Consider the following 57,671-nt stretch of genomic DNA (forward strand, 5'->3'; position numbering starts at 1 on the left):
ATATTTGGTGCTTTGTAGTATAAGTCTTTTAAATAAATCTTAATGATATTTTCTGCACCGCTCTGTAGTTATTTAGTTGATCGGCACTGAAATAAAATATTTTCAAAAATAATATCAATTGCTTAAACCATAGTTTTAATTGGTAGGTTTTAAGTAGGTATTTAAAAATCATACTTCGCTCGATACTCAATCTCAAGGTGATGAACACCTAACGAAAAATTGAAATAACAATGATGGTAGAAGGAATCGCACCATGTCATTTAAAAATATTGCAGATCAAACTAACGGTTTTTATATTCCTTGCGTATCACTCTTTGGACCTGGCTGTGCCAAAGAAGTGGGTGCTAAAGCACAAAATTTAGGTGCAAAAAAAGCACTCATTGTCACCGATGCAGGCTTATTCAAATTTGGCGTTGCAGACATTATTGTCAATTATTTAAAAGAAGCGGGTGTAGATAGCCATGTATTCGCTGGCGCTGAACCTAACCCAACCGATATTAATGTCCTGAATGGCGTAAATGCCTACAATGAAAACACTTGTGATTTCATCGTTTCTCTCGGTGGTGGTTCTTCACATGACTGTGCCAAAGGAATTGGTCTAGTCACTGCTGGTGGCGGCAATATTCGTGATTACGAAGGTATTGATAAAAGCTTAGTCCCAATGACCCCTCTAATTGCCATTAATACGACAGCAGGTACAGCTTCAGAAATGACTCGCTTCTGTATTATTACCAATACAGATACCCACGTTAAAATGGCGATTGTCGATTGGCGTTGTACCCCACTGGTGGCCATTGATGATCCTAAACTAATGATTGCCAAACCTGCTGCTTTAACTGCTGCTACAGGTATGGATGCACTGACGCATGCGGTTGAAGCTTATGCTTCTACAGCGGCTAACCCGATTACAGACGCATGTGCTGAAAAAGCCATTACCATGATCAGCCAATGGCTACGTTCAGCTGTAGCAAATGGTGAAAACATTGAAGCCCGTGATGCAATGGCCTATGCACAATATTTAGCGGGCATGGCATTTAATAATGCGTCCCTTGGTTATGTGCATGCTATGGCACACCAATTAGGTGGCTTCTATAACCTTCCACACGGCGTGTGTAATGCCATTCTATTACCGCATGTATGTGAATTTAATTTGATTGCATGCCCACAACGTTATGCAAAAATAGCTGAACTTATGGGTGTAAATATTAAAGACTTAACTGTAACAGAAGCTGCTTTTGCTGCGATTGCAGCCATTCGTGAACTATCAGAATCAATTGGTATTCCATCTGGTTTAACCGTCCTCGGCGTGAAAGAAGCAGACCACTCTGTTATGGCTAAAAATGCGCAAAATGATGCATGTATGCTCACCAATCCACGCAAAGCCAATGAAGCTCAAGTGATTGAGATCTTCAAAGCGGCAATGTAACTTAAGTTTAAAACTCGATTTTAATATCGTGCTTTTGGAATATCATGTCGGGTGATATTCCTTTTTTATCTACTGTAATTAAATCAAAATAGTGACTCATTTCTGACAACTTAAATTGTCGAATTCTAAAATCCTCTATACAATCATTAAAAATCGTATGGAATACGTCAGAATGAAAACAGTAGTAATTACAGGCGCCAATACTGGAATTGGCTTAGCGACCGCAACAGATTTTATCAAAGATGGACATCATGTCATTATCGCCTGCCGAAATACTGAGAAAGCCCAACATGCCAAACAGCAACTTGAATCTTTCGGTACAGGCAAAGTTGAAATCATCCAGCTTGATTTAAATCACTTAGAGCAAGTCAATCAAGCTGCAAACCAACTAATTCAGAAATATAAAAAAATTGATGTCTTAATTAACAATGCAGGCATGATGACCCCAGAACTAGAATCAACAGTAGATGGCTACGAAAAACAGTTCGGTGTGAATTATCTTGGCCCATTTTTATGGACCATGAAACTTCTTCCCTTAATCAAGAATGCTGAGCAAGGTCGTGTAATTCACCTTGCTTCGATGATGCATCTAATGGGGAGTATTCAACCTCAGCATTTTAAAGCAGATCAAATCACAAAATATAATGGTGTTCTCAGCTATGCCAACAGTAAATTAGCCAACCTATTATTTAGTAATATTTTAGCCCAACAGCTAGAAGGAACCAATACTACCAGCAACGCACTCCATCCCGGTGGCGTCGATTCTGAGATCTATCGCGAATTACCTAAATATCAATATAATTTGATCAAACTGTTTCTCATCTCCACATCAAAACCTGCTGCTCTCATTAAAAAAATCGCATTTGATCCATCATGGAACAAACGTAATGGTGATTATGTCAGCTTACAGACACCTGCGTTTAGGTCTCGTAAAGCCAAAGACATGCAATTGGCCCAACAGCTCTATGATCAATCAATACAGTTAATTCAGGTCTATTTATAATATAGGTTCTATACACCTCCTATTCGAATTACAAAAATTGACTGATCGACATTGATAAAATTAGAGAGCTTAAATATGGCGAAAACAATACTCATTACGGGTGCCAATGCAGGCATCGGGCTACAAACGGCAGAAGATTTAATTAAAGAAGGTCATCACGTTATTTTGGCGTGTCGTAATCTTGAAAAAGCTCAACAAGCCAAATTACAACTAGAGTCAATGGGTACAGGACAAATTGATTTAATTCAACTCGATTTAAATAGTCTGAAGCAGGTCAACCGTGCATCGGATGAAATACTAAAAAAATATGCTGATTTAGATGTCATGATTAACAATGCAGGATTAATCTCAACTCACTTAGACTCAACTGAAGATGGTTTTGAAAAGCATTTCGGTGTGAATTACTTAGGGCATTTTCTATGGACTTTAAAACTTTTACCTTTACTTAAAAAATCGGAACAAGGACGCATTATTCACTTATCATCTATAGCGCATTGGGTCGGTAGCATACAGCCCCATAAATTTAAAGCAGAAAATAATACCAACTATCATACATTTAAAAGCTATGGCAGTAGTAAATTACAAAATCTATTATTCAGTAATTTACTCGCACAACAACTCCAAGGAAGTAACGTCACCAGTAATGCTCTACATCCTGGCGTTGTTGATTCTGAGCTGTACCGTCAATTACCTAAGCTTCAATATATGTTTGTCTCCTTAGTACTCATTCCACCCACCAAGCCAGCCAAACTGATTAAGCAAATGGCTTTAGATGCTACTTGGGCAAATAAAAATGGGCAATATGCCAGTGTCCAAACACCAGCAATGACCTCACCTAAAGCCAAAGATATGCAATTAGCACAAAAACTTTATGATTTATCTTATGATTTGGTTAAAGAATATTTGTAATACATCAAACATCCAAAGTTTAAAAAAAATTCACTGATGATGAACCCGTTGACAAAAATGTGTTCATCATCAAAGATTAAACAAGCCAATAAAAACATATGAGCATAATAATGACAGCACTCTCAACCGTATATCAACCTGATGTTCTAGGCACAGGCTATGAGCAAATGACCCTAAACTTTCCAGATGATTATGAAGGGAAAATCACTGCAACCTTAGTCCGAAAAAAAGCAACGCAGAAAACCCAAAAAGCAGTTTTATATATTCATGGATTTATTGATTATTTTTTTCAGACTGAAATGGCTGAAAAATTTAATCAGCAGGGATATGATTTTTATGCACTAGATTTACGTAAATATGGTCGTTCACATCTACCCCATCAAAAATTTTATAGTGTCCGAAAAATTAGTGAATATGATGCCGAAATTAACCAAGCTCTAGATATTATTGGCAATGAAGAGCATGACTCTGTATTACTCGCTGGTCACTCTACTGGTGGCTTAATTACAACCTTGTTTGTGGCGCATCATCCTGAACATCCTCTCATTAAAGCACTTTGGGTAAATAGCCCTTTTTATGACTTTAATATGCCTTTATGGAAGAAAAAACGGGCTCTGCCCAAATTAAGCGCTTTAGGAAAACACTGTCCAAATATCAGATTTCCAAGTGAACTAAATAAGTTTTACGTCCCTAGTCTGCACCAAAAATTCCATGGCGAATGGAACTTTAATTTGGATTGGAAACCCAATTCCTATCCCTTAGTTAACTTAAGTTTTGTTCATGCTATTTTTGAAGCACAAAAAGAAATTCATCAAGGTGCTCAAGTTTCAGTACCAACCTTGGTTATGCACTCTCATCAGACTACCTCTCCTAAAAAATGGAATAAAGATGCACAAAGCAGTGATGTCATTTTAGATGTTAAAGACATTAAAAAATATGCAAACAAATTACAAGGTGATGTCACTGTAATTACAATTAAAGATGGATTACACGATTTAGTGCTTTCTGCGCCACTTGTACGCCAAGATGTTTATACGAAACTATTTGATTGGTTGGAACAAAAAAAACTTTAATTTCAGCTTTTCTACTAGCTTACATCAGTGCTCATCTTTATATTTCATGAGCATTTGATGTGATGGATGGCCGATTGGTGTGAGCTCAATCAAACGCTCAACAGCATCAATCGCTTCTGGAAAGTGTGCAAGATGTTTTAGTAAAACATCCGTGTCGTGTGCTTTAAATATGGCTTCACTCAATCTTGATTCTAAACAGTCCCGCCAAGCACATAAAAATGGACTTTCCGTTTTAGATAAAAATACGCCTCTACACAGTTTTAACGCTGAGCCAGTATATCCAGCATCCAATGCGCTTTCTGCTTGTAAAAAATCAGCTTCGACATGCGCTAACAAGCGATAAGGTCGTGATCCAAGCATCCCCCCTAAAATGTCTCTTAACTGTGACATTTCTGCTTTTAAGGTACCGATACTGACTTTACGCTCACCATATAAAGCTTGGTGTAAATTCTCCAGATTCATTCCCTGTGGGCATAAAGCAAGAATCGTTAGAATTTCGATTTGTCGTGGCGTTAACACCACAATTTTTCCATTAAATAATACTTGTGGAACGGCAAAAGCACGGATAAATAAATGCTGTTGTTGATATTCAAGCAATGCAGATTGAATAATCGATGCACAGCGTTCAGCAGCCAACAACCCCAAACTATTATGATGATTCCATGTCGTCGATAAATCAATGACACCTAAAATTTGTTTAGAATAAGGATCAATGATTGGAGCCGCATAACAAACCCAATCATGAATGGAAGACATATAATGTTCATTAGAAAATACACAACTCGATTGTTGAGTTTTGAGAGATAGTGCTAAAGCATTAGTACCAACCAAGTCTTCACGCCACTGTCCTCCCTCAACAAAGTGGACGCGTTCAGCTGCATTGCGCATTTGCCCACTGGCTGCCGACCAAATAATTGTACTACCAATATCACCAACAGCCACGACCATTGAAGATTGTTCAGCAATATGCTTTAAATCCTTACCACAATGCTCAATCGCGATTTCTAAAGCACTTTTTCTAATGTGTTTTTGAGAAATTAAGGGAGCAGCTGCGCGATCTTCTGGAATCTCTGCTGAATTGGAACGTTGCCACGAACTAGCAATACTTTCCCCAAGTTGATCTGCATGCTTTAAAGAAATACTACTATTCTGCCTTAAAATTTCAATCTGATGACGCTTCTGCAATAACGCTTGTTTGTTCAACATAATCAACATTCCTTGGTCATCTATTTTAGTAACAAACGATCTACAGCTTATTATTGCTTATATACTATCCAATCTAGGATCAATGTAACTTATACCAAAGTGATAAGTCTCTGCAAAATTGTGACAATTTTACAATAGATAAAAAAGACCTCCAAAACTTATATTCTAACTGCAAGCTAGTTTAATTTTCCTCCAACCTTTCTCCAACCTTCGAGTTCTTATGCTCAAGGTATGATGTAAACCATGACTCCTTCTAGTCATATCTGCAGCATTCACAGTCAAATTTGATAAAAAATAAGTAAAGGGAAATTCTTATGCGTTATGTAGATCCAAATCAATCTGGTTCAAAAATTCAGTTTAAAGCCCAATATGAAAACTTTATTGGCGGACAATGGGTCGCGCCCGTTAAAGGAGAATACTTTGACAATATTTCTCCTGTCGATGGCAAAGTATTTACCAAAATTCCTCGTTCTTCTGCAGAAGACATTGAACTCGCACTCGATGCTGCACATAAAGCCAAAGAACAATGGAATAAATCTTCTCCTACCACACGTTCCAATATGCTGTTAAAAATTGCAGATCGTTTAGAAGCCAATTTAGAGCTTTTGGCTGTTGCAGAAACTTGGGATAATGGTAAACCTATACGTGAAACCTTAGCTGCGGATATTCCTTTAGCCATTGACCATTTCCGCTACTTTGCAGGCTGTATCCGTACGCAAGAAGGCGGCATTTCAGAAATTGATGAAGATACCATTGCTTACCATTTCCATGAGCCTTTAGGTGTTGTGGGGCAAATCATCCCGTGGAACTTCCCAATTCTGATGGCAACATGGAAACTTGCACCTGCATTGGCTGCTGGTAACTGTATCGTGTTAAAACCCGCTGAACAAACCCCTGCAAGTATTCTGGTCCTCGTTGAACTCATTCAAGACCTACTGCCTGCTGGCGTATTGAATATTGTGAATGGTTACGGTGTTGAAGTCGGTCGCCCTTTGGCAACCAATCCACGTATTGCTAAAATTGCATTTACTGGTTCAACCGCTGTTGGTCAGCAAATTATGCAATATGCGACTGAAAACATTATTCCAGTGACCTTAGAACTCGGTGGTAAATCTCCAAACATTTTCTTTGAAGATATTATGGATAAAGATGATGAATACTTAGATAAAGCACTGGAAGGTTTTGCCATGTTTGCCTTAAACCAAGGTGAAATTTGTACTTGCCCATCACGCGCACTGGTTCAAGAAAGTATTGCCGATAAATTCCTTGAAATGGCGGTTGAACGGGTAAAACGCATTAAGACCGGACATCCACTTGATACCGATACCATGATTGGTGCTCAGGCATCTCAAGAGCAACAAGAGAAGATTTTAGGTTGTATTGCAACAGGGCGTGCTGAAGGTGCTCAAGTGCTTACAGGTGGTAGTGACCGTCAGGAAGTGGGTCAAGGTTTCTATATTGAACCGACCATTTTTAAAGGCAATAACAGCATGAAAATTTTCCAAGAAGAAATCTTTGGTCCTGTGCTTTCTGTTGGGACATTCAAAGATTATGACGAAGCCATTAAAATTGCCAATGACACTATTTATGGTTTAGGTGCAGGAGTTTGGTCGCGCTCTACACATACTGCTTACCGTGCTGGACGTGCAATTCAGGCTGGGCGTGTATGGACGAACTGCTATCATATTTACCCTGCCCATGCAGCATTTGGTGGTTATAAAAAATCAGGAATAGGCCGTGAAAACCACAAAATGATGTTAGATCATTATCAACAAACCAAAAATTTATTGGTGAGCTACTCCACCAAAGCAATGGGCTTTTTCTAATTTATTGATTGTAGATTTAAATTTTAAAAAGCGAACTTTAGTTCGCTTTTTAATTATTCATAAATAGTAACGAATAATTAAAATAATGCTAAACATCATTCACTATTATTATTGCTAAAACTCTGTGGTGTCTTTCCTAAATGCCGCTTAAACATTGCACTAAATGCACTCGAATTGGTGTAATCCAATAAACTCGTGGTACTTGAAATAGAGTCGCCCTGTGCTAAATAACTCAGTGCCAACACAATAGGAGCGATCCCATGCCTTCTAAAAATCTAATTTAAAAATACTTTTTTGAATATCTGGAATTGCAGCATCAGTTTTAACTAAATTAACGGTTCCTACGGCCATTAAATACATAAAAATAGGTGCCGTAATCAGCAACCAAGATTTATCCAAGCCTTTGGGAAGTGTGTAACCTAATGGTTTATCGGTAAGAAATTAATCAAATAAGAATTGGACTTTTTTATATTGTTTTTCAACATCAGCACCATAATTTTTTAAATACTCATCAATCGATTCTTTATGTGCCTGAGAGTGCATCACTTCCTGATAGATAAATGTTTTGACATCCTTTTTTAATTTTTCATCTTGCACATACGGCAAAGCTTTATTAAAGATTCGGCAAAAGAAGTACTCTCCTCGCACGAGTGTAAAACTAAAATGGTTAATCGCATGACTGATCAAAGAATCTTGTAGAATCCAATGTAGTGGAGAGTTCCCCCAATCAAATTTTGAAGCAGCATTTATAAAATTATTCATTTTGCCTCTAAGATTTTATTAAGTTCTAAAAAAGAAACTCGATTAACATAATGAAATCACTAAATCATTGGCAATGCTTTTAGTCGAGTGACATCGAAGTTGACCTTAAATGATAGCTGTTTGGCTTAATGGGCATACGATTAAGAGAGGAAAATTGATTTAAAATGAAATTTAATACCGTAAACTTATTATTTTATTGTCTAAATGCTATCGCAACAAACTCCTTGACCATGATTCTTGTTCATCCAAAATTTTTAAATGCATGGCTGTGATGATGATCAATAATGGTTAAATTCGTGTAGCTTCGAATATCATCCAAGCATAATATTCGAAGCTGATTAACTCGTATTGGTCTAATCTTTCATAAACTTTAATGATTTAAAGCGAGTTCTACAAAGTGTAAATGGTCTACGCCCCAAAACATTTCATCATTTACAAACCACGTTGGTGCACCAAACACACCAAGCTCAATGGCTTGTTCTGTAATTGCTTTAAGTTGAGCTTTAACCTGTTCATCATTTAACCACGATTGAACTTGCTCACTTTCTAAGCCCAACTCACTGGTTAGCTGAATAAATTCTTGCTGATCATTTAAATTTCGTGGAACACGGAACATTGCATTAAATAAACCTGTCGTCACTTCCACAAATCGTTGTGGTTGATACAATTGAATCGCGGTGACTAAACGCATCAATGACAAAGTATTAATTGGAAAATAAGGGTTCATTTTCACTGGAATATCCCAAAATTTAGAACAGCGTTTTAAATCTAGCATGGAATATTTAGCTTTAGCAGGCACCATCAATGGACTACTATTTCCCGTGGCTTTAAATACCCCACCTAATAACATTGGTTTCCAAATAATTTCAGCTTGTTTTTCAGCTGCAATTTTTTGTATTTGATAAAAGCCTAAATAGCTATATGGGCTACCTAAATCAAAATAAAATTCGACTTGTTTCATTTTATGTCCCTATAGTTCCTAAAAGTTAGTTAATTTTAATAAGTAGGCTTTTACCATTTTTCCATCCATGGTCTTAAATCCAGCTCATGCGTCCATGCATCTCTGGGTTGTTGTGCCAGATGCCAGTAGTTTTCTGCAATGTGTTCTGGGTTTAAAATACCATCTTGCGATTTTTTGGCATAAATTTCAGGAAAAGTCGTCTCAATAAACTCAGTATCAATAGCACCATCAACGACAACATGCGCCACATGAATATTTTGTGGGCCTAATTCTCGTGCCATACTCTGCGCTAAAGCACGTAATGCATGTTTTGCTCCTGCAAATGCTGCAAAATATGCACTTCCACGTAATCCTGCTGTTGCGCCCGTAAAAATTATGGTGCCTCTTTGACGTGGAACCATTCTTTTTGCTACTTCACGACCAACTAAGAATGCACCAAAGCATGCCATTTCCCAAATTTTAAAATATTTTCGTGCCGTTTCTTCTAAAATACTACAAGGTACATTGGCACCAATATTAAAAACCATCACATCTATTTCACCAATGCTTGATTCAATCTCTTCAATCAGTTGAAGAACTTGTTCTTCTTTTCGTGCATCAGAACCAAAAGCATAGGCTTTGCCACCTTGCTGTTCAATCTCCTCAACTAAAGCTTGTAACTTATCAGCATTACGCCGCGTCATACAGGTGATATATCCACCTTGAGCAAAACGCTTAGCAATAGCACCGCCCGTTGCATCTCCAGCACCGATTATTAAGGCAACTTTATTCTGCATTTTTTGCGAATTCATATCTTGCAACTGATTTAAATCATTACTCATGTTATGTGTCCTTTATTACATAACCATCGTTATCATAACGAATACTATGTTATAATTTTTAACCAGTCAAATGGCTTTTTTGTGATTGAATCATGCGCTACAAATTAGGATATAAAGAAGAAAAACGTAAGCAATTACTCCATATTAGTGGGAAAATTGCCAAAAAAGAGGGTTTTAATACCACCGGTATTGATACTTTTATGAAAGCCGCAGATGTGACCAGTGGTGCTTTCTATTCGCATTTTTCTTCCAAACATGATTTGTTTAAAGCGCTCATTGCAGCCGAACTACATCAAAGTATTAGCATGTGGCACAACAACCCTCATATAGAACCAGAAGAATGGATTGATTTTGAAATTAATCGCTACCTTTCTCTTTCGCATGTACAAAGCGCAGAATATGGTTGCGTCCTCCCCGCACTCGCTACAGAAATTGCTCGATCCGATCTAGAAACGCAACAAGCGTATCAAGCTGAACTCATGAAAGGTCATCAAATTTTTGTTCAGCACTTGCATAGTGAAGAAAAAGCTTGGGGCGTGATGTGCCAATTGGTGGGTGCTATTTTAATGGCACGAAGTATCGCAGATGACGCTCTAAAAATAATGATTTTAGAATCGAGTAAAAAAAGTATTAAAGCGATGCTCAATTCCCAATAGAAGTGTTGTAAATTTCTATTTAAAACGACAAATTGTTTCAAGAGCAGCATTTTTCTTTTATTCATAGCCACTTTTAAGATACATTCATGCTGATCTAAAAATTAAACTTATCTGCCATGACCTCTTCAGACTCAAATTTCCCTAAAACAATTTACGCTATTCAACATCTTGCTTTTGAGGACCTCGGTTCACTTGAGGATATTTTTTATCAACTTGGCTATAGAGTTCGTTATTTTGAAGCTGGAATTGATGACCTCAGTCCAGCATTACAACACAAAGGTTTAACCATTATTTTAGGTGGCCCGATTGCTGTCTATGAAACTGAAGACTATCCATTTTTACTGGATGAAATTGATCTACTCAAACAACGATTAGCTCAAAAACTACCGACCATTGGAATCTGTTTAGGTGCTCAATTAATCGCACATGCCTTAGGTGCTAAAGTCTATGCCGGTCACAAAAAAGAAATCGGTTGGAGTACTTTAGACATTCGCTATGCAAATAATAACATCTTAGCACCTTTAGCTGATACACCCGTGTTACATTGGCATGGTGATACGTTTGACTTACCTGATGATGCTATTTTATTAGCGAGTTCGAAAATCTATAGTAATCAAGCATTCCAAGTCGGTGACAATATTTTAGCTTTACAATTCCATTTAGAAGTGGCTGCAAACAGTTTAGAAAAATGGTTAATTAGTCACACCTGTGAGTTGCGTAAGGCAAAAGTGAATATCAATGCATTACGTCAGGATAATCAACACTATGCTGAGGCACTTGAACATAAAGCTCATGAGATTATTCAACGGTTTATTTCAACATTAAATCAGTCAGCAAGCTAACTTAAAAATGCGGTTAATAACTTCACAGCAGATACAAATATTTCACCTGCAATATTAACCGCACTCTGATCACTTACATGTTAAAGATCATATTAAAAATAACTTTGGCTGATTTCGTATAGCAAGAACATGAATCAAACTAAAAAGTGACTCTGCGTAATTCACATTTCAGAAAAACCAATCATTCTATTGATACAAAAAGTGCTCATAATGAGTTTCATAGAGTGAAATTAAATAAACTATTTTAAGTATTGTAAATGATGATTTAACAATGAAATGAACGCTGTATTATGAGATTAAATATAATTTAAAATAAAGGATGACAAATCATTAGACCCATAAATTTAATTCTATTAAGTTTAGTTTTTACATCTTATAGCGCTCATGCCAGTTCAGAAGCCGCATGGAAGAAAAACGATCAGAATCTTAAAACTGCTTGTATTAAAGTGAGTCAGTTAAAAAATACAAAAGTTGTGAGTGATATTATCTCATTTGATGATCAAGTGGGCTATTCTGCTCTAGTATTAGAAGGAAACTATCCTCAAGCCCATATGAAAAATAAGCTTGGACGTGAATTATGTCTCTGGCAAAGAGCCAAACAAAAGGCTTTTATCGCTGAAGCAGACACACTGTTAAAATTGAAAAAATAAACTCATTATCTAAAAATAAAGCACTCTAAAGTGCTTTTTATTGATTAAAATGCATGAAAAGCTGATTGCCCAATTGCATAGACTAGAACTGTTAAAAATAGGTACATCATAACAAAAACACTAATATCAATAACTTTCATTATTTTTTCCATTTTTTGCTGTTCTTTTTTATACTATATTGGCTCAGATATTTCAATGTAAATAATTATCATTAATAACATAAACCTATAAACGAGCAGCCTACTCTAACGGCTGATAGCAATAGACAAATAATGCTATGCTAAAACTCACACCGATCAATTGAGGCAGAAAAATGAAAAAAAGATTAGGTATTGCAGTATTAGCCGCTTTAATAACCATGAGTATTCCGCCTGTATTTGCAAAACCACTAGAAAAACAAGTCATCTTAAAAAAAGGTACAAATAAAGCAAATTTGAAAGAAACATTCAAAGGATATGATGATGTCCAATATACTTTACGTGCAAAAAAAGGCCAGCTTTTAAAATTTAAAGTCTCTAGTAATGGAAACTTAGCTTATATAAATATTTTTGCGCCTGGAAATAAACCTGGAAATGCAGAAGCTATATTAATAGGCTCTACAGTCGGCTCAACTGGCAAAATAACTCTACCATCCAATGGGGAATATACCGTCCAAGTTTATCAAATGCGTAATAGCGCACGTCGTGATACGGTTGTTAATTTTAATCTAGATATACAAATTTTAAATAAAGCACCTTAAAATTGAATAACAACTAAATAATCAAACTAGCTGCACAAATAATATAGAAGCCATTATAGTGCGCTGAATGCCATAATGGCTTCAACTAAAATATTGATGCTTCGCGTAAAATTTCAAGCGCTTTACATCATGTGCTTTATCTACATTGCAGAAATTCTTCAGATGAAATTTTATATAAAACTGATCTCTAAATGATCATCATTTATTTAGTACAATCTTAGATCAATCCCAAATATATAAATTTTATAACCTGTTTCAACACGTTGATTTATTAATCATAAAACTCCACTACGAGTTTCTCAATCACGAGCAGCATTCATTAAAATACCAATTGTCTTATATCGTTATTTTTAAAATTTTATTATTTTGCATATTCTGTAATATGATAAAACAGCTTAGGTTTTATAGAAAAATAAAACCTAAGTTACTTTTAACATTATTTTTTTGGAACAGATGCTTCAGTTGTAATATTTACCGTAATTTTATCGCTAACATTCGGCACATAACTACCTAAACCAAATGCCGAACGGTTAAATGATGTGGTTGCATTAAAGCCAACTGTAGGTAAGCTGGTCATTGGATGAACTGCTTGTTGATTTAATACTGCATCTAAAACAACGGGTTGACTGACACCTTTAACAGTTAAGTTACCTGTAATTTTAAAATGTTTTTTATCTTTCGTTTCTACTTTAGTACTGTTAAAAGTAATGTTTGGGTATTTTTCCGCATCAAACCAAGCTTCTTTTTGGAACTCTTTATCCAATGCAGGAACGTTGGTATTTACACTGCTGATTGGGATAATCACATTCACTGAAGAGTTCGCAGGCTTTTCATTATCAACGTTAATTGTACCTTGAATATCAGTAAAGTTTGCTGAAGGTGTCGAAAAACCAAAGTGACTCCAAGAAAATACCGTTGCTGTATGTGTAGGATCAATTTGATACGCTACTGGTTTTGCCAAAGAGAATGTTGCTGCTGTCGCTACTGCCAAACCTAGAGTTAATGCTTTGAAATTCATGTTTTTATCTCGCTTAAGAATAGTGATCAGTGTATACCTCTGCCAGTTTAATTCACTGTTATCCATAAAACGATATGTTGCATTATTAGAACAATTCTATACCCAAGAGTTTCCATAACAATAAAAATAGTACATATCCTATTGATATCAATATATTTTACTAAGTTCAACCTATTAAGTTAGTCTAGCTTCCAATGCTATATTTATATTGTTAATACGGTTTTATACAAAAAGCCTACACTCAATGGATAATAAAAAAGGTTTTATAACTATAAATTTCAAACGTTAAGAAGATATTTATGATTCATAGCGCACAAGCTCAAAGTACCTCTACGCCCTATCGTATCACACTGACAGATCCATCAGGTCATACTTGGTATGTCGATGAACCCACAAGCAAAGGTGGACAAGATTCTGCACCCAATCCGATACAACTATTACTCTCTGCTTTAGGTGCATGTACTACAGTCACGTTACAGATGTATGCCGACCATAAAGAAATCAAGTTAACCCATGTACAAGTTGATTTAATGTTAAATCCAAATGGAGACCCTGAAGTTGGACAAAATATTATTGAAAGAAAAATTATTTTAAAAGGAAATTTTACTGAGGAGCAACATAAGCGCTTACTTAAAGTTGCAGAAAACTGCCCTGTACATAAGTTATTAACCTCAAATATTCACATAGATACAGTATTAAGCTTTTAAACTAATTCAGAAAACAAATAATCCAAATAAAAAAAAGCCCTCAATAGGGCTCTTTTTTATTTATATGACTTACAGTTTTTCAACCAATACACGGTCAATTTGCTTACGTCCGGTATGTGTTTCGCGATTCTGTCTACGGACTTTAATGACTTTTTCTTCATCTAAATCTTTTAACATCAACACGACAGCCATCATGGATTCAAGCGGGAGATCTTGCCCAATCCACTTCTGCTCACCCACTTCCATTAGGGTAATTTCATCACTAATCTGATTATAAAGGCTCATATTTTCCTCACTTATGGTGAATGAATACCATATTTAAATGCATACTCAATGAATGGCATCACTATATACCTATTCATAAAAACTGCCAGCGAAATATCACTAAAATACTCAATTAAGCTATGAAAAATTAAGTTTCAAGAAAATACTATCAATCACGAATATAATCTTCATCGTCACAGTCATGACTTTTATAATAAATATGAATCCTATACTCCACTTTGCTAATTTTCTTGATTTATTTTACTCCTTGTTATTTTTTTCTGAACAAGCAATTTTTCTCATTATTTTTCCAAAGCTAAAATGGATATAAAAAACGCCCCTTACGGAGCGTCTTCTAACAACTTAAAACTTTTGCTTAAGCTGTAATTTCTTTTACAGCAGCAACAACTGCTTCAGTGGTAATACCGAAGTGTTGGTATAAATCTTTTGCAGGTGCAGATTCGCCATATGTGGTCATACCAATTACACGACCATCAAGACCGACAAATTTCCACCAGTAATCGACATGCGCAGCTTCAACAGCAACACGTGCACGGATATTGGTAGGAAGAACTGCTTCACGGTAAGCCGCATCTTGTTTCACAAATTCTTCAGCGCATGGCATAGATACTACACGCACACCTTCAAATTGTGCATAAGCTTCCATTGCCAATGAAACTTCAGAGCCTGTTGCAATAATGATTGCTTTCAATTCGCCTTTTTCTTCAGCCAATACATAACCACCTTTCGCTACGTTCTCAATTTGAGCTTGAGTACGTGCTTGGAATGGTAAGTTTTGACGAGAGAAAATTAGCGCTGTAGGGCCTTCTGAACGTACAAGTGCAGATTTCCAAGAAATTGCAGCTTCAACGGTATCACATGGACGCCATGTATTTAAGTTTGGCGTACCACGCAAAGATGCAATTTGTTCTACAGGTTGATGTGTAGGACCATCTTCACCTAGACCAATTGAGTCATGGGTATACACATGAATCACACGTTGCTTCATTAATGCAGACATACGTACTGCATTACGTGCATATTCCATAAACATCAAGAATGTTGCTACGTAAGGAATGAAACCACCATGCAGTGCAACACCGTTTGCAATTGCAGTCATACCGAATTCACGCACACCGTAATGCACGTAGTTACCCGCAGGATTGTCCTGAACGCCGACACAACCTTTCCAAAGTGTCAGGTTAGAGCCAGCAAGGTCAGCAGAACCACCCAAAATTTCAGGAAGTAATGGACCAAAAGCTTGAAGTGCATTTTGGCTGGCTTTACGTGTTGCAATGGTTTCAGCTTTTGCATTCACTTCAGCAATATACGCATCTGCTTGAGCAACGAAATCCGCAGGTAAATCACCAGAGATACGACGTTTTAACTCAGTGGCTTCAGTTGGGTATTTTGCTGCATATGCTGCAAACACTTCATTCCAAGCAGCTTCAGATTTTGCACCTTTGTCTTTCGCATCCCACGCTGCATAGATATCAGCAGGAATAACAAATGCTTCTTCCGTCCAGCCTAAAGCTTGACGCGTTAATGCGATTTCGTCATTACCAAGTGGTGCACCGTGGCAATCTTCTTTACCTTGTTTATTTGGTGAACCTAAACCAATAATCGTTTTACAAATGATCAATGTTGGTTTTGCAGTTTCAGCTTTTGCTTCCAAAGTTGCAGCACGCAATGCATCAGCATCATGACCATCAACTTTAAGCACTTGCCAACCGTACGCGTGGAAACGTTGTTCTGTATCGTCAGAGAACCAACCTTCTACTTCACCATCAATTGAAATGCCGTTGTCATCATAGTAAGCAACAAGTTTGCCTAGACCTAAAGTCCCAGCCAATGAACATGCTTCGTGAGAAACACCTTCCATTAAGCAACCATCACCCAAGAAACAATACGTGAAATGGTCTACAACCTGAATGTCATCTTTATTGAATTGGGCTGCTAAAGTTTTCTCAGCAAGAGCAAAACCTACTGCATTTGCAATACCTTGACCTAAAGGACCAGTCGTTGTTTCAATACCTGGTGCATAACCTAGCTCTGGGTGACCCGGTGTTTTTGAATGTAACTGACGGAACGATTTAAGATCTGCAATTGAAAGATCATAACCTGTTAAATGCAATAAAGCATATTGAAGCATTGAGCCATGACCATTAGACAAAACAAAACGGTCGCGGTTCGCCCATTGTGGGTTGCTTGGATTGTGATTTAAAAAATCACGCCAAACGACATCAGCGATATCTGCCATCCCCATTGGAGCACCTGGGTGTCCAGAGTTTGCTTTTTGCACAGCATCCATTGCTAATACACGAATTGCATTGGCAATACGACGTTCATTCAGCGGGGTTGTCATAGATCAGAGTCCAATAAGGTTAAAATAAAGGAAGACGAATAAAATTTTTCAACTCAGGCATATTGTCTTAAAAAAAGTGAACGGGGTAAAGCCTTAACTTTATATTTATGCAAACAGGTTCTAAATTAATGAAAAATTGAACTGCTTTGCTCTAGAAGTGAGCATCGAAACAACTTATTAGCTCAATTGCCTATGATCATCTTCATTAGACTCATAGTCTATATAACTAAAATAAAGATAGAGCGTGTTTCTTATTGATCTGATTAAAGACTATTACCCTATACATTTTCCATGATTTAAAAAGAATTTGATTACTAACAAACAGAATAGCGTTGCATTTCAGTCTCATCATAATGAGTTTATTTCATCTTATTCATTTTTAAATGAAGCATTTATTGCATTGAAGTCGACTACCTGCAAATTTCTAGCATGACACATACTTAAGAAGCTATTTAGTACTGTATAGAAATAGTCACAAACTGCATAAATAGCAGACAAATCTTATTAAGTGGCTCATTTTTTCCTATTTATCAATTTTTTTGATGAGCATATCTATAAAAAAACCAATGAATTGAAATAAATTCATGCTTTTTGGTCAGGTTAAGCTAGTCCTAAAGTCGAACTCGATGTAACATACTGCGTCTTTTGAATAACTGTGATAGGACTTTCATGCGCGAGTACGCTGTTTTTACTTCGGAATCTGTAAGCGAAGGCCATCCAGATAAAATGGCTGACCAAATCAGTGACGCTATCTTGGATGCAATCTTAAAAGAAGACCCATATGCACGGGTTGCTTGTGAAACATTAGTAAAAACAGGCGCTGTAGTACTTGCAGGTGAAATCACCACTACTGCAAATATCGATTTTGAGGCTGTGGTTCGTCAAACCGTCAATGGCATTGGCTATCATCATTCCGACCTAGGTTTTGATGGTTCAACCTGTGCTGTCATTAATATGATTGGCAAACAATCTCCTGAGATTGCTCAGGGTGTTGACCGTCAAAAACCTGAAGATCAGGGCGCTGGTGACCAAGGCTTAATGTTTGGTTACGCAAGTCGTGAAACTGATGTGTTAATGCCTGCACCCATTTCTTATGCACACCGCTTAATGGAAAAACAAGCTGAGCTACGTCGTAATGGCAGCCTATCTTGGTTACGCCCAGATGCGAAAAGTCAGGTGACTTTTGCTTATGAAAATGGCATGCCAGTTCGTTTAGATGCTGTGGTACTTTCAACTCAACATGATCCTGAAATTAGCCAAATTGCGCTAAAAGAAGCAATTATTGAAGAGATTGTTAAAAAAGTTATTCCTGCGGAAATGTTCCATGCGGGTACAAAATTCCACATCAATCCAACAGGTATGTTTGTGATTGGCGGGCCTGTGGGTGACTGTGGTTTAACTGGTCGTAAAATTATTGTCGATACTTACGGTGGTATGGCGCGTCACGGCGGTGGTGCTTTCTCTGGTAAAGATCCATCGAAAGTAGATCGTTCTGCGGCCTATGCAGGTCGTTATGTAGCAAAAAATATCGTTGCTGCTGGTTTAGCTGATAAATGTGAAATTCAAGTATCCTATGCAATTGGTGTTGCAGAACCAACGTCTATTTCGATCAATACTTTTAATACAGCTAAAGTATCTGAAGAACTGATTATTCAATTAGTTCGTGAACACTTTGACTTACGTCCATACGGTATTACTCGTATGCTTGATCTAATTCAACCAATGTATAAGCAAACTGCTGCCTATGGCCACTTTGGCCGTGAAGGTACTGATCATGCATTTACATGGGAAAAAACAGATAAAGTTGAAGCGCTTAAAGCATCAGCAAATCTATAATTTTTCCTCAATAAAAAAGCTCGCTTAAAGCGAGCTTTTTTATTATTTCACAACATGATAAAAACTTAAAAAGCTTATATCCCTGCTCATTATTCTTCTTAGGTACGCTAGCATGGCCGTTATTCTACAAGTTGATTTTCCAAGTCAAGGACCATTTCAAGATGAAATGACTTTAGCATTTAAAACATTGGCTGAAAGTATTAATCAAGAAACGGGTATGTTATGGAAAATTTGGACTGAAAATAGTGAAACCAAAGAAGTTGGCGGCATCTATTTATTTGATACTCAAGAAAATGCACAAAAATATTTAAACATGCACACTGCGCGTTTAGAAGGTTTTGGTTTAAGCAGTATCCGTAGTAAAATTTTTGATATTAATAATCCATTATCAATCCTTAACCATGCCATATTTCTTCCAGAATAAGCTGTAAAATCTTGGTGTAGCTCTGTTAGCAACACACTAAGATGCAGTACCTGATGATTTACCATCCTGGTTTAATACATCTAACAACGTTGGCTGATTAGGTATTGTATCGACATGTTCTTGATTTAAATAAATATGAGCGGCTTTAAACACCACTACAACAACTAAACATGCCAACAGTCCAAAAATCCAATGTCCGTATGGACTCCGAATATGATGTGATCCACATCGGTCGCACTCTTTCTCTGCGGCACTCACAATCTTGTTACAACAGGCACAATGATATTGATATAGCATAGGTTATCTCCTATTTTCCTGCTCATTATTGTTTTTCTCAGTTACACCTTCATTACACATCATTATATTTAACATGTATTTTTATCTTAAAAAACTTGTTAGCAACATACAAGTACGCAAAACGTAGACTTTGTAAATATTTTCCATTTTTTAAATAATTAGTGATTGTTTTATCTAAATTTACAATTTTTATTATAATTTAAATTTGTAACTTAGCTTGTAAATTACAGTTAAAATAAGGCTGATAGATTCAGGAGTTTAAAAAATGGTACAGCTGATTAAAAAAGGTGGATTACGTGAACGTGCCAACCGTAGTCGTAAATATTTAGGTTCTGAAAATACAGAAACTACTCTTTTACCTAATCGCTATGAAAGTATCGTAAAAGAAGAAGAAAGCTCAACTAAGGTATCCACTACTCCAAAAATAAAATCAGATGATACTCAACACTAAGAATGCTCTCTTACATAACATTGATAGATATCACAAAAAATTGATCTTTTAAGCCTGACTATTATTTAATTTTAAGTTTGTATAAAAAAAGCTGAATCTTAGATTCAGCTTTGGATATTCCAATTCTTGATTTTACGACTTATTTACATCTTTTAATTCTATATGTTTACGATCAGGTTCAACTTCATGTGCTTCACCATCAATAATAGTGGAATCTCTATACTGACCACCGCCTTGTTGGTTTTGCATGTCTTGCATTTGTCGCATCAAATCTGCAAATGGATTTTGACCTTGTGCGCCTCCCATTCCAGACATATCTCCGCCCATCATACCACCCATCATTTTCTCCATCATGGCTTGCTGACGCTTCAGCATCGTCTGCATCATGATTTTTTTAAAAAGTCGCTGTACGGGTGGAATAAGAATCAAAACAGCGATCACATCTGTTAGCAATCCAGGGATGATAAATAATATACCTGCCAAAATTTTAGGTAGGTTATTGCTTAATTGTGGATCAGCACTCATTTGTCCCATTTGCATTTGCTGCATTTGAGGCATCAAACCTTTTGAATTCGAACGAATCAGCTTCAAACCAATAAAGAAAGCCACTATAAACCAGAAGAAGACATACCACATGCTTCCGACAAGATCACCCACCCCGATCCATACGAATATTTCGAGTACCAAGACAATTAAAACACCAAGAGCTAATTTCATGAAAATTAATCTAATCTCATATGAATAAATAAATTACGGTGGTCATTCGCTTAATCTCTATCAAGCTTTTTCCATACCTTTATGTAACAATATGGGCATTATTTTATTTTTAAAGTGCGGCATGTCATTAATTATTGGTATCGATCCAGGTTCACGTCTCACCGGTTATGGAATCATTGAAAAAGATGGTCAAAAATTAACTTTCGTAGATGCAGGAACAATACGTACCGAAACCACTGAAATGCCCGAACGCTTGAAAAGAATTTTTGCCGGTGTAGAACGCATTGTCAAATATCATGGACCCACTGAAGCTGCCGTTGAACAAGTTTTTATGGCACAGAACCCAGACTCAGCTTTGAAATTAGGGCAAGCACGTGGCGCTGCCATTGCCGCCCTAGTGAATTTAGATCTACAAGTTGCTGAATATACTGCACGGCAAATTAAACAAGCCGTTGTCGGTTATGGCGCTGCGGATAAAGATCAAGTCCAAATGATGGTGATGAGACTCTTAAATTTAAGTATTAAACCACAGCAAGATGCTGCCGATGCTTTAGCCGCGGCAATTTGTCACGCACATGCTTCAGGCAGTATGAGTAAATTAGCGGTACTCAATGCACTGGGGGGCATGGCACGTGGCCGTAGTCGTAATAGCACCAGACGACGCTAACCGTTTATTTTAAATAAGCTGCCGTATCTTTTTTTAACTCTCGAATAGAGGGTTGCTTTGGGTACGTTGCAATCAACATTTTTCCTGAATTACGCAAATTCTTTTGTTGATTTGGATCAATCCGAATCAACACTAATTCTTCATCAATCCTTTGATTTGGAATTTCTTTGCAAAGAATAATATTATGATTTCGCTCAACAATTTTATATGTTGGAAATGCTTTTTGCAGTGCATCTTTTAAGGATAATTTCTCAGACTTCGATTTACCTTCCTTTTGCGTATAAATAACCATGGCAATACTGGCAATAAAAACCATGACGACAATTAAATACTTATCCATTTAGCTCTTCTTCCTTATTTAAATGAATTATTTTGTAATATTAAAATGGCTTTATTCATCCCAAATAATCCTGCTCGACCGTATGATTCACCACATAATAAACAGCTTCATTCATATGCTGCGCCTGTAACCCCCACAAACCTTTTTCAGCTAAGTAATCTCCAGCTAAAGCATGTAAAGTGACGATCTCATGCAATTGAATTATATTATGGAGTTGAGCCTTTAAACTAGCGATCATCCCCGCCAATACATCACCCATTCCGCCTGTACCCATACCGGCATTTCCCGCAGTACAAATCCATAATTCATCTTGCAGAATTAAACTACCAGCGCCTTTCAGTACCCACTGCCCTGCGTATTTCTGCTGTAATTGCTGAACTGCATCTATGCGATCAGATTCAATGTCTTTAACTGTACAATTTAAGAGTTTTGCAGCTTCACCCGGATGTGGTGTGGCGTAAACATTTGATCGTAATTGAATAGGATTTAAAGCCAAAAACCATAAGGCATCTGCATCTAAGACAACCTCTAAACGCTCAGATGCATTAACTTGAGGAAACCATTTAAAAAATTGCTGTTCAGACCAAGTATCTCGCCCTAATCCCATCCCAAAACAAACAGCATCGACTTGACCGAGTAACGCTTGAATATCCATGCTATTTAACGCATTAATATCTCGAATCATAATATTAGGTGATCGTGCCAAAATCGCTGTGTGATGCTTTGCATGGCAAACAATCGTAACTTTACCTGCACCCGCACTAAAGGCAGATTCAGCCGACATCATCACTGCACCACCCATATCCGCATGACCACCTACCACCAAAACATGACCATAACTACCTTTATGACCAAATGCTTGACGCTGAGGAAGCTGAATTTGTGTAGATGATAATTGGGCGATCGGTTTTAATTTTTGATCTTTCGGAATAAGTGATACTACGTCAACCTGTCCTGAATACTCCTTACCTTGGCCTGTAAATAAACCCGCTTTTAACCCCAATATCGTAAAGGTTCGATCAGCCCGAATTGCACAAGGTAAAGGCTGACCAGTATTGGCATTTAAACCACTTGGAAGATCAATCGAAATTTTTAAGCCTGATTGATGATTATAATTTTGAATAATCGCTTGCCATATTTCATTTAAATCACGATTTAGTCCAATTCCAAATAAAGCATCAATCTGACAATCGAACGATTGTGTCATATTAAAATTTTGGTGAATGAGGACTTCATTCTGCTGTGCATATTCCACGGCACGTTTTAAAACTGTAGAGTGTCCAATTGCACTTGCAAAGATCTCAACCTGATAGCCGCATTGCTTTAAATAACTCGCGATACAATAGCCATCCCCTGCATTATTGCCTGCGCCACACCAAACAGCGATTCTTATTTTACTTATATGCGAGGAGGATTTAAGCTGAAATTCCGACTTAAATAATCTATCTAGACGCTGTGCAATCGACCAAGCAACTTGTTGCATCAACCCATAAGCACTATTTTGTTCGGAGAACCAGCGTTGCTCCCATGCTTGAATATCTCGACTATGATAAACTTGCTGATGCATTATTCTTCCCTATCTAGTTATTTATGACGGCAATCACATCTTCACCTCATATTCCTTTGCAACAATTTGATCCTGAAGGATTAAAAACTTGGATTAAAGCACAAGCTTTGGAACTAGGCTTTGCTGATTGTGTCATTGCCAAACCAGATGCTCAAGCAGAATTACCCCGATTCAAAGAGTATTTAAAACGTGGCTATCATGGTGACATGAAATTTTTGGAAGAAAATTTAGAAAAACGTGCCGATCCAACCTTACTTGTTCCAGGAACAAAAAGCATTATTTGTGTGCGTATGAATTATTTGGTTGAAACACCTAAACCACGTTATGTACCAGATGAACCCAATGCTGCCATTATTGCCCGATATGCTCGTGGGCGTGATTATCATAAAACTATGCGCGGTCGTTTAAAAACATTAGCGACCAAAATCCGAGAAAAAGTGGGTGATTTTGAATCACGCCCATTTGCCGATTCCGCACCCATTTTTGAAAAATCGTTAGCTGAAAATGCAGGCATGGGATGGACAGGCAAACATACATTACTGATTCATAAAAAATCTGGCTCTTTTTTTGTATTGGGTGAGTTATTCACTTCTTTAGATTTACCTTTTGATTCACCTGCAACTGCACATTGTGGCTCTTGCACAGCCTGTATAGATATTTGCCCAACTCAAGCGATTGTTGAGCCCTATATGCTTGATGCACGAAAATGTATCGCCTATTTAACCATTGAATACCAAGGCATCATTCCCGAAGAATTACGTCGCGGTATTGGTAATCGGGTCTTTGGCTGTGATGACTGTCAACTGATTTGCCCATGGAACAGTTTTGCGAAAAAGGCAACGATTGATGACTTTAATCCACGACATGGTTTAGATGAAGTCAGTCTATTGGATTTATGGCTTTGGGATGAAGCGACCTTTTTAAGGTGTACTGAAGGAAGTCCATTACGACGTACAGGATTTCAAAGTTTTAAACGCAATATCGCGATTGGCTTAGGCAATGCGCCATTTTCTGAACAAATCGTCTTGGCATTGCAAACAAAAAATGAGCAACATGATGATATTGTGCAAGTCCATATTGACTGGGCTATTCAAGAACAATTGACTAAAAAATCATAAACTTTGCAAGAAACTGACCATTTTAAATTTTTATTTTAAAATTCGCACGTTCTTCGCAAAATTTATCAAATATTGATTTTATAGTCACGAAGATTCAGCAATATATTTTTTATTAAAAATAACTTTGTCAGTAATTTCCAGCAAATACAGTCTAGTTTGTAACTAAATCTAAAATTCTATTTTTCTATAACATTCACCAAAACCATAGAGATAATTCATTTATTTTGAACTTTTTTACCCTTTTATCCTGTTTTAAATCAGGTATGATCGAACTAATGTTGAAAATAAATGGATAAATCATGCAAGTACGCAACGATTGGGCACGTGAAGAAATTCAGGCTTTATATGAACAGCCTTTTTTGGATTTGGTTTTTGAAGCACAACGTGTGCATCGTGAGCATTTTGAAGCCAATATGATTCAGGTCAGTACACTACTTTCAATTAAAACAGGCAAATGCCCTGAAGACTGTAAATACTGTTCACAATCGGTACATTATGATTCTAAGCTGGAAGCTGAAAAGCGTATTGCTGTTGATAAAGTGATTAGTGAAGCCAAAGAAGCGCTTGAATCAGGTTCTTCACGTTTTTGTATGGGTGCGGCTTGGCGTAATCCACATGAGCGCGATATGCCTTATGTCTTAGAAATGGTACGTGAAGTTAAAGCCTTAGGTTTAGAAACCTGTATGACTTTAGGCATGCTGAACGAATCACAAGCAGGTCGCTTACATGAAGCGGGTTTGGATTACTACAACCATAACCTAGATACTTCTCGCGAATATTATTCTCATATTATCAGCACGCGTACTTTTGATGACCGCCTAAATACACTGGATCATGTGCGTAATGCAGGAATGAAAGTCTGTAGCGGTGGTATTGTAGGTTTAGGCGAAAACCGCAATGATCGTATTGGCTTATTGCAAGAACTCTCTACATTACCAGTTCACCCTGAATCTGTACCAATCAATATGTTGGTTCCTATTGAAGGCACACCACTTGCAGAGGTTGAGAAATTAGATGTAACTGAATGGATTCGTACCATTGCGGTAGCGCGTATTATTATGCCACTCAGCTATATTCGTCTTTCAGCAGGTCGTGAAGCATTAACGGATTCAGATCAAGCCTTGGCATTTATGGCGGGTGCTAACTCACTATTTTCGGGTGAAAAACTACTCACGACTCCGAATGCCGGTGAAGGTAAAGATAAGCAATTATTTAACAAACTTGGATTAAAGGCTGAAAAAGCCAAAGCTACAGCAGCCGAACTTTCGGTCAATGCCATGGCGACTTAATTCAATAATAGTGATGTAGATAACCACAAAGGCTGAGTGCTAAATAAATTCTCTACAAATCTGCTCCTACGGGTGATGATAAAAATATCACCCGTAGTTGCCGCAATATATAAATAAAGTTAATGTTATTCATTCAGCAATAGGCATATTGAGTTAATTTTAAGATCATTAAAAAATTAAATTGTCTCAGTATTTTCTAAACAGATTATAAGGAGGTAATTAAAATGCCATATTGTGCATTTAAAAACATTCCAACTCGAATAATATCTGTGCCATTCGCATGATGGACTTTTAACTGTTGTTTGAAAGCATCATATTCAAAAGAATCAAAACAGTCTTGATGCTGACACAACCAAGTTAATGTATCTGATAAATGATTATCTACAATATAGGTTTCAGCTTTAAAATTTTTAGACATAGTAAATTAATACATACACTGAGAATGCATATATTTTAACTTAAATAGAAGTAAATAAAAGTACGATTATAATTTAACAAATATTTCAATATCATCATATTATAGTATTAATATCCCTATAATATGATGATATGCCGAATAAGATATTTAATAGAATTAATGATGAATACCGCACTTACGGCATTCTTTGACCAAAACTAAATTTTCCCCTATTTCATATTCAAAAGCGTGGATACACAATAATTTTTTAATTATTTGAAGCATTATACTCTCCTATATTTTGTTCAACTTGCTTCATGAGATATTTCATCCTGAAATATCTATGTCCTTATGATGACACTAGAATATATTTAGCATATTCCCGAGAATATTCAAGTAATATTTTCAAGTCGGCTAGATCATGATCTGTGCAAGCCATTCAAAATATATTGATATCACTGCTTTTACTCAAAACTATGATTTTTTAAATATTTATTATTAAATACAACACCAATTTAAAACAAAATGAGTATTTTTCACACTATACAACTCAAATTCATTTAAATCCAAAAAACATGAAACTTATCAAGTTTTATATCGAAATATTTGATTAAATCCGCTTAATAGGTAAAAGTTGCAACACGTCATTCCTGATTCAAACATTATTTAAAAATATAAATATTATGATATTTTCTCATACAATGAGAAAAACAGATTAACTTATTGTTAATATTATTTTTAATCAGACATAATACTCCCACACATTTTTTTCAACCTAGATATTGCTTTAATTCCATAAGTCGCTAGGATAAAAAGTAATCTTTTCTATTTCATCATTTTCAAAATAGAAAGCTTTTTAAAATAATCATAGATAAACGTGAACACTAATAAGGAATTTTCTATGCAAGGACGTATGATGTTTCAACCGCTACTGATTAGTAGTCTCATTGAACATGCTGCACGCTATCATGGTGACACTGCCATTATCTCCAAGAATACCGATGGTACAATAACAAAAACAGATTGGACTCACGTTGCTGAAAACTCCAAACGCTTTGCAAATGCCTTACACGCATTAGGTTTAAAGCAAAATGATCGTGTCGCGACCATCGCTTGGAATAATCATCGTCATTTAGAATCATGGTATGCAATTTCAGGCAGTGGCATGATATGTCATACCATCAATCCACGCCTATTTCCCGAACAGCTAATTTTTATTATTAATGATGCCAAAGATCGCGTGATCTTATTTGATAAGACTTTTTTACCCTTAATTACTGGGGTAAAAGCGCATATTCCGCTAGTTGAACATTTTATTTGCTTGGGTGCATTCGATCAAGATGTAGCTGATGCACTGCCTGATGTTAAATTCTACGATACGCTTCTTGCAGAACAATCCACGGAATTTGAATGGCCACTGTTGGATGAAACCACCGCAAGTTCTCTCTGTTATACCTCGGGTACGACAGGTAACCCTAAAGGTGCATTATATAGTCATCGTTCAACCATTTTGCACACTTATGCTATTTGCTTACCTGACTCCCTAAATCTCTCTGCACATGACATTATGCTACCTGTCGTACCTATGTTCCATGTGAATGCTTGGGGCACACCTTATGCCGCAGCAATGGTTGGATGCACAATGGTTTTACCTGGCCCCAGCTTAGATGGTGCAAGCTTAGTACAACTCATTGATGAGTTTAAAGTCACTATTGCATTGGGTGTCCCAACGATTTGGCAAGGTTTACTCACAGCCGCAAAACAATCAGGGACGCAACTCAACAGCTTGAAACGCACCATTGTCGGTGGTTCAGCTTGCCCACCCGCAATGATGAAAGCATTTAAAGATATTTATGACTGCGAAACCATCCATGCTTGGGGTATGACCGAAACCAGTCCACTAGGTACTGGAAACCAGCTCAAAGCTAAACATGATCAACTTTCTGATGCTGAAAAATTTAAATTACGCCTTTCTCAAGGTCGCCCCCCTTTTGGTGTAGATCTACGCATTACAAATCAAGAAAAAGGTACACATCAACTAGCACGTGATGGTCACACAACTGGTAATTTACAAATTAAAGGCCATTGGATTATCAATGAGTATTTCGGCAAAAATGAAAGTGCATTAACAACAGATGGTTGGTTTGATACCGGTGATATTGCGGCTTTAAATGAAGATGGCTTTTTATTTTTAAGTGACCGTGCAAAGGACTTAATTAAATCAGGGGGTGAATGGATTTCATCTGTTGAATTAGAAAATATTGCAATGGGACATCCTGAAATTTCAATGGCTGCTGTGATTGCTGCTAACCATCCTAAATGGGATGAACGACCTGTTGTGGTTGCCATTAAAACCACTGAAAGCCAGATTACAGAACAAGATCTTTTAGATTATTACATTGATAAAATTGCGAAATGGCAAATTCCCGATACAGTCATCTTTGTCGAGGCTATTCCACTGAGCGGTACAGGTAAGATGCTAAAAAAAGATTTACGTGAAAAATTTGGTGATGTATTACTAGGTAGTTAAACCTTTTCATCATTTTATAAATTCAAGGTACTCAATATTTTGAGTACCTTTTTTAATGGCTCCTATGTTATTACTTTTCTGAATTTTCAAAGAATACCTTAATCAAAATGTAACAGATGAATCAAATATGAGCAGGACTATATACAAAAAATATTCACGACCTTTTCTAATTTTCAGATGATAATAGACAGTATTTTATTTAAAATAATGTGATCACAAAACATGCCGTATATCAATTTTATTTTGCCGAATGAACACAATAAAATCACATAATTTCAACGACCGATCGCAAAATAATGAGTTATATTTTAAGTAGATAAAATTTTGCAATCAGAGGAAATTCTCATGAACTACCAACATATTCTTGTTGCTGTTGACGATTCCGATGTCGCTCTTACTGCAGCAGACGAAGCTATCATTTTAGCTAAAGCACTGAAGAGTAAAGTCACCCTAATTAGTGTTGTCTCTCTAGATCCTTTGAGCAATACCAGTTTCTATGGAAAAGCACTCAGTGCTACCGATTATTATTCAGAAGCAGTAACTCATGCAAAATACACATTAACCGCTTTAAAACTTAAATTTACCAATGAAGGTATTCAAACCGATACCAAAATCCTTGGCAATATGTCTGAAAGTCATGCTATCACCCAATTGGCAAATGAATTAAATATTGATTTAATTATAATGGGTTCGCATGGTCGAACTGGTTTTAAAAAATTCGCGTTAGGTAGTGTTGCTCAAGATGTACTTACATTAAGTCATGTACCTGTACTAATCGTCAAACATACACAATAATAGCTCAAGCGTTACCATATTGTGTCAATATTAAAGAGTTAAGATCCAATCAGATATATCCTTAATGACTTCTAAATCCACTTGTGAAAACGTATTCATTTCAGCATCTTTAGAGTTTACAAAACAATGCTCTAAATTTTTATAAAGCTTCAGTATTACATTATGACTTTCAGATAAATTCATTTCCCATTCTATAAATTTTTTTTTGCTAAAACTTTATAATCATTGCTACCTTGCAGTAACAGCGTTGAGACATTAGCCTTTTATAACTATCTAAATAACTTAAATATTCTATATAATCATTAAAAAGGAATTGACCAACATTACATCTACAGTAAACATCAGATATCCTTGCGCCATGTGTGAGTAATGGCTGAGTTCATAGTATTCGATAAATGCTGAACTACCATAGAACATCTAAATTCCAACCCAAAAACCTGCACCTTGGGGGAAGGTACAGGCAAAAATTAAAACCTAAGTAGTACATAGAACCTTTTTAAAAACTATTCCGCACAATCCATGTAACGACTATAAATAACTCGTTCACATTTTAAACATTTCCACTTAGTCAAAGGATCCATTTGGTAAACTGGATTTCGCTGTATAATCTGAAACAACCTATAATCATGTCTACAGAATGCTGATTGAATTATTTTAAGAATCATTTCACTTCTCCATTGTAGTGAAATTTGAATAAAAAAACGCTCTCTTAAAAGCGAGAGACTAACTGGATGTATCCCATTCTTGAATCAAACCTTGATTGTATTCTAAATAAAATCACCCTTTAAAATAATACCAAACAAGTCACACTAAATTGTTAAATTGTGAAAATGATTATTTAAATTTGTAATTTTAAAATTTGTCTAATTCGACTTAAACACCCAATAAGGCCATTACTAAAGCAAATTTCCAATTTAAAGCAGCTCTATTTAAACAAATTACTGACTACTTATCACCCAATCAGTTTAGACTTCACTTGGTAAAGGTTATTAGAACCAGTTATGACAGGAAATACTGCAAAATGGTGTTTAACTGATACTAAAATCTTGTAAGGGCTTAAATAATCAACCCGACTCGTTTAGATTTTTATGTGCTACATAGAATGATTTCGATTGCTCACATGGATTTAGACATTAAAAAAGCACTTAAGTTTTATCCCCCTAAGCACTTGATATGTTTGGTTGGCCCAGACAGCTGAAAACAATTCCCTACCCTATTGTTTTTACAATAATAATTTATCTAAGAAAAATAGAGGATACATGGTTTAAGTGTTTTTTTTCAATCCAATTAAATATTTAGTAGCACTTTACTCTCCCACCTCTATATTCATTTTACTTTACTTGAATAATACATAGCTTTTAGTAAATGATGAACCGACATCAATATAATGACAATTATCAATTTGAGTATGCTCTTTTACAATCGTATGACCTAAATAGATTTCATTAATATTTATAACCAAATCATAGGTGTCTGAATGACTACGTATCCTTTCCCCTACCCTAAAGTACATTTGAATAAGCAGATGTAAGACCTGGTATTTTATAGTCACCTTTAGCAATATCATCCTTAAAAATATTCCAGTCACGTATATCAATGTCAGCATGAACTATGCCAATCTTTTTATTTTCTAATTCAACTTCAATCACCAAAGGTCATTCTTCAAAACGGTTTATGATTTCAAACTGTTTTTGTTGAGACAATCTGTAAAACCATTCACCGCCATTACGTGCATGAATATCTTTACTTTTTGGATCATGTTGCCCTTTTATACACATTTCTTCGTGATTTCCACGCACGGTGCAAAGCCATGGCTGATCTAGTAATAATATACATTCAAGTTTTTCATTACTCCAATCGACCAAATCCCCAGTACAGATCAGCAGATCATTTTCAAAATCAAAATGTATTTTCTCTAGCTCAATATACAACATGAAAAATAACAAAATTTGTCATTTTAGTGTGATGAATCACAAAACCACTTAATTCAAGTCAAATAGTGATAAAAAATCACCAATTTCAGGTATATACCATTAATAATTATTACCTTAAATATATATTTTAAATAGGTAAAAAAATGAAAAAATTACTAGCTACATTAATATTATCGTCATTATACGTATCCACACAAACATCACATGCTGAAAAGTTTACACTTGCCATTATTGGTGACCCACAGTTCGACTGGTCATGTTCAAGTGAAGGGACTAGTAGTGCAGAAAATTCAGATTATTGTAAAAATAAAGGCAATGTAAAAAATGAAGCAGAAGATAGTAACAATAAAGCCATAACCGAAATTAAGAAAATTAAAGATGTGAAAGATAATAATTACAAAGGTCTGATTATTAATGGAGACCTGACAGCGTTTGGCCATACTCCTCAACGAAAACGATTCCAAGATTTCTACGATATTAGAGATCCTAAAATAATGATTTATCCAGCACTAGGAAATCATGACTACCAAAATAATATTAATGATTGTGGAGCTAAGGGTACACAAGATCGGAATAATTGTGCTGGAGGAATGATGCATCTAATGGCAGATTGGATCCTCGGATACAAAGGCTTAGGTAAGAATGAAAAACCAGTTATTTGCAATAAGAATATTAAATCTTGTGACATTTCTGCATTCAACAAAAATCCTGCTCAAACTACTGGTAATAGGAATGTAACAGGGAGGAGTATCATCTTGGACAATGCAAGTAAAGAACTCAATACCTTGGCTAAAAACTCAATTAGAACAAGCTAAAAAGGATAATAAGTACGTCATATTAAACTTACACAATATTGAATATTACTTTGGTAAAAATGCCAAGACAAATGCTGAAAAAGTACAAAGCGAAAAAGACAAAATGGAATTAGAAGATCTTCTTGGTAAATATTCACCAAATATTCGCGCTATATTTGTTGGTCATTATCACCAAGAAATTGGTCAAGAGCGTATCTATAATCTTGCTAAACAAATTGCAGGAATTCCAATTTTATATTCAGGCTCCCCAATTTCTGGAAGATTTTTGAAAGTTGAATTTGATGCATCCAACCTTAAAGAGTGTATAAAACCAAACAAAGTCATCACAACACCAAATGGAACTACATCAACTCTACCTAGTATTAGCTGCAAGGCTTTAAATCAATAAGAAGTTTCAACAAAAAAGGGAGTAAAAACTCCCTTTTTAATGCTCATTTTCTTTAGTATTTTAGGATATAACTTGATATCGAAAGCCTTCACTTGAAGGCTTTTTTAAACAACTCTTTTTCAACTTTACGACGATTTACTAATCCCTGCATCGCTCTACCACCTGCTTTAATCCACACATCAAATTGATATAGAAATAGATAATTTAAGTATTTCGCATAAACTGTATTGTGTTAATTTTAGGAAAACTCTAGAGAGTCTACAAAAAAATCCTTATGCTCTGCGAGCAAAATTTACTCATTGTGCCAACATAATTCATGAATCAAGATAAACAGCCTACAACTTAAGTACTTTTTTTAATCAACTTAAATAAAACAAATAATAGTAAAATCCATACAGGCAACATCAACACCGATAGCATAAACCCCTGACTCCACATAATATAAAGAATTATCAGCATAAAAGCCAAAACCAAATAATTAGTGAATGGTGCAAATAACGCTGGGAACTTGGTCTGAATGCCCTGCTGTTTCATGGCTTTTCTGAATTTTAAATGAATTAAACTGATCATCATCCAATTTAATACTGCAGCTGCAACCACAATATAAATTAAATAGCTTAAGGCTTTTTCAGGCACAAAGTAATTCAATAAAACACAGCCAAAAATGAGCAATGCAGAAAATAAAACGGCAGGAACAGGAATCCCTTGTTGAGTAACACGCTTAAAAATTTGTGGTGCATTGCCTTGCTCTGCCAAGCCCAATAGCATGCGACTATTGGCATACATCCCGCTATTACACACCGACACAGATGCCGTCAGAATAATAAAATTCAGTAAATGCGCCGCCCATTCAATGCCCATTTGTTTAAAAATAAGTACAAATGGACTTTTATCTAGGCCACCCAAATCGAGTTGATTCCAAGGTACTAAAGACAACAAAATGGCCAATGAACAGATGTAAAACAAAAAGATCCGAATAACTGTCTGATTCACAGCTTTAGGAATATTTTGGTCAGGGTTTTCTGTTTCCGCGGCCGCCATACTAATCAGTTCAATGCCACCAAAAGCAAACATCATAAAGGCCAGCATATAAAATAGACCTTCAAAGCCATGTGGGAAAAATCCACCATGTGTCCACAAGTTACTAATAGAAGCCGTTGAGCCTACATCTGCCGTCATCAGCAAATAAATACCGAAAACAATCATCGCCACAATCGCAAGGACTTTAATCATTGACAGCCAAAATTCAGATTCTGCATACAGTTTGACATTGGCTAAATTTGCAAGGGTGACCACCACAAAAAAGACCAATACAGAGACCCAAGCAGGAATATGAGGCCACCAGTAATTAACATATTTTCCAATCGCGGTCAGCTCGGTCATGACCACTAAAATATATAAAACCCAGTAGTTCCAACCTGTTAAAAAGCCTGAAAATCGTCCCCAATATTTAAAAGCAAAATAACTGAAGGAGCCTGTAACCGGTTCGTGCACAATCATCTCGCCCAGTTGGCGCATAATCAAAAATGCAATCAAGCCACCAATCATGTAGCCTAAAATAATAGATGGGCCAGCGGATTGAATAATATGTGCTGAACCTAAAAATAAACCTGTGCCAATTGCACCGCCCATAGCAATCAATTGAATATGACGGTTCTTTAAACGGCGCTGAAGTTTAGGCGTCTCGCTGTTCAAAACAGACTCTCATTGGATAAAAACGTGAATTGTAAATGCTTAGTCTCTTATAACCTAGACCATAAGTAAAAATGATTTTAGATTCACATTTTTGGGTTTAAATGAGCCAACATTCATAAATATGCTCAAAGATTAAATAATACAAATTTATAGGTCTAAAATAGATTAGTAGTTAATTATAGTTTTAGCTATAAACTCACTTTTTCTTTTGGTCCTAATTGATGCAAAACTTACAAGAAGCGATTTGGAGAATCGTGATGAGCATAGTTAAATTAAAACCAGAGGAAAAATTGGCTCAGTTGATTGCTTCCAGTGCCAGTTTGATAAATACCATCGATACTGCAACTATTCTTGGACTAAAACCAAATACACTTCGAGTTTGGGCTTCACGTGGTAAAGGTGATCTAAAACCAGTTATGACAGTAAATGGTACAAAATGGCGTTTAACTGATATTAGAAATATTGTTGGGACATAAATAATCAACCCCGACTCGTTTAGATTTTGATGTGCCTATATGGATTGATTTTGATTACTTACATAGTGCTTACATGGAATCAGAAATAAAAAAAGCACTTAGGTTTTATGCCCCTAAGTGCTTGATATATTTGGTGGGCCCACCCAGACTTGAACTGGGGACCAACGGATTATGAGCCTAGATAATTATTTATATTGTTTAATATCAATAACTTATATTAGAAAAAACAAAAAATATAATAATATCAATGCCCCGTAAGATAAATACATACAAACCAAAGAATAATAACGATTTTTTTAGGTTTCGATAGATTATTAAGCAAAATCTGATGACAAATCAAAAAAATAAATGTATGAATAATAATGAAAAAAACCTACAACTTTATTGCATTACCGTAAATGTACCGTAACCAGACCTGAAGACCGTAAAGATAAACCATAGATAACAATACGTTTTTTATAGACCGTAACTAAACATCATCCATTTTACTTAACGATTGAGTCTGCTCTGACCGTAATTCCCAAATAAAAAAATAAGCCTCAGAAATATTCTTTGAGGCTTATTAGCATACTCGATAACAACTAAACCAATATCTGTTCTATATTATCAAAGTGATATCTCACCAACGCATCTGCATACCTAATGATGCCTGAACATCATTTTTAACTTCACTATCTCCACTGTTATTCCACACTTGACCAAGTTCAGTATAAATACCTACATTTGAATTGAGCTGTACTGCACCACCTATAGCCAACTCAGTTGCGCGATATCCACCTTTAGTTTGTATATCCGTTGTTGCTGCTGGAACAATAAATCTAGTGACATCAGTGGTATCACCACTTTGATAGTAATTTATACGTGTATAAGGTTGTACACTTCCAAGACGCATCTGATACTCACCTTTAATACGAGCACCTAAACGTAACATCCAGTCATCATCTGCTTTGTTTTCAACATTCGAGAACTGTAATTCAGTATCTTTTAAACTCATATCACGATAAATAAATTGTGCTTGAGGTTCAATTTTCCAATGGCTAGTCAACTCAAAGGCTTTTCCAACCTCCAAAGACGCTATCCAACTCTTTCCATCCGTTACTGCTCCTTTATTATTTTCTGCTGTATGTAAATTACTACGATAATCTGCACCTTGAAGAACAGCTTCTGCATATAAGCCTGATTTGTCATACCAATTTGCATATGCACCAAGATAACGATTTCTTAAACTATTCCAGCCGACATATTGATTCTCTTTGCCACTAGCGAACCCGTTGACATGCATTTTACCATCCAATTGTCCAACATAGAATCCAGCTTTGATTTGATCGTTAGCGAAAACATCAACGCCTAGCTGAAAACCGGTCTGTTTCCCATCACTTTCTGGGCGAACAGTTCCTTGTTGTTTGATCGTTGGTTCTATGTGTAAATATCTGGTCCAAACCTTGTAGTCTTCTTGATCTGAAGATGAGTTTTCTAAAGCATTATCACCAATTCTTTTACGCATATCACCTAGCATTGTAATATCTCCCTGACGCAATTGGGTTGCCAAAGCTGACATCAAAGGGACTTCCTGACGATAAGTTACAATTTCAGGTTTTGGCTCAGGTTCAATTGAATTAGTACTGGATTTTAGAGCGACACTTTGTCCATTTTGGAATAAACGATATTCATATGCACCAACATCTATATGCCCACCAGCCAAGCTAAATGCATCTGTATCTATTCGAGCGCCACCTTCGGTCTTAATGACTTCTATTCCATTACCAATCGTTTGAGCACCCAAACCACCAACATTAGTAATATTTAAAGTACTGTGTCCACTGGCTATTGCATTTACACCACTCAAAAGCAATTGGTCTGTAGCACTTTGATCATTACCAAATACCGTTGATAATCCCAACTGACCAGTATTCCCTACATAAGCACCTGTTATTTTTAATATGGTTCCTGGCGTAGAACCACTTAAATTCACAACCCCACTGTTATTTAGACTTGCTAAACTTTGGTTATGGCCAGCTAAATCTAACTTTGCCCCAGCTTTTACTTGATGTGCAGAAGTCGCACTTAAACTATTGCTTGCACCCGCTTGCAACGTTCCTTCCGCAACGTCAGTTACACCAGTATAAGTGTTGTGTTGGTTCGTTAAAATTAATGTTCCTGTCCCTTTTTTAGTCAAGAAACCGGCTCCAGAAATTGCACCTGACCAAGTTGCTTGATTTGTACCTGTATCTATTTCAGGATCATTGCTACCTGTCATATATAAATTATTAGCAATGGTCAGTCCATTTTGAGTAAATCCAATAGCAGTACCATCATCCATTGATAATACCCCAGTACCCAATGCTGCTGAATTTCCAAGATTGATACGTCCTTGTTTTAAATTAACCCCCCCAGTAAATGTATTCGCACCATTTAATACCAAAATTCCAGTATCAAGCTTACTAATTCCACCCTGACCCACCAATGGTGCATCAATTTGTGCAGTAATATCGGTATTTACACGTATAACAGCGAGACTACCATCTGCCGTATTCATTGGGCTTAGGCTACCATCCGCACCGGCGACCAAAGTGTAACCATTATCAAGAAATTGTAAGCCAGTAAAATCCTGCTTACCCTCTACTGTAACTATGCCACCCTCTCCACCAAAGATTGCAAAGGGGTTTGTTGAAGAAAGCACTTGGGTACCTGTCGAATCCGTCCAATCGGTATCTGGACCCCAAGTCCCACTACCTCCGCCAATACTACCATTAGGATTGGATGTACCACCATTCCAGAACTGAAGCTGTCCAAACTTGCCTTGTACCAATAAGTTAACTTGATTAGCAATAGAGGTTTGTAGAGTCAGATTATCCGCCGATATTGGCAAGCTGCCATAGACCAGACCATTATCGGTCAGGTTTCCGCCATAGCGGAACAGTTGATAAACACCTGCACCAAAGTCGCCAGCATTACTGATGTTCAGCGTACCATCGAGGATCAGGTTGCCAGCGATATTGACTACAGGGGTAAAGCTAGACACCAAGCCTAGACTGAAGTCCAGATTGGTCCCAGAGGACAATTTCAGCGAACCGACCGACAACGGTATCGCCGTGCCTCCGCCGACCAGAGTCGCACCATTGTCCAATTGTACCGCACCGCCAAGTTGTCCACTTCCACCAATCTTCGCACCACTGGCAACGTTGACATTGGCGCTATTGAACAAGCCATTGACGAATAGACTGCCATCCTGCACCAAAGTGTTTCCAGTGAAGGTGTTGTTGCCACTCAGGAGTAGCTGGCCTGTGCCAGTTTTATGCAATGTACCAGAACCCGTCAGGTTTCCAGTGTAAATGCCGTCAGCATTTTGTGCGAAGGTCAGTGCCGCGTTGTTAACGATCGCTCCTTGCAGACTGCTGGTGTCGCCGATGGTGCTGCCACCGTTCAGCGTAGTGCCGCCGCTGTAGTTGTTGGCACCACCGAGCATTAGACTACCATTACCATTTTTCACTAGGCTGCCATTGCCAGTGATTGCGCCAATCAGAGAAGTGTTTTGGTTACCAGCGAGGGTCAGTTGTGAGCCGAGGTTGACCGCGTTGACCAGTTGCAGCGCCGAGGTGCTGTCGAGATTGCTTTGGCCCGTCACGTTCAATGCGCCACTGCTGATCGCACCATTGTTGCCTAGGATTAGCGTCCCATCGTTGAGCTGGGTACCACCACTGTAGGTATTATTGCCGTTAAGGGTCAGGCTTGATGCACCAGTCTTAATCAGACTACCGATACCGCTGACCATACCGCCAAGGGTCAAAGCATTTGAACCGCCGATAGTCATTCCACCATTGAGCACGATCGCATTGCTGAGGCTGGCAGCGGTGTTGCTATCCAGCGCAGTGCCGTTTGCGGCGGTGACTACGCCAGTACCGAGCGCCACGTTGTTACCAACCACAAGCTTGCCGCCATTGAGTACTGTGCCACCGGTATAACCGTTGGTCGCGTTGAGCACCAGCGTACCAGTATCATATTTGCCCAAAGTGCCAGCGCCGTTGAGCGCTACACCAATGATTGCCGTGGCATTCGGATCGACGCGCACCGTGGCGTTACCCAGCGAGCCGTTGACCAGATTCAGAGAACCTGCCGTTCCGTTGACCAGGCTATAGCCATCGGTAACGAACTGCATGCCAGTGATGCTTTGCGCGCCGTTGACGGTCACCGTACCTGCCGCGCCCTGGAACACGGCGAAATTGTTGCTCCAAGCCTGATTAGTCCTGCCATTAACGTCGGTCCAGTTCGTGTTGCCGATGCCCCAAATACCACTACCACCTTCGACTGAACCGTTCTGGCCTAGTTGATTACCATCCCAGAACTGCACGGTAACGCCCGGTACGGTAACTAGTAAGTTGACCTGATTAGACAGTGCAGTTTGTAGTGTCAGATCGCCCGACGTCACGCTGCCTGGCAGCGTACCAAAGAGCATGCCGTTGTCGGTCAGGCCGCCGGTATAGTTGATCAGGCGGTACACGCCACTGCCGAAACCGCCGATATTGCTGACGTTCAGCGTGCCGTCGAGGGTCAGGTTGCCGCCAACGTTGACCAGTGCATTACCGCCACCGGAGACCGGTGCGCCGAGCCCAACGTCGAAGTTGGAATTGCCGTTGAACACCAGCGAATTCACCGACAAGGTGCTGCCAGTGGCGCCGGCCAGATGACCACCGTCGGCGACTGTCACTGCTCCGCCCAACGAACCGCTGCCGGTCAGAATGCCGCCGCTGTTGACCAGCACGCTGGCGCTGTCGAGCGAACCGTTGACGTTCAACGTGCCAGCGTTGACGGTGGTGTTACCGGTCAGGCTGTTGATGCCGGTCAGGGTCAGGGTGCCAGTACCGAGTTTGCTCAATTCGCCGGTGCCGGTGAGGACGCCGTCAAAAATACTGTTGGCGTTGTTGTCACCAATGCTCAGTGCGTTGCCGCCACCAATCAGCGCGGTGCCGCTGCCGGTCAGGCTGGCCAGGCTGCCCGAACCACCGAGGTTGAGGCTCGCAGCAGCGCCGAGATTAACCCCGGCGTTGCTGCCCAGTGCCGAGTTGCCCAGCGTGGTCAGACTGCCAGATTCCACATCGAACATGCCGCTGAAGGTGTTGTTGCCGGAGAGTGTCAGATCGGCCAGGCCATTCTTGGTCAGAGTGCCCGCCCCGGCGATCACACCGCCCAGGGTCAAATTGTTGTTGCCGGCCACGCTCAGGTTGGCATTGACGTTAACGTTGTTGGCCAGCACCAGCGGCGCGCTGGTGTCGAGGGTCGAAGCACTTGCCACGGTCACCGCGCCGGAACCGAGGCCCGACGAAGTGCCGAGGGTCACGGTGCCTGCATTCAGCGTGGTGCCGCCGCTGTAGGTGTTGATGCCGTTGAGCGTCAGGTTTGAGGCGCCATTCTTGATCAGTCCGCCAGTCCCACTGACCACGCCACTGAGGGCCACGTCGCTGTTGCCGGTGTTGGTCAAATTGGCGTTGAGCACCACGTTGTTGCCCAGCGACGCCGACGTGTTGCTGTCCAGCGCAGAGGCTCCGGCCACGGTGAGATTGCCCAGACCCAGGGCGCCGTTGCTGCCAACGGTCAAGGTCCCGGCATTGAGCGTGATACCACCGAGGAAGTTGTTGTTGCCGCTCAGGGTCAGGTTGGCTGCGCCGTTTTTGATCAGGCTGCCGGCGCCATTCACTGTGCCGACAAGGGTCAGGTCCGCCGAGCCGCCAATGCCAAGATTGCCCGCCAGATTGACCGCGTTGTTCACCGCCACTGTGGTGTTCGCATCCAGTGTGGTGCCGTTCGCCGCATTCAGAGTCGCAGAACCGAGCGCCGAGTTCGACGCCAGAATCAGCCCGCCCGCGTTCAGCGCCACCGGCCCAAGGAAAGCATTGTTACCGCCGAGGGTCAGGTTGGCTGCGCCGGTTTTGATCAAGCCACCTGTGCCGCCGATCACGCCGTTGAGGGTCAGATCATTGCTGCCGACCACAGTCAAATTGCCGTTGAGCGTCGTGGTGTTTGCGAGGGTTACCGCGGCGTTGCTGTCCAGTTGCGTACCGGCATTGGCGATCAGCGCGCCGGTGCCCAGCGCGGTATTGCTTCCGACCACCAGCGTTCCTCCGTCCAGTTGCGTGCCGCCGCTGTAGCTGTTGGCGCCGTTGAGCACCAGCGTGCCGCTGTCGAGTTTGTTGAGAATGCCGCTGCCATTGATGTCCACGCTCGCGGTCGCGGTCACGCCCGGATCAACCCGTACTGCCGTGGTCCCGCCAGTGCCGTTGACGGCGGTCAGTAGCCCCGACGTGCCATTCACCACGTTGTAGCCATCGGTGAGGAATTGCATCCCCGTGAACAGTTGCGTGCCGTTGACCGACACCGTGCCGGCCGTGCCCTGGAACACCGCGAAGTCGCCGGCCCAGGTCTGGTTCAGCGTGCCGTTGGAATTGGTCCAGTTGGTGCCGCCGGCATTCCACGTGCCGCTGCCGCCATCCACAGTGCCGTTCGGGATGGTCTGGCTACCGTCCCAGAAACGCAGGTTGGTGTTCGGTGCCGACACAATCAGGTTGACCTGATTACCCAGGGTCTGCACGAGGATGTCGCCGAGGCCGTAACCTACTGGCACACCGGCCACGGTCAGGCCGTTGTCGGTCAGCGCACCGATGTAGTTGAACAAACGGTAGACACCGACGCCGAAACCGCCGGCATCGGTGACGTTGAGATTACCGTCGAGGGTCAGGTTGCCGCCGATGTTCATCAGCGAGGTGGTCGACGGCGTGGCGAGGCTCGCATCGACATTACTGTTGGCCGTGAGGATCAGCGACGAGGTGGACAAGGTATTGCCCGAGGACAACGCCAGATGACCGCCGCTGTTGATGGTGATGAGGCCGAGCGCCGAACCGGTACCCGTGAGGGTCGCACCATTGTTGATCTTGAGCTGGGTGCTGGCCAGCGAACCGGTGAGGTTCAACGTACCGCCGTTGACGTTAGTGTTGCCGGTGAGGCCGCTGCTGCCGGTAAGGTTCAGCGTCCCGCTACCGATTTTGGTCAGGCCACCGCTGCCACCGAGGTCGCCGTCGAAGGTGCTGGTGTTGCTCACGCCGCCTACGGTCAAGAGGTTGCCGCCGGCAATCTGCACACTGCCGCTGCCGCTCAGCCCGTCGAGGCTGGCGCTGCTGTTGAGATAGAGACTGGCACCGGCGCTGATATTGGCGCCGGACGTGTTGCCGAGCGCGCCGCTGCTTGCGGTGGTGAGGCTGCCGGCGGCGATGTTCAGCGCACCGGTGAAGGTGTTGTTGCCGCTGAGCGTCAGATCGCCAAAACCGTCTTTCGTCAGGCTGCCGGCACCATCGATCACGCCGCTGAGGTTCAGGGTGTTGCTGCCGGCCAGGGTCAGGCCGGCGTTAAGGGTGATGTTGTTGCCGACGCTCATGCCGGTGCTGGTGTCCAGCGTCGAAGCGCCGCCGACGGTCAAGCCGCCATTGCCCAATGCACCTGCCGAGCCCAGTGTCAGCGTACCCGCATTGAGGGTGGTGCCGCCGCTGAAAGTATTGGTGCCGTTGACGGTCAGGTTGCCGCCGAGAGCGACAGCGTTGGTCAGAGCCACGGTGGTGCTGGAGTCGAGGGTAGTGCCCGCCGCCGTAGTCAGTGCGCCAGTACCCAAAGCGGTGTTGGAGCCGACGATCAGCGTCCCGTTATTCAGCGCGGTGCCACCGGAGAAGGTGTTGTTGCCGCTAAGGGTCAGGTTGGCGGTGCCGTTTTTGATCAGGTTGCCGGTGCTGCTGATGACGCCGCTCAGGCCCAGCGCCTGAGTGCCGCCGAGGGTCAGCCCCCCCGCCAGCGCGACGGCGTTTGCCAGTGTCACCGCCGTGGTCGCATCTAGCGTCGTGCCGTTCGCCGCATTCAGCGCGCCCGTGCCGAGGGCGGTGTTGCTGCCGACGAACAAGGTACCGCCGTTGAGCGCGGTGGTGCCGCTGTTGGTGTTGTTGCCGGTTAGGGTCAGATTGGCGCTACCGCTCTTGGTGATCGCGCCGGTGCCGGAGACAATGCCGGACAGGGTCAGGGCATTGCTGCCGAGCATGTTCAACGCACCGGTGATGCCGACGTTGTTAGCCAGGGTCACGTTGCCGGTGCTGTCGAGGCTGCTGCCGTTGCTGGTGTTGAGTACACCAGTGCCCAGGGCGTTGTTGTTGCCGACGCGCAAGGTGCCGGCGCTGAGGCTGGTGATCCCGCTGTAGGTGTTGATGCCGTTGAGGGTCAGGCTGCCGCTGCCAGTTTTGGTCAGGTTGCTGGCGCCTCTGATCACCCCGCCCAGGGTCAACGCACCGGTGCCGGTGGCGGTCATGGTGCTGTTGAGGTTGATCGCGTTGCTCAGCGAAATCGGCCCCGGCGTCGAAAGGCTCGTTGAGCCACCGACCGTGATGCTGCCGGTACTGAACGCCTGGTTGTTGCCCAGCAGTACCACACCGCCGTTGAGCACGGTGTTGCCAGTGTACGTGTTGATGCCGTTGAGGTTGATCTGGCCGCTGCCGATCTTGGTCAGGCCGCCGGTGCCGGATATCACCCCGTTCAGGGTCATGCCGTTGATGCCTTGTACGGTCAGGCCACCGGCGCCCAAGTTGATCTGGTTGGCCAGTGCCAATCCGGCGTTGCTGGCCTGGATAATCCCGCCGTTGGACGTCAGCACACCGCTGCCGAACGCCGCGTTGTCGTTGAACTGCGCAACACCGCCATTGAGCGTGGTCGCGCCACTCACCAACGGGCCCTGCAAAGTCCAGGTGCCGCTGTTGAGGGTGAGGTTGTTGAAGTTGACGTAGACCGCGCTGGACGCCGTGCCGGTCCCGGTGGTGCCGCCGCCGAGGCCGATCGGGTTTTGCAGGATCAGCGTGTTGGTACCGGCCGCACCTCCATCGATCGTCCCGGTCGGTGCAAAGGTCAGGTTGATGCCGATCATGCCACCGAGGCCGACGGTGGTTTGCACGCCGTCACCGGGGTTAACGCTCGAACCGGTGATCGCGTAGAAGGTGTTGGTGCTGCCTGCCCCCATCGACACACTGCCGGTGATGTTACCGGCGTTGGTGAAGCTGTTGCCCGCCACCGACGTCTCGAACGCGACCCGGCCGTTGATCGTGCCGCTGGCATTGTTAGTCATGTTGACTTGCGAACCGCCATACACCCCGACCACTGGAGTATCGGCCAAGGTAATCCCGCCGACTGACAGCCCGGTAGAGGTGATGGTACCGTCGTTGGTGATGGTCGTGGTGCCCGCCACCGCGTTGTTTACTGCAAGTGCCAGACCGTCGATGCTGGTCAGGTTGGGACCCAACAACATGCCGGTGCCGCGGATGATCCCGCTGCCGTTGTTGACCACGCTCACCGCACTGGTGGCGCCACTGCCAATAAATGCACCGCCACTAAGGATCGAAACCAGCCCCAGCAAGGCCGGGTCAATAGTGCCGGAGTTGTTCAGGTTAATGTTGGCCCCGGTCAGATTGAGCACCTTGCCGCCCAGAGTCGCGTTCATCTGCGCGGCATTGTTGACGTTGACCGTCAGTCCACTGGTGGCACTGGAAAAGTTATTGAGAAACAATGGTAAGCTCGGCACACCGCTGCAAGTCATGGTCGCCCCAGCGGTTGAGCAGGTAGCCATAGCTGCGGGACTAATAACTCCTGCACATAACAAAGCAATTACCATTCGACTTAAAGGTTTATACAGTGTCATTATTCTTATTTCACTCGACACTGTTCTTATAGGCAATGAAGATGCGCCACTACTGTGTGAGGTTTTACCTCCAGTACGGGCATTTTCTTGTGCAACGACCCAAATATTTAATGCTGAATTCCATATGACTTTGTAAATTTTATTCATTTCAACATCCCAAATACAAAAAAAAGATCAAATATTAACCATGAGATCAGATAATGCTAGAAATGTATATCCCTGAAATTGGTGATTTTTTATATTTTTATTTGATTTAATTCACCATTTACCCAAACTATCTATAACAAGTTTACATTCTGTAAGTTCTTATAAATCTCTAAGTATTTTCATACCGCATGATTGCAAATGAGATTGAATTTTTATAGATCAAAATGGAATAATTCTATTTATAAATATAGACGAGGAAATGGAAAAATTTATATTTCATCCTCAATAGCTACTTCATAATGAATCATATTGATAAATTACTTGTTATAATTTATAAACAGTAACTAACCAGTATCCATTTTGCCCCAAGGTTAAGTCCAGTTTTGACTGTAGACCGCCGATAAATCTGCAGTCTACAGGTGTAATTTATGCAGCTATAGATAGCTCAGATACACTTATTACTAAGCCACCCAAACTAGCATCGTATCGTTCACCATTCAATTCAATCCATCGTGGTGTTATAGAACTCATATAAGAAAGCGCACGATATTGATAACCACCCCATCCAAGACACTCAAAATTGACTATCTTTTGCTCATATATTTTTTTACTGTTTAAAATACTAACTTGACAGTATTTATTAACAAAATTTACAGCTTGTTTAGGTCTGATCACTAATCTATGCTCTTCATCCAAAGTGAAAAACTTATGTTGTAATTTTGAACCAATAAAGCCTATTTCATGACATTTATCTAATTTCTTTAAGCCCTGATTAATCAACTTTTCTAACTGCTCAGTATCATATCTTTTCAAAGCTTTAACCCTTTTAAACACGTTCTGATCGATATGTCTCATTACAGCTTTTATTATAAGACTATCATTGTATGCTTCACTTAACTTTCGCACTTTCCTATAATCTGCAGACTTCATAATCTTAAGAATATCGTTCATGTTATCAACACATACTGAAATTTTGGCTATCTCTGAATACAAGCTAAACTCTACTGCCTGATCTTTAGGGCTATAAGGAATTGATTTAGGATTTTGTTGAATATACTGACCATGCTGGTATATTCCTTCATCATGCTCATTAACATTTACTAGGAAGCGTTGAGCTACGCCTAATATCTTACTGGCCTCAATGTGCTCTAAATGTTGCTTAAATGTCATAAATTGAGTTTCAAGTTTATGATATTTCGTATTTTCATACGTTTGAACACTGATATTTGATAATGGAAGAGATTTGCTAAGACGATACCCTAAGTAATTCGAATTACTATATAGGTAGCATTTATCTAAATTAAATGCATGATTAGCTAACGCAGCATCATTTACCACAATCTCATCATTAATACATCCAAATCCCTTTACTTGAATCATATCTTGAAGAAAAGTGTTTACTCCTCTTACAAGATTTCCAAATTCAATACCTTTCTCTTATGTCGCATCAAATGAGCTAGAGATCGTAAAGATTCAAGGATTTCTAGATTATTAATGTAATCAATTGATATTAAGTTATTCAAATCATGATGATAGCTATCAAGATTATGAATTATTGTATCATCAGTATTTGAATCCCAGCTCGGGCCAAGTTAAGAGTAATCGTGAAAAGATTATTGAAAAAGTATGGTTATCCACCAGATATGGCATTACTTGCAACTGAGACTGTTATTGAGCAAGCTGAACAGTTAGCCAATGAATTAGCAATAAATCATGCCTAAACCATAAGTAATAAGATGGTCCATCGGACTTTTAAACTGATGGACCGTCAGATAGACCGTAGGTCTGTAAGATATTTTTTCTAATTTGCATAAAAAAACCCTCTAAGTTCATGACTTAGAAGGTTTAATATTTGGTGGGCCCACCCAGACTTGAACTGGGGACCAACGGATTATGAGTTCTACGACCCACCTTACACCCTATAAGTTAAAAACCATAAATATACATATATACAATAAGATACAAAACTTTCTTTTTCAACTATTGGCCCTTAAGGTTGCTTATAGTATCTTTAATACGCTTACTAATTGCTTACTTTTTTAGGTTAATGGCATGAATTTTACAAAACCACTTATTGAAAAACTAGAATGTATATCTGATTCTAAGCCATCTTTTTATTGGGATAGCTCGACTAGCGGTTTTGGAGTGAAAGTAACTCCTAATAATAAAAAGACTTACATCTTTCAAGGCCGTGTAGGATCAACAACTCGACGTATCACTATAGGAAACATAAAAGATTGGCGGTTAACCGATGCCCGTGAAAAAGCTAAAGAGCTTGCTGTAATGTGTATACAAGGAATCGACCCCAAAGTTGAAAAAGATAAACGTATTAAATCCGACCAAGAATATCTTAAGACTGAAAAACGAAAAGAAACTTTATTCAAAGAAGCTTGGAATATTTATCTTGAAGAAAACAAAGAAAGATGGAGAGAACGCACCTATCTTGACCATTTATTGCTATCAAAAGGCGGTTTTGATGAAATCAAAAAATTTAACTATAAACCTCAGCCTATTTTTGAATTGTTAGAAGAAAAGCTCTCAAACCTTGATAACAACTATTTTTCTGACTGGCTTCAAAATAATAGTTACCGAGAAACCTCAGCTAGTAAAGCTTTCCGTCTCGTTAGAGCCTTTTTAAATTGGTGTGAAGAAGATGATAGATTCCAAGGAATAGCCCCTGCAAATGCCATTAAATCTAAAAAAGTAAGATCTAAAGTAAAACCAATTCAAGCAAGAAAAGATTGCCTTCTAAAAGAACAGCTGGAAATATGGTTTTCTACTGTCCTCAAATCTCAAAATAAGGCACTAGCCACATTTTATATGTGTTGTTTATTGACTGGTGCTCGTAAAGATGAATTCCTTTCACTTAAGTGGGATGACTTGGATTTTAGGTGGAAGACCATTCAACTGAAAGACAAAGTTGAAGATAGTGGTCGTACCATTCCAATGACTAAGTATGTTGAAAAGCTATTACGTGACATAGAAAAAATAAGCGATTCATCTTATATATTTAGTAGCAATACCTCTGCGACGGGATACATCGTCAATCCATACAAAGAATTTAAGAAAATCTGTAATGAAATAGATATTCAGCTAACAATTCATGGCCTTAGACGTTCATTTAAGTCATTGGCGGAATGGGTAGATATTCCTGTAGGTGTCACAGCACAGATTTCTGGACATAAACCAAGTGCTCTAGCGGAAAAACATTATACTTATCGGCCTATGGATATGCTTAGAGGACATCTGCAAAAATATGAGAATTGGGTTTTGGAACAGGCTAAAATTAAGTTTTAAAAATTAAACTCCATTCTCTCAGAAGAATAAAAAATCATACTTAGCTATCTTTGAAATCATAGCAAATTCGCTATGATTTCAAAGGATTCATTTCATGAAAACTCAATATAACCGCCCACCGTCATCTCATCCTGGTCCTGGTGGTAATTGGCCAAGCACAACAGGTCGCCCATCAGGTGGTGGTCGTGGTAATGCCAAGTAATTATTAAGGGGAGCAATCCCCTTAATCCAGGATTACCGATGAAAAAGTACAGTAATGACAAAGAACTGAACAAATTTATTCGGCAGCTTATCAAGGATGGTATCGCATCTTTTAGACCTGGCAAAAAACATGATTTTTTGCTTGTAAATCAATTACAAAAGATTACGATACCAGGTACACCTAGTGACCGAAAAGCCTATTTAAACTTTAAAACAGACATACGCAGAGCTTTACAATGCCAAAGAATACCTTTCCAACAACTATAGAAATTGTTCGTGATTTATTTAGTCACATGGATACCAAGAGCCAACTCTCAGAGACGGATTCTAAACACTTAGATGGTTCGTCAAACAAACTATTAACTTCACACTATGATGTAGACTTATTTTTAGATCAGTTATGCCCAAAAGAGTTTTCTAATCGTACAGATTTGCAGTTCACAACATTACTCAAGCGTAATGTATTGGATCGCTACAATGCTATGCTATTACATGCTCGTCTAACATCGTTAATGGGTGTTGAGTCTATTCGTACTTCCCTATGGTCAAATTACTTAGTTCCATCACTGCATCAACTCATAACGTTTTGCGTTACACAAATGGGGATCGCCAAGCACTGGAAAGGTGACAACTTTATTAAAGAAAGCTTAGCTTATCTTAAAGATACTGACCAAAACTTTGCTCACTTTTTGAAAAGTGACGTTTTAAGTCCTGATGATAAAAATTACATTAGTAAATTTGGTCGCCCAGATGCCTTACCTACTCCATCAACATTAAAACGCTTATTTTTAAACAAGAATGAAGCATCGCAAGCACATTATGAACTGTTGTGTTTTGCACGCTTACTACAAGCCTTAAAAGTTAAATATGGATTCTCATTGCAACATGGAAACTTTATTCACTTTTTAGCGGAACAACACAATCAAAAATTGAAGTCGCACCGTATTTCGCAACACGATACACAGGCACTGACATTTAGAGCGATGGCTATTGCCAATTCACAAACACATTTTCCTTTTTTAATGGAGATTCCTCTTTCATATCAAAAATTAACTCAAGTATTTTTTGATAGAACACACGTCAAACGTATTGATCAAACTGATACTCGCTTAGCGTCAATGGTATACAGCTCAACAGGTGAAACAACTTTTCAGCTTAATATATTGATGGTAAACCAAATCAATAAGTACCTCACTGAACATCAAGAAGTAGGTCATCTCCTCCCATATATACATTGGGCTAAAGCGATTAATTTGGTATATCAATATCAATTTAAGGAAGCTCTCACTGAATATGAACTGTGCTTAGATGGTTTGTTATATCGTGATATGCGTTATTTAGAAGTACTACTAAATGAGATGATTTGCATTGCTTCACTAGTGGAGAGCCAAAATAAACTCATTGGAAAGATTTCAAATTTAGCTATCCAATTTGACCTTAAAGTTGGAATATTTGATCCAATCGAACGTCCTGACCGCTTCAAAACAGAGTTTGTTTTTGAAGAATGGGAGAAAGAAGCAACCCTGGTTGGATTCTTTAAATATTTCACTGCTGAGACTTTTAGTGACAAAGGTACGGAGATTAAGAAGTTAATTCCTAAAATAGGTAACCTTGCAGTTCCTATGGATATTAGCCCCGACTTTAAAAAATTTAATAAGGACATTTACATTGATATTGAACAAAGACGTAAATGGCCTCAGCTTCACTATTTTGTAACTATCGGGGATTTCCTTACTGCTAAAAAACTCATTGAAGCTAGCGCTAACATAAATGGCCTTAATTCAAATAAAGAAAGTATTGTTCTATTGGCATTGAATCATGTTACTGCTCAACCCGATGAAACATACGCATTTATTAAACATGTATTGGAATGTAGTTTTGATAAGGAGCTTTTAAATGAGCGCACAGCGAAAAAGCAGACTTGCCCCCTAAATTTTGCTGTGGAAAAAAATTTACCAAAACTTGCAAAATTGTTATTGGAAAATGGCGCTAATCCCAATATTACTAGCCTTTACGGCATTTCAATGCTTTACCAGAATTTAGGTGTAATCAGCATGTTAAATGGCCATAAAGTTGAACAAACAAATGATAAATACCTTGCAGACTCTATTAGACGTCATTCTAATGGAGGTAGTGATATCGAAAGCTATAATCAGCTTCAAAAGCTCCTACACAATGATCCAAGAAAAGTATTATTTGAGGAAGTAAAAAGAATTTCTCTTGGAGACAAGAAAATTTGTGATGCTTATGAGATTTTCGAGTTACTTTTGCAATATGGTGCAGATCCAAATCAAAATACGGCTCAACATCCAATCAAAGGCTATACACCTTTCATGTTAGCTATTGAAAAAGATAATGCTTATGCTGTCGATCTTATGTTGAAACATGGTGCTCAATTGGAACAAAGCTATGTAAAAGCTGATGAAGGACGTCGTGTTTTTTTACATGAGATCGTTGATTTTTTTAATGCTAATCGAGTAAAAGAATTAATTTCTATTTCATAATAATGAAAAGCGTCTATCAGCAAATTCACTGATGATAGACGCCTATCCTGTTATTTATTTATGTAATTAATCTACATTTCAAACGTCCGACATCACTATTAGCAACTCGACTTTGTGGAATCAGCCAACAACAAGACTCGTCATCTTTAATCGCAATATAATGATGTTTTGCATAGTCCAACAAACTTGGCTCAGTAATTAAACGCTTCTTCCAGTTCGGCATATCTAGAGGAATTTCATAGTCAGCAATAATTTCTCCCAAATCTTTTTTCATCAATAAATTAAAAAGCTCTTTTAAATAACTTGAATCACGACTAAATAGAAATTTTAAATCTTCAGTATTCGCTATTAAACATCGTTTAGGTGCAGATACTGCATGTAAAATAGACCACCAATATTGGTAGAATTCATTATCACCGATAGTTAATAATGCACGCCTAAAGTCGTTAGAAATATCCTTTTCAGTTAGGTATTTTTCTACGACATTTTTTCGCAATGTATTTAAATTCTCATAATCAAACTCTTTAAAACACTCTAAGAAAATTTTAATACTTCCCCGACAGAATAAAGTGTCCTCCAAATCATGAATTGCCTTTCGATTATTTTCAGAATGAATAATCAATGCAGCCTTTAATTTCTCTTCTTCAACTTGCTTAGTTGCGAATTTTGAAGAAATAGATTTATCCTGCAAATATTGATAAATCTTATCTTGTCCTGGTACTAACTCTGTCACCAAGTTTAAAGCACTTAAAAAAGAATCATCGTTATCAATTGTTGAATTATTAACAATATTTCGAATAACACGCATCCAATCTAAAAAGGATTCTATTGAGAATTCGAATGTGGAAATCAAATAAGAAGTTTGTGCATAGAACATCACACGTTGTGGATATGTAACGTGGGTTGAGGTAGTGATTAGTTCAAAAAAGTTACTAAAAACCATATCACTTTTTAGATCTTTAAGATTTAAAAAATTTAACTTATTCAATATAGTATCTATTAAGCTAAAATCAATATCAGTATATTTATCCAAACTATTTACTAAATATTCAAACGCACTTTTATCAAAAGGAATAGAAATTAAAGCTGATGGAGTAGCTGCCAATTTTTGTATGTTATCTAGATCTTTTTTATTTACTAAGTATAGATTGGAAATTAATTGTAAAAGATAATCATCAATAGAATTTTCTTTATTACGATAATTCCATAATAAATCTGTCCATTGATTATCTATTTTATATGCAAATTTTTGGTTAAATTCAGCATCTTTATTTTCCCACCCCTCATCACTAATTTGTTTTTCTAATAGGGCCTTAAAGTTTTCAAATGCAGTGAGAGCCTTTCCGCGAGCATTCATCGTAATATAAAGATCATCAGATAAACCAAAATTATCTAAATCTAGATGATAAAATTGAATCACATTTTGTTCTGTAAGTTTGCTCCATCCATTACGAATATTATAAAACTTAGAATGAATAGCATCTAGCATGTTTAACATAGCTGAGATCGTAGGATCTTGCTTCCAAGATAAAAAGAACCAAGGCTTATCGGTAATCAATTCAGATATTTTTTTACCATTTTCTAAATTAGCGATATCAAAAGTATCTTTGACTAATGATTCACAAAACTCTCGTGAGCTAATTCGAGTTTCATAAGTGAAGTTTAAAAGTCTGCTTTTCAACTTTTCATCAACTTGATCTTTATTTGCAAAATAAAAGTGCAATAAGAACAATGTTGTTAACCGTTGCTGCCCATCTAAAAGTTGTAGAGCATCATCGACTTGACTGCCATAAACAAAGTCGAGCTCGATAAATTTTTCTTCATTTAATGAAGTATAAAGTGCATGTAGAAACCGTGTTCTGACTTTTTCTTGCTCTAGACGCCCTTGAGCATAATCCCGTTGAATAATTGGGATTTCAATTTTATTTGATTGAATAAGATTCCAAAAAGATATTTTTTCTGCGGTTTGTTTATTTAACACTGTCTAATTCCTTAAGCTAATTGAGAGTTTTTGAGAGAACTAATTGTTTCTTCAATATCAGTTAAATATTGCTCCCGGTCTTTCTCCCCCCAAAAACTCATTTGCTCTACATCAGTGCTATAAAATTTCATAAATACATTTTTTGTGCAGATAGGCACAAATGTACCAGTTTTCTCTCTTTGAATAATCTTCTTTCTTTTAATAGGAAATACTGAGTTTTTGTAACTTCTATTCGTTGACGAATCTAATAAAACTAGATTATCAATCGAGTTGACATCCAAACCTTGCCCTTGGAATGACTCCATAAATTGAATGAAAAATTCATCAAACTGTGATAAATCACTTTGGACTTCAAGAAGTTTATTGTGAAGATGAGAATCTAAATTTAAATTTGAAATATTATCCAAAATTTCTTTTATCCAGTCTTTCTTATGCTGATCAGATCTTGGTGGTTGATCGGCTAGTGCAGTGATGTGTTCAACATCCCATTTTTCTTTTTTAAAGCGATCAAATGGAAATCTTGTAGTTTCATTTTTATTATTTAAGAAAGTTTGCACATTATGAAATAATAGAATTGGGCGTATTTTTTCAGACCTATATTGCAATTCATTCAAATCATTATTTGGTAAATATTCAATTATTTTCTTATTTATTACATTAAGGAATTCAATCTTAGTTGTATCCTTGTTTAATGTATAAATTTCATCAATATTAAAACCTATACTGATTAAATAGCCAATTTTATGATATAGCGTTCTATCTTTATACCACTCTTCGAGAGTTTGGAAACACTGTTTAACTTCACGCCAAACATTCTTGATTTTTTCTTTTTTCAGCCTTTCTGAAAAATATCTAAATGTAAAATAATCATCATTTTTAGCATGCTTTTTTGATATTAAATTAAAAATTAAATCAATACGTGTTGTTAACTGTTTTCTATCAGTTAAAAAGTACCAGAAAGAATCATGCTGTAAGGCATATTCCATTCGATCCCATTCGGTTGATATTTCAATTTGTTGTAATCTAATTTTAGCTTTATCTTTATCATTCAACTCAATAAAGTTAGTTTTATTTAAAAATAATGCTTTGATTAATTCAGCATTAGTTAATGGAATTTTACCTACATTTAAACGAGTAAAGACTTCTACTGAGTCACTATCAGTCTCATACCAAATTACTTTTGTGTAATGAACGAATTTTGATTCTAGTTCAGCTGAATTTAACTGACCTGTTAATTCGAGTGATTCCGCCCATTCATGAATTGTTTGATAAGCATTACTTATAAAAAAGAAATCAATATTTTGATCATTTATAATTCTATCATTATTAGTGGTATCAATTGCTAAATTAGTTAAAAAATCAGAACTAAATTGACGAGTTTGATACTTTAATGTGAACTCTTTATGCTTAAATTTACCTTTCCACATCTCATTGATGTAATGAATTAATAAAAAAATAGTTGTTAATCGCTGTTGTCCATCAATGACCTCATACCAATTTTTTTCAACATCTAATCTATTTATATTCACAGATTCGATATCCATTGGCTTAAGTACTAAGGGCTGTAGGCAATACCAAGATTTTTCACCATTCTCATTTATTTTTGGTTCAAATTCATTTATATCATTTAAAAAGTCTTTAATCTGTTGTGGAGTCCATCGATATCCACGTTGATAGGCAGGTATAAAGAAATTTTTATCCAACAGTTGTTGGATATTCATTGGTTCAATAAGAAGAGAAGTGTTCATGTTGCCCCGAAAGTATCATCTAAAATTAAAAAAACAAAGTAACTTAATAACTATAATTTATTCATCTTACATAAAATTTATTTATACAAATTGGTTTTCACCCCCTCTCTTGAGCATAGATGTCATCACCAATCCCTAAACATGTTTCTACAAAATCATCGTGAGTCTTAACTTATAATTTGGTTAAGTACTAATCTTCGCTATAAGAAAAATATACTTTTAAAAAATTAAAACTCATACCATTATAGAGGTATAAGCTATTAATTATAAAAAATATTTCTAAATTTACACAATAAAAAAAGGGAGGAACTATGTTCCCCCCTTTTACTGTACTCAACTGTCTTTCGTGTGATACTCAATATAAGATTCCATATCTTCTAGTTCTTCCTCACTGTATGAAGATTCACCATAATGAATTGGGCACTCATTTTGATTATTCAGATCACGAATGTCATGTGGTTGATCACCACAACACCAGCAAAAGCCAATTCCAACATTCATTTCTCTACGAGATTGTGTAACACATGAATCACATACCCAATATTGAAATTGCGTATAACCATCATGATATGCAACTGGTCTAACAAAATTCATTACTGAATGATGTTCTCTCCCACAGTACGAACAATTAGGTACAAAATGTGAATAGATTAAACTAATAACTTGATGTGCTAAATTAGGATTAAATATTCCAAATTGTCGCAATAAGTCATCAATTTTTCTAACCACGCCCATATCACAAATTTGATTTAACTCTTCATTGTAAGATGGGTCACTAGCGTCATCCATCAACCCATCTTGAAAATCCTCAATTAAATCCTGCAATACTGAATATCCAAATGCAATACACAATATGCTTTCAATCAATTGCTGATTAAGCCCCAAATTAACATGTAGGGCTAGTTGAGTTTTATGTAAATTTTCTAGTTGGAACATAAGTTTTCTCACAGTAAGTGACCATAAAGGCCGAAGCGAGACAAATGAATGTCAACTGTATATCAACTTATGTTCTCCTTCTAAGTTCTCATATCTATAAGAAGTACGTCAAGTTCCAAAAACATTAATTAATGGATTTTGATCAAATGTATAAATAATATGTGTTTTTTCACTGTTAGGACTAGATTTAATCAAGCTTAATTTATTATTGATAAATTTCATTGGTAAACCCTCCCAATGATGATCATATTCCATATTTCTTAATACATTGAGTTCTATCTTATCAGCCAATATATTAATATTATATGTAAGACTTGAGGAATCACATATGGATTTGATTATGATCTCTTGGTAATTATCCTTAACATCTGTCATCAATTTTCGATCTGGTAATTCGACTACTGTGCGTAATAAATTTTTATCTCTATCATAAAGACATTCTTTATAAGACTCTGCCTGCTGTAATATATCTGAGTATTTTTTGGTTGATAAGTCAAAATCACTTTCCTTAAAATCATATTTAACTTCAACCTGCTCAAGACTTAAATCATAACTTTTAAGCCCTTTTTGATTTAGTCTTTCAATTAAAAGCATAAAAAGATCTAAACAATAAAAATTTATCAATGAAAAATAATATGAGAAAAATTTAAATGCATTAACAGTTAAAAGGCTTTCACTTAATGCATTAAAATATAAAGAAGAATAATCAATATAAGAGTCTCTCTTGTAATCTAAAACATCAAAATCAACTGATTTAGTTTCAAATATTAATATATTAGCACCTCCATGAACCAATCTATTCCTTATCCCTCTAAAGTTTTTAAAAAAATCCTTATTTTTTTCCAAAAATTTATAATCATTATCTTTAGAAAGATCATTGATATGTGCCCTACACAATCTAAGATAATCAATCTCCTTACCATTCTTTATATTTTTATTTTTAAATATATATGAAACATTTTTGTGCTCATTCGCATCTAAATCCAATAATGCTTGAAGATATGTTTTAGAATAAATTAATTTTGATAAATCAATCATTGAACCTAATTTAACTATCATTGATTCTACAATAGTTGTTTTTAACTCATACTCTATACTAGATGAATCGTTATAAATTTTATCTAACAAATAGAGTGCTTCGTGCTGTTTTTTTCTCAAATTTTCAAATATTCTAAATTCGGGATTATTTATACCGATTGATCTATTATTTTTTTCCATATAATCAATTAAGATTTCTTGAGGATAGAAAAATTTCATTTTTACTCCTTGTTTTGTTAGTAATGCTCTTTAATATAATTATAAGCCTTATTAAAAATCTCTTTATCACGACCTAAACCAAATCTTTCAGTGTCAAGATAATGCCCTTCTAACTTCGCTCGACCCACTTAATTTTGCCACCCAGGAAATTTATGCTTATTCTACTTTCTTTTAACTAACCCACTTATCATCATTCATAGCCAAAGTTTTAACTAGCTCAAATACTGTTGAAACTTTTTCTGTAAACATTATAAAATCATAACTATTGGGTAAATCGACATCTAGAACTTTAGAAATTTCAAGTTTTACAATTTCACTTTGTTGAGCATCCTTCCACCAATCTTGAACCAGAACTTTCGGAGTTGTATTCAAAAGTGCAGTTATTAGGTCTTTAGCTGCCAGCTTCACTTGCTGCTGCTCATCTTTCGTTAGTTTGTCTTTTAAGAGCAGATCATAGATTTCTAACTCGTCTTCAGTTAGACCTTCTCTGATATGACGTTGATCTTCTTCTTTAAGACCTTTTGTAAATTTCTGAAGTTCGTCAAACAATTGCTCAGTTGCCGTAGCACCAGAGTTATAACGATCAACCATCTGCTGATAACGTTCTGCAAAGTTAATACGACCACCATTTTGCTTAAGCATTTGAATGATTTTCTTTTCAAGAAAGGCACGCATATCAGCAATAGCAATATTTTTATGCTTGGTTTCTTTAAACTGTTCTTTCAGCTTGTCAAAATCCACAGTACTTAGATCCCATTTTTGACCATGAATCAAACTGTAGCTTTCTTTAAAATCTTTAACAGTCTTCACAGTGTCTTCATTGATGACTACGCTTCTATCCAATAAATCGGAAACTGAAGTACCAGATTCATCCAAATCCTGACGCTCAATCATCGCTTCAATAAAACCATGGAGGAATTGAAT

Annotated in this window: 43 protein-coding genes and 4 pseudogenes (1 of these 47 only partly in view); 24 read left to right on the forward strand and 23 right to left on the reverse strand. The window is 38.2% G+C overall.

Features of this window, described 5'->3' with window-relative positions:
* The first annotated feature begins 253 nt into the window (after positions 1-253).
* The 4 genes from mdh to B9T28_RS03735 all read left to right on the forward strand — a co-directional run bounded on the left by mdh (position 254) and on the right by B9T28_RS03735 (position 4,411).
* Positions 254-1,426 (forward strand): iron-dependent methanol dehydrogenase, encoded by a 1,173-nt coding sequence (mdh, locus tag B9T28_RS03720; RefSeq protein ID WP_086202623.1) that lies wholly within the window; start codon positions 254-256, stop codon positions 1,424-1,426.
* Between the two features lie 172 nt (positions 1,427-1,598).
* On the forward strand, positions 1,599-2,429 hold the full coding sequence (locus tag B9T28_RS03725; protein WP_086202624.1) for an SDR family oxidoreductase: 831 nt from the start codon (positions 1,599-1,601) through the stop codon (positions 2,427-2,429).
* Between the two features lie 75 nt (positions 2,430-2,504).
* The gene (locus B9T28_RS03730) at positions 2,505-3,338 is read left to right on the forward strand and encodes an SDR family NAD(P)-dependent oxidoreductase (RefSeq protein ID WP_086202625.1); all 834 of its coding nucleotides are present in this window, start codon (positions 2,505-2,507) and stop codon (positions 3,336-3,338) included.
* Positions 3,339-3,448: 110 nt separating this feature from the next.
* Positions 3,449-4,411 carry an alpha/beta hydrolase gene (locus B9T28_RS03735; protein ID WP_086202626.1) on the forward strand — a complete coding sequence of 321 codons (963 nt, stop codon included), beginning with the start codon at positions 3,449-3,451 and terminating at the stop codon, positions 4,409-4,411.
* 24 nt (positions 4,412-4,435) lie between these two features.
* On the opposite strand, the gene B9T28_RS03740 is transcribed toward B9T28_RS03735, so the two are convergent.
* Positions 4,436-5,617, reverse strand: a complete 1,182-nt coding sequence (locus B9T28_RS03740) for a sigma-54-dependent transcriptional regulator family protein (protein WP_086202627.1) — start codon at positions 5,615-5,617, stop codon at positions 4,436-4,438.
* A gap of 314 nt (positions 5,618-5,931) precedes the next feature.
* On the opposite strand from B9T28_RS03740, the gene exaC reads away from it, so the two are divergent.
* On the forward strand, positions 5,932-7,443 hold the full coding sequence (exaC, locus tag B9T28_RS03745; protein WP_086202628.1) for an acetaldehyde dehydrogenase ExaC: 1,512 nt from the start codon (positions 5,932-5,934) through the stop codon (positions 7,441-7,443).
* 95 nt (positions 7,444-7,538) lie between these two features.
* Here exaC and B9T28_RS03750 read toward each other — a convergent pair.
* From B9T28_RS03750 to B9T28_RS03765, 4 genes and pseudogenes are all read right to left on the reverse strand, one after another.
* A pseudogene (locus B9T28_RS03750) lies at positions 7,539-7,691 on the reverse strand (AraC family transcriptional regulator); the annotation flags it as partial.
* 193 nt (positions 7,692-7,884) lie between these two features.
* Positions 7,885-8,205, reverse strand: coding sequence for a metal-dependent hydrolase (locus tag B9T28_RS03755; protein ID WP_434057115.1), 321 nt, complete (start codon positions 8,203-8,205; stop codon positions 7,885-7,887).
* Positions 8,206-8,575: 370 nt separating this feature from the next.
* The gene (locus tag B9T28_RS03760; RefSeq protein WP_086202629.1) at positions 8,576-9,166 is read right to left on the reverse strand and encodes a 2-hydroxychromene-2-carboxylate isomerase; all 591 of its coding nucleotides are present in this window, start codon (positions 9,164-9,166) and stop codon (positions 8,576-8,578) included.
* Between the two features lie 50 nt (positions 9,167-9,216).
* Complete coding sequence (locus tag B9T28_RS03765; protein ID WP_434057116.1) at positions 9,217-9,987, reverse strand: SDR family oxidoreductase; 771 nt, start codon at positions 9,985-9,987, stop codon at positions 9,217-9,219.
* A gap of 92 nt (positions 9,988-10,079) precedes the next feature.
* Here B9T28_RS03765 and B9T28_RS03770 point away from each other — a divergent pair, with 92 nt between their 5' ends.
* The 4 genes from B9T28_RS03770 (at position 10,080) to B9T28_RS03785 (ending at position 12,874) form a co-directional block, all read left to right on the forward strand.
* Complete coding sequence (locus B9T28_RS03770) at positions 10,080-10,643, forward strand: TetR/AcrR family transcriptional regulator (protein ID WP_086202630.1); 564 nt, start codon at positions 10,080-10,082, stop codon at positions 10,641-10,643.
* 116 nt (positions 10,644-10,759) lie between these two features.
* Complete coding sequence (locus B9T28_RS03775) at positions 10,760-11,485, forward strand: glutamine amidotransferase (protein WP_086202631.1); 726 nt, start codon at positions 10,760-10,762, stop codon at positions 11,483-11,485.
* A 326-nt stretch (positions 11,486-11,811) separates the two neighbouring features.
* Positions 11,812-12,135 carry a hypothetical protein gene (locus B9T28_RS03780; RefSeq protein ID WP_434057118.1) on the forward strand — a complete coding sequence of 108 codons (324 nt, stop codon included), beginning with the start codon at positions 11,812-11,814 and terminating at the stop codon, positions 12,133-12,135.
* Positions 12,136-12,448: 313 nt separating this feature from the next.
* Positions 12,449-12,874: a PPC domain-containing protein gene (locus B9T28_RS03785; RefSeq protein ID WP_086202633.1), complete on the forward strand. Its 426-nt coding sequence runs from the start codon at positions 12,449-12,451 to the stop codon at positions 12,872-12,874.
* Between the two features lie 436 nt (positions 12,875-13,310).
* Here the strand turns inward: B9T28_RS03785 and B9T28_RS03790 are convergent, their stop codons facing one another.
* On the reverse strand, positions 13,311-13,892 hold the full coding sequence (locus B9T28_RS03790) for a YceI family protein (RefSeq protein WP_086202634.1): 582 nt from the start codon (positions 13,890-13,892) through the stop codon (positions 13,311-13,313).
* Between the two features lie 299 nt (positions 13,893-14,191).
* On the opposite strand from B9T28_RS03790, the gene B9T28_RS03795 reads away from it, so the two are divergent.
* Positions 14,192-14,599, forward strand: coding sequence for an OsmC family protein (locus B9T28_RS03795; protein ID WP_086202635.1), 408 nt, complete (start codon positions 14,192-14,194; stop codon positions 14,597-14,599).
* A 69-nt stretch (positions 14,600-14,668) separates the two neighbouring features.
* Here the strand turns inward: B9T28_RS03795 and B9T28_RS03800 are convergent, their stop codons facing one another.
* Positions 14,669-14,884, reverse strand: coding sequence for a hypothetical protein (locus tag B9T28_RS03800; protein ID WP_086202636.1), 216 nt, complete (start codon positions 14,882-14,884; stop codon positions 14,669-14,671).
* Between the two features lie 355 nt (positions 14,885-15,239).
* Positions 15,240-17,228: a transketolase gene (gene tkt / locus B9T28_RS03805; RefSeq protein WP_086202637.1), complete on the reverse strand. Its 1,989-nt coding sequence runs from the start codon at positions 17,226-17,228 to the stop codon at positions 15,240-15,242.
* Between the two features lie 669 nt (positions 17,229-17,897).
* Here tkt and metK point away from each other — a divergent pair.
* Complete coding sequence (gene metK, locus B9T28_RS03810; protein WP_086202638.1) at positions 17,898-19,064, forward strand: methionine adenosyltransferase; 1,167 nt, start codon at positions 17,898-17,900, stop codon at positions 19,062-19,064.
* Between the two features lie 112 nt (positions 19,065-19,176).
* Positions 19,177-19,488 carry a monooxygenase gene (locus B9T28_RS03815; RefSeq protein WP_086202639.1) on the forward strand — a complete coding sequence of 104 codons (312 nt, stop codon included), beginning with the start codon at positions 19,177-19,179 and terminating at the stop codon, positions 19,486-19,488.
* A 36-nt stretch (positions 19,489-19,524) separates the two neighbouring features.
* On the opposite strand, the gene B9T28_RS03820 is transcribed toward B9T28_RS03815, so the two are convergent.
* A complete protein-coding gene (locus tag B9T28_RS03820; protein WP_086202640.1) occupies positions 19,525-19,785 on the reverse strand; it encodes a hypothetical protein in 261 nt (86 codons plus the stop codon).
* 265 nt (positions 19,786-20,050) lie between these two features.
* Here B9T28_RS03820 and B9T28_RS03825 point away from each other — a divergent pair, with 265 nt between their 5' ends.
* Positions 20,051-20,236 (forward strand): hypothetical protein, encoded by a 186-nt coding sequence (locus tag B9T28_RS03825; protein WP_086202641.1) that lies wholly within the window; start codon positions 20,051-20,053, stop codon positions 20,234-20,236.
* 132 nt (positions 20,237-20,368) lie between these two features.
* Here the strand turns inward: B9T28_RS03825 and B9T28_RS03830 are convergent, their stop codons facing one another.
* Positions 20,369-20,953 (reverse strand): FxsA family protein, encoded by a 585-nt coding sequence (locus tag B9T28_RS03830; protein WP_086202642.1) that lies wholly within the window; start codon positions 20,951-20,953, stop codon positions 20,369-20,371.
* A 121-nt stretch (positions 20,954-21,074) separates the two neighbouring features.
* Here B9T28_RS03830 and ruvC point away from each other — a divergent pair, with 121 nt between their 5' ends.
* Positions 21,075-21,620: a crossover junction endodeoxyribonuclease RuvC gene (ruvC, locus tag B9T28_RS03835; RefSeq protein WP_086203032.1), complete on the forward strand. Its 546-nt coding sequence runs from the start codon at positions 21,075-21,077 to the stop codon at positions 21,618-21,620.
* A 4-nt stretch (positions 21,621-21,624) separates the two neighbouring features.
* Here ruvC and B9T28_RS03840 read toward each other — a convergent pair whose 3' ends face one another.
* Complete coding sequence (locus tag B9T28_RS03840) at positions 21,625-21,960, reverse strand: hypothetical protein (protein ID WP_086202643.1); 336 nt, start codon at positions 21,958-21,960, stop codon at positions 21,625-21,627.
* A gap of 55 nt (positions 21,961-22,015) precedes the next feature.
* Entirely contained in the window at positions 22,016-23,527 is a 1,512-nt protein-coding gene (locus B9T28_RS03845) for an NAD(P)H-hydrate dehydratase (RefSeq protein WP_086202644.1), read from the reverse strand.
* A gap of 23 nt (positions 23,528-23,550) precedes the next feature.
* On the opposite strand from B9T28_RS03845, the gene queG reads away from it, so the two are divergent.
* Together queG and bioB are read left to right on the forward strand one after the other, a co-directional pair.
* The gene (gene queG, locus B9T28_RS03850; RefSeq protein WP_086202645.1) at positions 23,551-24,645 is read left to right on the forward strand and encodes a tRNA epoxyqueuosine(34) reductase QueG; all 1,095 of its coding nucleotides are present in this window, start codon (positions 23,551-23,553) and stop codon (positions 24,643-24,645) included.
* A gap of 299 nt (positions 24,646-24,944) precedes the next feature.
* Complete coding sequence (gene bioB / locus B9T28_RS03855; protein WP_086202646.1) at positions 24,945-25,934, forward strand: biotin synthase BioB; 990 nt, start codon at positions 24,945-24,947, stop codon at positions 25,932-25,934.
* A 205-nt stretch (positions 25,935-26,139) separates the two neighbouring features.
* Here bioB and B9T28_RS03860 read toward each other — a convergent pair whose 3' ends face one another.
* Positions 26,140-26,352 (reverse strand): hypothetical protein, encoded by a 213-nt coding sequence (locus B9T28_RS03860; protein WP_086202647.1) that lies wholly within the window; start codon positions 26,350-26,352, stop codon positions 26,140-26,142.
* Positions 26,353-27,232: 880 nt separating this feature from the next.
* Between B9T28_RS03860 and B9T28_RS03865 the strand changes: the two genes are divergently transcribed.
* Together B9T28_RS03865 and B9T28_RS03870 are read left to right on the forward strand one after the other, a co-directional pair.
* The gene (locus tag B9T28_RS03865; RefSeq protein WP_086202648.1) at positions 27,233-28,861 is read left to right on the forward strand and encodes a long-chain-fatty-acid--CoA ligase; all 1,629 of its coding nucleotides are present in this window, start codon (positions 27,233-27,235) and stop codon (positions 28,859-28,861) included.
* Positions 28,862-29,206: 345 nt separating this feature from the next.
* Positions 29,207-29,656: a universal stress protein gene (locus B9T28_RS03870; RefSeq protein WP_086202649.1), complete on the forward strand. Its 450-nt coding sequence runs from the start codon at positions 29,207-29,209 to the stop codon at positions 29,654-29,656.
* A gap of 1,331 nt (positions 29,657-30,987) precedes the next feature.
* Here the strand turns inward: B9T28_RS03870 and B9T28_RS03875 are convergent.
* Positions 30,988-31,590 (reverse strand): annotated as a pseudogene (locus tag B9T28_RS03875) (metallophosphoesterase); the annotation flags it as partial.
* A gap of 143 nt (positions 31,591-31,733) precedes the next feature.
* Here B9T28_RS03875 and B9T28_RS03880 point away from each other — a divergent pair.
* A complete protein-coding gene (locus B9T28_RS03880) occupies positions 31,734-32,405 on the forward strand; it encodes a metallophosphoesterase family protein (protein WP_086202650.1) in 672 nt (223 codons plus the stop codon).
* A complete protein-coding gene (locus tag B9T28_RS03885) occupies positions 32,353-32,793 on the forward strand; it encodes a metallophosphoesterase family protein (RefSeq protein ID WP_086202651.1) in 441 nt (146 codons plus the stop codon). The genes B9T28_RS03880 and B9T28_RS03885 overlap by 53 nt, the downstream gene beginning before the upstream one ends.
* Before the next feature lie 342 nt (positions 32,794-33,135).
* Here B9T28_RS03885 and B9T28_RS03890 read toward each other — a convergent pair whose 3' ends face one another.
* Entirely contained in the window at positions 33,136-34,488 is a 1,353-nt protein-coding gene (locus B9T28_RS03890) for an amino acid permease (RefSeq protein ID WP_086202652.1), read from the reverse strand.
* A 257-nt stretch (positions 34,489-34,745) separates the two neighbouring features.
* Between B9T28_RS03890 and B9T28_RS03895 the strand changes: the two genes are divergently transcribed.
* Positions 34,746-34,964, forward strand: coding sequence for a hypothetical protein (locus B9T28_RS03895; protein ID WP_086203033.1), 219 nt, complete (start codon positions 34,746-34,748; stop codon positions 34,962-34,964).
* A 619-nt stretch (positions 34,965-35,583) separates the two neighbouring features.
* Here B9T28_RS03895 and B9T28_RS03900 read toward each other — a convergent pair.
* The 3 genes and pseudogenes from B9T28_RS03900 to B9T28_RS03905 all read right to left on the reverse strand — a co-directional run bounded on the left by B9T28_RS03900 (position 35,584) and on the right by B9T28_RS03905 (position 46,203).
* Positions 35,584-44,544, reverse strand: a complete 8,961-nt coding sequence (locus tag B9T28_RS03900) for an autotransporter-associated beta strand repeat-containing protein (RefSeq protein ID WP_252053472.1) — start codon at positions 44,542-44,544, stop codon at positions 35,584-35,586.
* Between the two features lie 216 nt (positions 44,545-44,760).
* A pseudogene (locus B9T28_RS15120) lies at positions 44,761-44,823 on the reverse strand (ESPR domain-containing protein); the annotation flags it as partial.
* A gap of 426 nt (positions 44,824-45,249) precedes the next feature.
* Positions 45,250-46,203 (reverse strand): hypothetical protein, encoded by a 954-nt coding sequence (locus tag B9T28_RS03905; RefSeq protein ID WP_086202654.1) that lies wholly within the window; start codon positions 46,201-46,203, stop codon positions 45,250-45,252.
* A gap of 200 nt (positions 46,204-46,403) precedes the next feature.
* Here B9T28_RS03905 and B9T28_RS03910 point away from each other — a divergent pair.
* From B9T28_RS03910 to B9T28_RS03925, 3 genes and pseudogenes are all read left to right on the forward strand, one after another.
* A pseudogene (locus B9T28_RS03910) lies at positions 46,404-46,544 on the forward strand (type I restriction enzyme endonuclease domain-containing protein); the annotation flags it as partial.
* Between the two features lie 331 nt (positions 46,545-46,875).
* Positions 46,876-48,120, forward strand: a complete 1,245-nt coding sequence (locus tag B9T28_RS03915; protein WP_086202655.1) for a tyrosine-type recombinase/integrase — start codon at positions 46,876-46,878, stop codon at positions 48,118-48,120.
* Positions 48,121-48,557: 437 nt separating this feature from the next.
* Complete coding sequence (locus B9T28_RS03925) at positions 48,558-50,825, forward strand: ankyrin repeat domain-containing protein (protein WP_086202657.1); 2,268 nt, start codon at positions 48,558-48,560, stop codon at positions 50,823-50,825.
* A 58-nt stretch (positions 50,826-50,883) separates the two neighbouring features.
* Here B9T28_RS03925 and B9T28_RS03930 read toward each other — a convergent pair whose 3' ends face one another.
* The 5 genes from B9T28_RS03930 to B9T28_RS03950 all read right to left on the reverse strand — a co-directional run.
* The gene (locus B9T28_RS03930) at positions 50,884-52,806 is read right to left on the reverse strand and encodes a GmrSD restriction endonuclease domain-containing protein (protein WP_086202658.1); all 1,923 of its coding nucleotides are present in this window, start codon (positions 52,804-52,806) and stop codon (positions 50,884-50,886) included.
* An 11-nt stretch (positions 52,807-52,817) separates the two neighbouring features.
* Positions 52,818-54,554: a DUF262 domain-containing protein gene (locus B9T28_RS03935; protein ID WP_086202659.1), complete on the reverse strand. Its 1,737-nt coding sequence runs from the start codon at positions 54,552-54,554 to the stop codon at positions 52,818-52,820.
* 333 nt (positions 54,555-54,887) lie between these two features.
* A complete protein-coding gene (locus B9T28_RS03940; RefSeq protein WP_086202660.1) occupies positions 54,888-55,490 on the reverse strand; it encodes a hypothetical protein in 603 nt (200 codons plus the stop codon).
* 108 nt (positions 55,491-55,598) lie between these two features.
* Entirely contained in the window at positions 55,599-56,747 is a 1,149-nt protein-coding gene (locus B9T28_RS03945; protein ID WP_086202661.1) for a hypothetical protein, read from the reverse strand.
* A gap of 171 nt (positions 56,748-56,918) precedes the next feature.
* A protein-coding gene (locus B9T28_RS03950; RefSeq protein WP_086202662.1) for a type I restriction endonuclease subunit R crosses the window boundary here: on the reverse strand, positions 56,919-57,671 show its 3' end. 2,538 nt of this gene lie beyond the right edge of the window; the window shows 753 of its 3,291 coding nt (coding positions 2,539-3,291); its start codon lies beyond the right edge, outside the window — the gene reads right to left on this strand; it ends in the stop codon at positions 56,919-56,921.

The organism is Acinetobacter silvestris (genome assembly GCF_002135235.1).
Classification (GTDB): domain Bacteria; phylum Pseudomonadota; class Gammaproteobacteria; order Pseudomonadales; family Moraxellaceae; genus Acinetobacter; species Acinetobacter silvestris.

Bases quoted from the DNA above. Each gene is read 5' to 3' on its own strand.
- mdh (WP_086202623.1), top strand. From the start codon at position 254: ATGTCATTTAAAAATATTGCAGATCAAACTAACGGTTTTTATATTCCT.
- B9T28_RS03725 (WP_086202624.1), top strand. From the start codon at position 1,599: ATGAAAACAGTAGTAATTACAGGCGCCAATACTGGAATTGGCTTAGCG.
- B9T28_RS03825 (WP_086202641.1), top strand. From the start codon at position 20,051: ATGGTACAGCTGATTAAAAAAGGTGGATTACGTGAACGTGCCAACCGT.
- B9T28_RS03865 (WP_086202648.1), top strand. From the start codon at position 27,233: ATGCAAGGACGTATGATGTTTCAACCGCTACTGATTAGTAGTCTCATT.
- ruvC (WP_086203032.1), top strand. From the start codon at position 21,075: ATGTCATTAATTATTGGTATCGATCCAGGTTCACGTCTCACCGGTTAT.
- B9T28_RS03830 (WP_086202642.1), bottom strand. From the start codon at position 20,953: ATGAAATTAGCTCTTGGTGTTTTAATTGTCTTGGTACTCGAAATATTC.
- metK (WP_086202638.1), top strand. From the start codon at position 17,898: ATGCGCGAGTACGCTGTTTTTACTTCGGAATCTGTAAGCGAAGGCCAT.
- B9T28_RS03940 (WP_086202660.1), bottom strand. From the start codon at position 55,490: ATGTTCCAACTAGAAAATTTACATAAAACTCAACTAGCCCTACATGTT.
- B9T28_RS03755 (WP_434057115.1), bottom strand. From the start codon at position 8,205: ATGAATAATTTTATAAATGCTGCTTCAAAATTTGATTGGGGGAACTCT.
- B9T28_RS03795 (WP_086202635.1), top strand. From the start codon at position 14,192: ATGATTCATAGCGCACAAGCTCAAAGTACCTCTACGCCCTATCGTATC.
- B9T28_RS03895 (WP_086203033.1), top strand. From the start codon at position 34,746: ATGAGCATAGTTAAATTAAAACCAGAGGAAAAATTGGCTCAGTTGATT.
- B9T28_RS03860 (WP_086202647.1), bottom strand. From the start codon at position 26,352: ATGTCTAAAAATTTTAAAGCTGAAACCTATATTGTAGATAATCATTTA.
- B9T28_RS03925 (WP_086202657.1), top strand. From the start codon at position 48,558: ATGCCAAAGAATACCTTTCCAACAACTATAGAAATTGTTCGTGATTTA.
- B9T28_RS03915 (WP_086202655.1), top strand. From the start codon at position 46,876: ATGAATTTTACAAAACCACTTATTGAAAAACTAGAATGTATATCTGAT.
- B9T28_RS03770 (WP_086202630.1), top strand. From the start codon at position 10,080: ATGCGCTACAAATTAGGATATAAAGAAGAAAAACGTAAGCAATTACTC.
- queG (WP_086202645.1), top strand. From the start codon at position 23,551: ATGACGGCAATCACATCTTCACCTCATATTCCTTTGCAACAATTTGAT.
- B9T28_RS03815 (WP_086202639.1), top strand. From the start codon at position 19,177: ATGGCCGTTATTCTACAAGTTGATTTTCCAAGTCAAGGACCATTTCAA.
- B9T28_RS03730 (WP_086202625.1), top strand. From the start codon at position 2,505: ATGGCGAAAACAATACTCATTACGGGTGCCAATGCAGGCATCGGGCTA.
- exaC (WP_086202628.1), top strand. From the start codon at position 5,932: ATGCGTTATGTAGATCCAAATCAATCTGGTTCAAAAATTCAGTTTAAA.
- B9T28_RS03840 (WP_086202643.1), bottom strand. From the start codon at position 21,960: ATGGATAAGTATTTAATTGTCGTCATGGTTTTTATTGCCAGTATTGCC.
- B9T28_RS03765 (WP_434057116.1), bottom strand. From the start codon at position 9,987: ATGAGTAATGATTTAAATCAGTTGCAAGATATGAATTCGCAAAAAATG.
- B9T28_RS03785 (WP_086202633.1), top strand. From the start codon at position 12,449: ATGAAAAAAAGATTAGGTATTGCAGTATTAGCCGCTTTAATAACCATG.
- B9T28_RS03945 (WP_086202661.1), bottom strand. From the start codon at position 56,747: ATGAAATTTTTCTATCCTCAAGAAATCTTAATTGATTATATGGAAAAA.
- B9T28_RS03790 (WP_086202634.1), bottom strand. From the start codon at position 13,892: ATGAATTTCAAAGCATTAACTCTAGGTTTGGCAGTAGCGACAGCAGCA.
- bioB (WP_086202646.1), top strand. From the start codon at position 24,945: ATGCAAGTACGCAACGATTGGGCACGTGAAGAAATTCAGGCTTTATAT.
- B9T28_RS03870 (WP_086202649.1), top strand. From the start codon at position 29,207: ATGAACTACCAACATATTCTTGTTGCTGTTGACGATTCCGATGTCGCT.
- B9T28_RS03800 (WP_086202636.1), bottom strand. From the start codon at position 14,884: ATGAGCCTTTATAATCAGATTAGTGATGAAATTACCCTAATGGAAGTG.
- B9T28_RS03740 (WP_086202627.1), bottom strand. From the start codon at position 5,617: ATGTTGAACAAACAAGCGTTATTGCAGAAGCGTCATCAGATTGAAATT.
- B9T28_RS03885 (WP_086202651.1), top strand. From the start codon at position 32,353: ATGCAAGTAAAGAACTCAATACCTTGGCTAAAAACTCAATTAGAACAA.
- B9T28_RS03735 (WP_086202626.1), top strand. From the start codon at position 3,449: ATGACAGCACTCTCAACCGTATATCAACCTGATGTTCTAGGCACAGGC.
- B9T28_RS03935 (WP_086202659.1), bottom strand. From the start codon at position 54,554: ATGAACACTTCTCTTCTTATTGAACCAATGAATATCCAACAACTGTTG.
- tkt (WP_086202637.1), bottom strand. From the start codon at position 17,228: ATGACAACCCCGCTGAATGAACGTCGTATTGCCAATGCAATTCGTGTA.
- B9T28_RS03820 (WP_086202640.1), bottom strand. From the start codon at position 19,785: ATGCTATATCAATATCATTGTGCCTGTTGTAACAAGATTGTGAGTGCC.
- B9T28_RS03760 (WP_086202629.1), bottom strand. From the start codon at position 9,166: ATGAAACAAGTCGAATTTTATTTTGATTTAGGTAGCCCATATAGCTAT.
- B9T28_RS03905 (WP_086202654.1), bottom strand. From the start codon at position 46,203: ATGATTCAAGTAAAGGGATTTGGATGTATTAATGATGAGATTGTGGTA.
- B9T28_RS03880 (WP_086202650.1), top strand. From the start codon at position 31,734: ATGAAAAAATTACTAGCTACATTAATATTATCGTCATTATACGTATCC.
- B9T28_RS03775 (WP_086202631.1), top strand. From the start codon at position 10,760: ATGACCTCTTCAGACTCAAATTTCCCTAAAACAATTTACGCTATTCAA.
- B9T28_RS03845 (WP_086202644.1), bottom strand. From the start codon at position 23,527: ATGCATCAGCAAGTTTATCATAGTCGAGATATTCAAGCATGGGAGCAA.